A 54,514-nucleotide genomic window follows, 5' to 3' on the forward strand; every position below is an offset into this window, starting at 1 on the left:
GACGGCGGCCCCGGTGAGGACGTCGGTCAGCGGGCCGTCCGGCACCCCGGCGGCGGTGGCGGTGACCGGCCGGTCGGCGAAGTTGTGCAGCACCAGGACGGCGCCGTCCCCGGTGGAGCTGAGGTGGGCGAGGACGGCGGGGTCGCCCGTGTCGAGCACCTCGCAGCGGCCCCAGGCCAGTTCGGGGGCCTCGCGGTAGCCCTGGACGAAGGAGCGCATCCGGGTGAGCAGCGAGTGCGGGTCGTGGGCCTGGTCGCGCACGTTGACGCGGTCGGGGCCGAAGGCGCCCCGGGTCAGCGGCCGGGGGTAGCGGGCCGGGTCGGCCTCGGAGAAGCCCCCCGTCGGCCCCGGGGCCCACTGCATGGGGGTGCGGACGGCGAGCCGCCCGTCGGCCTCGAGGTTCTCGCCCATGCCGATCTCCTCGCCGTAGAAGAGCACCGGCGTGCCCGGCAGGGTGAACAGCAGGCTGTAGGCGAGTTCGATCCGGCGCCGGTCGCCGCCGACCATGGGGGGCAGTCGGCGGCGCAGGCCCCGACCGTACAGCTGCGTGTCGGCCTCGGGGCCGAACGCGGCGAAGACCTCGTCGCGTTCGGACTTCGAGAGCTTGTCGAGGGTGAGTTCGTCGTGGTTGCGCACGAACGTCGCCCAGTGCGCGTCGCGGGGCGGCTGCGGGCGTTCGCGCAGCGCGTCGGCGAGCGGGGCGGCCTGCTGCCGGGCCAGCGACAGGTACATCCGCTGCATGCCGATGAAGTCGAAGCACATCGTCAGCTCGTCGCCGCCCGAGGCGGGGTCGCCGAAGAACCGGAGCGTGTCGTCGTAGGGCAGGTTGACCTCGCCCAGCAGCACCGCCTCGCCGTTGCGGCGGCCGAGGAAGGAGCGCAGGTCGGCCAGGTACGCGTGCGGGTCGGGCAGGTCGTCGGCGTCCACCTGCCCGGCGGTCTCCAGCAGGAACGGCACCGCGTCGACCCGGAAGCCGGACAGGCCGAGCTGCGTCCAGAAGCCCATGATCCGGGCTATCTCGTCGCGGACCTCGGGGTTGGTGATGTTGAGGTCGGGCTGCTCCTTGTAGAAGCGGTGGAAGTAGTACTGGCCGGTGGGCTCGTGGTACTGCCACAGGCTCTGCTCGGCGTCGGGGAAGGTGACGCCCCGCGGGCCGTCCTCGGGCGGGGTGTCGCACCACACGTACCAGTCGCGCAGGCGGGCGTCTCGGCCGGAGCAGGCGTCCTGGAACCACGGGTGGTGGTCGGAGGTGTGGTTGACGACCAGGTCGGCGATGACCCGCAGTCCCCGGTCGCGGGCGGTGCGGACGAACTCGGCGAAGTCGCCGAGGGTGCCCAGGCGGGGGTCCACGGCGTAGTAGTCGGTGATGTCGTAGCCGTCGTCGCGTTCGCGGGTCGGGTGGAAGGGCATCAGCCACAGGCAGGTCACGCCGAGCCGCACCAGGTGGTCGATCCGCTGGGTGAGGCCGGGGAAGTCGCCCACGCCGTCCCCGTTGCCGTCCTGGAAGGTCTCGACGTCCACGCAGTACACCACCGCGTTCTTCCACCACAGGTCAGCGGTCTCGGTCAGTCTCATCGGGCGCTCTCTCCTTCGGTGACGGTGATGCGGTGCACGCGCGCCTCCCAGGGCGCCAGGACGGCGGGGGCGCCCGGCTCGGGCAGGTTGCCGAGGACGAGTTCGGCCGCCCGCCAGCACGGCGGCAGGTCGACCGGCACGTGCTCGCCGGTGAAGTTCCCGAGGACCAGCAGGGTGGTGCCCCGGTGGTGGCGGGTGAAGGCGTACACCCGCTCGTCCTCGGGCAGCAGCGGGGTGAAGTCGCCGTGCACGACGGCCGGTTCGCGGTGGCGCAGGGCGATCAGCCGCCGGTAGTGGTGGTAGACCGAGCCGGGGTCGCGCCGGGCGTCGGCGGCGTTGACGGTGGTGTGGTTCGGGTTGACCGCGATCCACGGGGTGCCGGTGCTGAACCCGGCGCCGGGCGTGGCGTCCCACTGCATGGGGGTGCGGGCGTTGTCCCGGCCCATGGCCCGCAGCCCGCGCAGCACCCGCTCCGGGTCCTGTCCGGCCGCGAGCGCCTGCGCGTAGTGGTTGAGCGACTCGATGTCGCGGAAGTCGTCGATCGAGGCGAACGGGGCGTTGGTCATGCCGAGTTCCTCGCCCTGGTAGACGTACGGGGTGCCGCGGTGCAGGTGCAGGACGGTGGCGAGCATGGTGGCCGAGCGGACCCGGTGGGCCGGGCCGTCGTCGCCGAACCGGGAGACGATCCGGGGCTGGTCGTGGTTGTTCCAGTACAGGCTGTTCCAGCCGGTGTCGGCCAGGCCCTGCTGCCAGCGGGCGAGCGACGCCTTCAGGTCGGTCAGGCGCAGCGGCTTCGGGTCGAACTTCCCGCCGGGTCCGTGGTCCAGACCGACGTGCTCGAACTGGAAGACCATGTCCAGCTCGGCCCGCGCCGGGTCGGTGAACAGCCGGGCCTGCTCGACCGTCACCCCCGGCATCTCCCCCACCGTCAGCAGCCGGCCCGGATGGCGGGCGAACACCTCGCGGTGCATCTCCTGGAGGTACTCGTGCACCCGCGGGCCGCAGAGGTAGGACGGCGAGCCGTCGCCGTACGGGCCGTCGCCGCGCAGTGGACCGTCCGGCAGGGCCGGGTCCTTGGAGATCAGGTTGACGACGTCCATCCGGAAGCCGTCCACGCCGCGCTCCAGCCACCAGCGCATCATCGCGTACACCGCCTGCCGCACCGCCGGCTCCTCCCAGTTGAGGTCCGGCTGCCCGGGGGCGAACAGGTGCAGGTAGTACGCGCCGGACGCCTCGTCGTACGTCCAGGCCGGGCCGGAGAAGAACGAGCCCCAGTTGTTGGGCTCGGTGCCGTGCGGCCGGGCGTCCCCCGGACCGGTGGCCTCGCGCGGGGGCCGCCACCAGTACCAGGAGCGCTTGGGGCTCGCCGGGTCGCGGGACTCCTGGAACCACGGGTGCCGGTCCGAGGTGTGGTTGACCACCAGGTCCATCACCAGCCGCATGCCGCGCGCGTGCACGGCCGCCAGCAGCCGGTCGAACGCCGCCAGGTCGCCGAAGAGCGGATCGACGTCCTGGTAGTCGCTGATGTCGTAGCCGTTGTCGGCCTGCGGCGACGGGTACACCGGCGACAGCCACAGCACGTCGACGCCCAGGTCGACGAGGTGGTCGAGGCGGGACGTGATGCCGTCCAGGTCGCCGATCCCGTCGCCGTCCGAGTCCGCGAAGCTGCGGGGGTAGACCTGGTAGACGACCGCCGACCTCCACCACGCCCCGTCCGTCCCCGCCGCGCTCCCGCGCTCCTCGCCGTCCTCGCGCTCCTCGCCGTCCTCGCGGTCCACCGGACCACCCCTTCCGTCCTCGGTCACCGTGCCCGCCTTCCCCCTGCCGCCCGATCCACCGGACCGGTTTCGGCCGGACCGCTGCGGGGGGCCGGGGGGGTGGAATGCGCGGGTGCGGCGTGGGTGGGGTGGGGGGAGCGCGTGGGCGTGGCACGTCCCGCACCGACCCGGCCGCCTCTCCTCCCGAACGGGGTTCCCGGCTGGTGTTCCGGCCGTGAGCCTCGAACAACTCCGCGGCCGGTTCTGCTGGTTGACGTCCGTCGTGGTCCGGACCGATCTGCGGCCGAGCACAGCCGTCGTCGAGCTGGGCTCGGAGGGCGGCGGTGCGACCCTGCGCTTCGAGGGCGTCCTGCACGCCACGGTGTGCGTCGCCGACCCGGACGGCGACCTCGTGGACGAAGTCCTGGTGCGGGAGCTGCCCCGGGACGGGCCCTGGCCGGAGGAGGCCCGACACCTGCTGGAGCACCACGACAACCGCCGCGCGCTGCAGTGGTTGACCCTCACGGGGCCGGGCGAGGTGGAGATCCTCGCCGAGCGGTTCAGCGAGGAGTAGCGCCCGCTCCCTCCCCGGGCCCGGCCCCGGCCCCGGCCTCGGCCTCGGCCTCGGCGAGCAACTGCCAGAAGCGGGGGGTGGGTTCGGGGCGGGGCGGGGGCGGGGTGGTGCCCCAGGAGGTGGGGGTGTGGTGTTCGGACTGGAGAGTGGCCAGGACGCGTTCGAGGGTGGCGGGGTCGACCGGGACGAGGCGGGCGACGGGGGCGAGTTGGGCCTGCCAGCGGCCCTGGACGACCTGGCGGAGGCGGGCGTCGAGGTCGGCGGTGCGGCCGGTGAGGCGGAGCAGGGTGGGCAGGTCGAGGGCGAGGACGCGGGCGAGCAGGCGGGTCTGTTCCTCGCTGCCGGTCCAGCGTCCGGTGGCTTCGGCCCGCCGGTAGGTGTCGGGGGCCAGGCCGAGCAGGCGGGCGGCCTGGTCGGGGGTGAGTTCGCGGGCGATCCGGTGGTCGCGGAGGGTGGCGGGGGCGGCGCCCATCAGCCGGGCGGGCGGGCACCAGAGGGTGCGGGCGAGGGCGATCAGCTGCTCCTCGGTGGGCGTGACCTCCCCTCGCTCCCAGCCGAGGACGTGCCCGGGCAGCAGCCGTACGCCGTGCGCGGCGAGCCCGTCCGCGACCTGGTCGACCGTCAGGCCGAGGGCGGTGCGGTGGGCGCGGGCCGCGGCCGGGGAGAACGGCACCGGCGCGGGGGCCGGCGGCTGTCTGCGTCGCATGCCTTCCGACGGTAGGGGCGGCGGCGGGGCGGGCCACAGCCGCGGATGGCACGAAGCGGGGGCGGGCGCGGGGCGACGGGGTTGGGTGAACCGACGAGTCGGCGGCGGACGGTTCCGGGGCCCTCCGCGGGGCGCCCGGACGGTCGCGGACGTGGACGGCGACGGGCGGGACGAGATCGTCCACGGGGCGATGGCGCTGGACGACGACGGGTGCGGGCTGTGGAACACCGGGCAGGGGCACGGCGACGCGATGCACGTCGGCGACCTCGACCCGGGCCGTCCGGGGCTGGAGGAGTTCAAGGTCGACGAGACCACCACCACGTACTCGGCCTGGTTCGCGGACGCGAGAACCGGCCAGATCCTGTGGCACCAGCCCGACTGCGGCTGCGACAACGGGCGCGGCGTCTCCGACGACGTGTACGCGGGCAGTCCGGGCGCCGAGTCCTGGTCCTCCGGGGTCGGCGGCCTCTACGGCGCCAGGGGGCAGAACCTCGGCCGCAAGCCGGGTTCGGCCGACTTCACCGTCTGGTGGGACGGCGACCCGGTGCGCGAACTGCTCGACGGCACCCACGTCGACAAGTACGGCACCGCGGCCGACATCCGGTTGCTGACCGCCTCCGGCGTGCACGCGAACAACGGCACCAAGGCGACGCCGTCGCTCTCCGCCGACCTGTTCGGCGACTGGCGCGAGGAGGTGGTGTGGCCCACCGCCGACAACCGGGCGCTGCGGATCTGCTCCACGCCGGTGCCGACCGCGCTGCGGATCACCACGCTGATGCACGACGTGCAGTACCGGGAGGCGGTGGCCTGGCAGAACACCGCGTACAACCAGCCGCCGCACCCGGGCTTCTTCCTCGGCGACGGCATGCCGACCGCGCCGCGGCCCGCCGTGCGCACGCCCTGAGCGACCGGTGGGCGCGCTGAGCTGCGGCCACGGCCCCGCCCGACCCGTCCGGCGGGGCCGTGGCCGGGTGTGACCAAACCCTCCACCGCCTCGGTTGACCGCACCGAAGCGGGCGTGGTGGGATCTTCGGGCCAAACGGAGGCAAGCAGAGGAAGCCGGTGCGAGTCCGGCGCGGTCCCGCCACTGTGACCGGACACCCCGCGCGGGGGTGACCGGGAGTCAGGAGACTCTGGCCCCCGTTCCGTCGATCCAGGGCGCGGACCCTGAGTGAGGACACGACGCCATGGGGGCTGCCCCGTACCTGGTGGGCGCGGCCGCGGGATACCTCGCGGACGCCCGGTTCGCAGACCCCCGGCGCGGACACCCCGTCGCCCTGTTCGGCACCGCCGCGGCCCGCCTGGAGCGCCGCCTGTGGCGCGACCACCGCGGCGCCGGGGCGCTGCACACCGCGCTCGCGGTCGGCGCGGTGGCGGGCGCGGCCCAGCTGGCCGCCCGGGCGGTGCACCGCTCGCCGCTCGCCGCGGGAGCGCTGGCGGCGGCGGCCACCTTCACCGTGCTGGGCGGGACGTCGCTGACCCGGGAGGCCCGGACGATCGGGCGCTCGCTGGCGGACGGCGACCTGACGGCCGCCCGGGAGCGGCTGCCGCACCTGTGCGGGCGCGACCCCTCCGGCCTGGACGGGCAGCAGGTGGCGCGGGCGGTGGTCGAGTCCGTCGCCGAGAACACCGCCGACGCGGTGGTCAACGCCCTGGTGTGGGGCGGCGTCGCGGGCGTCCCCGGGCTGCTGGCGTTCCGGGCCGTCAACACGCTGGACGCGATGGTCGGGCACAGGTCGGCGCGCTACCGCCGCTTCGGCTGGGCCGCGGCCCGCCTGGACGACCTGGCGGGCTGGCCGGGCGCCCGGCTGACCGCGCTGCTGACCGTCGCCGCGTCCGGCGCCCCGGCGCGGGCCTGGCGGGTCTGGCGGCGGGACGGCTCCGCGCACCCGAGCCCCAACGCGGGCCAGGCCGAGGCCGCGTTCGCGGGCGCGCTGGGCGTGCGGTTGGGCGGGACGCTGCGCTACGGCGAGCGGGTCGAGCACCGGCCCGTGCTGGGCGCGGACCTGCCGCCGGTCGGCGCCGCCGACATCGAACGCGCCTGCCGGCTCTCCCGCCGGGTCGGCGTGCTCGCCCTGGCGGCCACGCTGGGCGTGCGGGCGGCGCTGGGCCGGCGGCGGCGCGGGTGACCCCGCCGCGGTGCGGGATCACGGTTCAACTGACTTCTACTGCACGGGACTTCGGCAGGTCGCCGTTCCCCGCTCACGGTTCCGCGCGCCCCTGGTGGGGCGCTTCGAAAGGAGTTCGCCGGTGAACGGCGCGCTGTTGGTGGCCGGGACGACCTCGGACGCCGGGAAGAGCGTGGTGACGGCGGGCATCTGCCGCTGGCTGGCCCGGCAGGGGGTGCGGGTGGCGCCGTTCAAGGCGCAGAACATGTCGCTGAACTCCTTCGTGACGGCCGACGGGGCGGAGATCGGCCGGGCCCAGGCGATGCAGGCGCAGGCGGCGGGGGTGGCGCCGGAGGCGGCGATGAACCCGGTGCTGCTGAAGCCCGGCGCGGACGGGCGCAGCCAGGTGGTGCTGCTGGGCCGTCCGGTCGCCGAGGTCGGCGCGCTGGATTACCGGGAGCGCAAACCGGTGCTGCTGGAGCGGGCGTTGGAGTGCCTGGCGGACCTGCGCGCGCGCTTCGACGTGGTGGTGTGCGAGGGCGCGGGCTCCCCGGCGGAGATCAACCTGCGGGGCGGCGACATCGCCAACATGGGCCTGGCGACGGCGGCCCGGCTGCCGGTCGTGGTGGTCGGGGACATCGACCGGGGCGGGGTGTTCGCGTCGATGTTCGGGACGCTGGCGCTGCTGTCGGCCGAGGACCAGGCGCTGGTCGCGGGCTGGATCGTCAACAAGTTCCGCGGTGACGCCCGGCTGTTGGAGCCGGGGCTGGAGATGCTGCGCGGGCTGACCGGCCGTCCGGTGCTGGGCACGCTGCCGATGCTGCCGGGCCTGTGGCTGGACGCGGAGGACTCGCTGGGCCTGGCCGCGGTGGCCTCCCGTCCGGCGGCGGGCGGGCCGGTGGGGGCGGAGGTGCTGCGGGTCGCGGTGGTGCGCCTGCCGCGGCTGTCGAACTTCACGGACGTGGACGCGCTGGCGCAGGAGCCGGGCGTGCTGGTGCGCTGGGTGACCCGGCCGGAGGAGATCGCGGACGCCGACCTGGTGGTGCTGCCCGGCACCCGGGCGACCGTCGCGGACCTGGCCTGGCTGCGCGCGCAGGGCCTGGCCGGGCCGCTGGCGGCGCGGGCCGCGGCGGGGCTGCCGGTGCTGGGGGTGTGCGGCGGCTACCAGATGCTGGGGCGGGAGATCGTCGACGGCGTGGAGTCGAAGGCGTCCGGCGCGGTGGACGGCCTGGGGCTGCTGCCGACCCGGGTGGTGTTCGGCGCGGACAAGGTGCTGGCCCGGCCGTCGGGGGTGGCGCTGGGCGAGCCGGTGGAGGGCTACGAGATCCACCACGGCGTGGCGGCGGTGGAGGGCGGCGAGCCGTTCGTCACCGACGCCGCCGGGCGGCCGCTGGACGGCTGCCGGGCGGGCGCGGTGTGGGGCACCACCTGGCACGGGCTGCTGGAGAACGACGCCTTCCGCCGGGCCTTCCTGGCCGAGGTGGCCCGCGCCGCCGGGCGCGCGTTCGTCCCGGCGCCGGACACCTCCTTCGCCGCCGCCCGCGAGCGGCAGCTCGACGCGCTGAGCGACCTGGTCGCCGAGCACGCCGACACGGACGCGCTGTGGAAGCTGATCGAGAACGGGGCACCGGCGGGCCTGCCGTTCGTGCCGCCCGGGGCCCCGGCCCCGCTGGAGATGGGGAGTGCGAAGTGACCGAGGCCCGTTATCCGTTCACGGCGATCGTGGGCATGGACGACCTGCGGCTGGGGCTGCTGCTGAACGCGGTCTCGCCCGCCGTGGGCGGGGTGCTGGTGCGGGGCGAGAAGGGCACGGCGAAGTCGACGATGGTGCGGGCCCTGGCCGGACTGCTGCCGTCGATCGCCACCGTCACCGGCTGCCGGTTCGCCTGCGACCCGGCCGCGCCGGACCCGCAGTGCCCGGACGGGCCGCACCCGGGGGCGGCGGCGGCCGAACGGCCCGCGCAGCTCGTCGAGTTGCCGGTGGGCGTCACCGAGGACCGGGTGGTCGGCTCGCTGGACCTGGAGCGGGCGCTCGCCGAGGGCGTCCAGGCGTACGAGCCGGGCCTGCTGGCGAAGGCGCACCGCGGCGTGCTGTACATCGACGAGGTGAACCTGCTCCAGGACCACTTGGTGGACCTGCTGCTGGACGCGGCGGCGATGGGCCGCTCGTACGTGGAGCGCGAGGGCGTGTCGGTGCGGCACGCGGCCCGGTTCCTGCTGGTCGGGACGATGAACCCGGAGGAGGGCGAGCTGCGGCCGCAGTTGCTGGACCGCTTCGGCCTGACCGTGGAGATCGCGGCGACCCGGGACGCGGACGAGCGCGCCGAGGTGGTGCGGCGGCGGCTCGCGTACGACGCCGATCCGGTCGGCTTCGCGGCCCGCTGGGCGGAGCGGGAGCGGGAGCTCGCCGAACGGATCACCGCCGCGCGGGAGTTGCTGCCGAGTGTCGAGCTCTCCGATCTGGCGCTGCGTCAGATCACCGCCGTGTGCGCGGCGTTCGAGGTGGACGGTCTGCGCGCGGACATCGTGATGGCCCGCACCGCGGTGGCGCTGGCCGCCTGGGCGGGGCGCACGACGGTGCTGGAGGAGGACGTCCGCAAGGCCGCGCAGCTGGCGCTGCCGCACCGGCGGCGGCGCAACCCGTTCGACGCGCCGGGGCTGGACGAGGAGCAGTTGGACGAGACGCTGGCCGAGCACCAGGGCCCGCCGGAGGAACCGGAAGGGCCGGAAGGGCCGGAGGACGACGGTCCCGGTGGCGGCGGTGGCGGCGCGCCCGACCCCGGCGGCCCCGGCGACCTCGGTGACGCCAACCCGCCCGCCGGTGAGGCGGGTTCGGACGACGTGCCCGCCCCGCCGCGGCAACGCCCGGGCGGCTCGCGGGAGTCGGCGCCGGTCGCGGCCGACCAGCCGTACCGCACCCGGCTGTTCAAGGTGGACGGCACCGGCCGCGGCGCCCAGGGCCGCCGCTCCCCCGCCGAGACGGCGGCCGGGCACACGATCCGGGCCCGCCGCCCGCAGGGCCGGCTGGCGCGGCTGCACCTGAGCGCGACGCTGCGCGCGGCGGCCCCGCACCAGCTCGCCCGCGGGCGCGGCGGGCGGGCGCTGGTGCTGCGCCGGGACGACCTGCGCGAGCAGGTGCGCCGGGGCCGGGAGTCGAACCTGGTGCTGTTCGTGGTGGACGCCTCCGGGTCGATGGCGGCCCGGCAGCGGATGACGGCGGTCAAGGGCGCGGTGCTGTCCCTGCTGATGGACGCCTACCAGCGGCGCGACAAGATCGGCCTGGTGACCTTCCGGGGCGCGGGCGCGGAGCTGGCGCTGCCGCCGACCTCCTCGGTGGAGGTCGGCGCGGCCCGGCTGGAGCAGTTGCCGACCGGCGGCCGGACGCCGCTGGAGGCGGGCCTGCTGCGGGCGCACGAGGTGCTGCGGGTGGAGCGGCTGCGCGACCCGGACCGGCGCCCGCTGCTGGTGGTGGTGACCGACGGCCGGGCCACCGGCGGCAGGGACGCGCTGCCGCGGGCCCGCCGGGCGGCCGGTCTGCTGGCGGCGCAGGGCGTGGCCGCGGTGGTGCTGGACTGCGAGTCCGGACCCGTCCGACTGGGCCTGGCACGGGAGTTGGCGGCGCACCTGAACGGTGAGGCGGTCGGCCTGGACGACCTGCGGGCCGAAGGGGTGGCCGCGCTGGTGCGCGAGACCCGTACGAAGACGACGATGCGAAAGGCGGCGTGAGCAGCATGCCCAAGGGAGTGGCGGAGAACGTCCCGGACGACGGCCTGACGACCCGGCAGCGCCGGACGCTGCCGATCACGGCGGTGCACACCGGGCCGGGCAAGGGGAAGTCGACGGCGGCGTTCGGGATGGCGCTGCGGGCCTGGAACCAGGGCTGGCCGGTCGGGGTGTTCCAGTTCGTCAAGTCGGCGAAGTGGAAGGTCGGCGAGGAGAACGCGCTGCGGGTGCTCGGCGAGTCCGGGCAGGGCGGCACGGTGGCCTGGCACAAGATGGGGTCGGGCTGGTCGTGGGTGCAGCGCGACATCGAGTCCTCCGAGGAGGCGGCCCGGGAGGGCTGGGAGCAGGTCAAGCGCGACCTCGCCGCCGAGACGTACCGGTTCTACGTGCTGGACGAGTTCACCTACCCGCTGCACTGGGGGTGGATCGACGTGGCGGAGGTGGTCGAGGTGCTGCGGGAGCGCCCGGGCAGCCAGCACGTGGTGGTGACGGGCCGGTACGCGCCCCCGGAGCTGGTCGAACTGGCGGACCTGGTCACCGAGATGACCAAGGTGAAGCATCCGATGGACGCGGGCCGCAAGGGCCAGCGCGGCATTGAGTGGTAGCGGGTTGAGCAGCGCGATTCCGCGGCTGGTGGTGGCCGCGCCGTCCTCGGGGGCGGGCAAGACCACGGTGGCCACCGGCCTGGTCGCGGCGCTGGCCGCGCGCGGGCTGAAGGTCTCCCCGCACAAGGTCGGCCCCGACTACATCGACCCCGGCTACCACGCGCTGGCCGCCGGGCGCCCGGGCCGCAACCTGGACGCCTGGATGAGCGGCCCCGAGCGGATCGCCCCGCTGTTCGCGCACGGCGCGGCCGGGGCGGACGTCGCGGTGGTCGAGGGCGTGATGGGCCTGTACGACGGGGCCGCCGGGCGGGGCGAGCTGGCCTCCACGGCGCAGGTCGCGAAGCTGCTGCGGGCGCCGGTGGTGCTGGTGGTGGACGCCTCCTCGCAGTCCCGGTCGGTGGCCGCGCTGGTGCACGGCTTCGCGTCCTGGGACCCGCAGGTGCGGCTGGCCGGGGTGATCCTGAACAAGGTCGCCTCGGACCGGCACGAGACGCTGCTGCGCGAGGCGCTGGAGGAGGGCTCGGGCGTGCCGGTGCTGGGCGCGGTGCGCCGGGCCGGGGCGGTCGACACGCCCTCCCGGCACCTGGGCCTGGTCCCGGCCGTGGAGCGCTCCGCGGAGGCGCTGCGGGCGGTGCGCGAGATGGGCGAACTGGTCGGCCGGTCGGTCGACCTGGACGCGGTGCTGGCCCTGGCCCGGACCGCCCCGCCACTGACCGACGCCCCCTGGAGCGCGGCGGCGGAGGTCGAGGCGCTCGACGGCCCCCGGCCGCGGATCGCCCTGGCGGGCGGCGCGGCGTTCTCCTTCTCGTACGCGGAGAACGCCGAACTGCTGGCCGCCGCCGGGGCCGAGGTGGTGCCCTTCGACCCGCTGCACGACGAGCGGCTGCCAGAGCGGACGGCCGCGTTGGTGATCGGCGGCGGCTTCCCCGAGGTGTACGTCTCCGAGCTGAGCGCCAACGCGGCGCTGCGCGCGGCGGTCGCCGAACTGGCCGCCGCCGGGGCGCCGGTGGTCGGCGAGTGCGCCGGACTGCTGTACCTGGGGCGGGAGTTGGACGGCCTGCCGATGTGCGGGGTGCTGGACACCGCGGCCCGGATGACGCCCCGGCTGACCCTCGGCTACCGGGAGGCGGTGGCGCTGGCCGACTCGCCGCTCGCCGCGGCGGGCTCCCGGGTCCGCGGCCACGAGTTCCACCGCACCGCCACCGACCCGGCGGCCGGTCCGTCCCCCGCCTGGGGCTGGCGCACTCCCGCCGGGCCGCACACCGAGGGCCACCTGCGCGGCTCGGTGCACGCCTCGTACCTGCACCTGCACTGGACCGGCGCGCCCGCCCTGCCGTCCCGCCTGGTGCGGCACGCCGCCGCCTGGAGCCGGGAGCGGGGCCGGTAGCAGGACCGCGCGGGGCCGGTGAACGCCGACGGGGCCGGGTGACGGCGGGTCACCCGGCCCCGTCGAGGCGGACGCGGAGGCGGCGGCGGGTCAGACCAGTTGGTCCGAGGGGTGCTTGACCGGCTCCTCGTCCTGGGTGGCCAGCTTCAGGGCGCGGCGCAGGTCGAGGATGTACTCGTCGCCGAGGTGCCCGTGGGCGGTCCTCATCTCGTCCTCGACGGTGCCGCTGTCCTTGGCGGCCGCGGCGGCCCGGAAGTGCTGGGCGGCGACCTTGGTCTCCTTCACCAGCTGGGTGACGGTCGACTTGTCGACGCCGGCCCAGTGCGCGGCCTCCAGCATCGCGGCCTGCTTGTCGGCCCCGACGGCCAGCTTGCCGGCCCAGGTGCGGAAGGCCTCCGGGTCGTCCGCGACGTCGAGGTCCTCGTCCGGCTCGTCGATCCAGAGCCGGTCGAACTGGTCGGTGGCCTCCAGGAACTGCACCTGGTCGGAGGTCAGGTTGCTGCGGTCCTTGCGCAGCGAGCCGGTGCTGGACTTGTCCGTCTTCAGGAAGCAGACGATCCGGCGGCCGCCGACCGCGTTCCAGGACTCCCGGTCCGGGTAGGCGAACGGGTACTCCGTCGCCTCCGGGATCGACCAGGTGTCCATCACGTACTCGTCCAGGTGGTGCGAGCAGAGGTCGTCGGCCTCGTCCTTCAGCGCCTCCTCGCCCGGGTAGCCGCCCTTGGCGGTGGACACGCCCGCCCAGAACACCTCGGAGTTGTGCGGCGCCGAGCAGTCGGGCTTCCTGGTCGCGGTCCTGGACGCCAGGTTGGCGCAGTCGCCGATGTTCAGGTTCAGCGGCGAGAGCGGCGAGAGCCCGGTGCCGCCGGCGCCGTGCGTGGCGGTGGAGGTGGCGCGGCCGCGCGGGTGGGCGTCCTCCTCGTAGCTGCCGCTGAAGGCGCCGGTCGTGACGGCCAGGACCAGCAGCAGCAGCCAGACCGTGCCGATCACGACGGCCGAGACCGCCATGCCCTTGCCGCGCTCACCGGTCCGCTTGATCTGGACCAGCGCGGCGATGCCCAGGCCGATCCCGATGATGCCCAGATAGCACAGGAAGCTCACCACCAGCGCGGCGATCGCCAGCCCGTTGGTGTACAGCGACCGGGGCGGCTGCGGGTAGCCCACGAAGCCCGGGTGGCCGGGCACCTGGCCCGGGAACTGCCCCGGCACCTGGACCGCTCCCGGCGGGTAGGCGCCGTTGCCCCACGGCTGGTGGACGCCGGTGGGGGCCCACGGGTTGGCGGGCGCGGCGGCCGGGGCGCCCGGAGCCGCCGGGACGCTCGCCGCGGGGGCGGCCGGGGGCGAAGCGGCGGGCGCCGCCCACGGGTTGGCGGGCGCGGGGGCGGTGACGGCGGGCTCGACCGTCGTCGGGGTGGGGGCCGTGGCGGCGGGCCCGGCCGTACCGCCGCCGCCGGGTATGTCGCGCTTCGCGAACGAGACCGCAGGGGTCGGCACCGCGTCCGACACCGGCTCCGGCACCGCGTCCGTCGGCGGCTCCGGCAGCGCGTCCGTCGGCGGCTCCGGTTCCGCGGGCGGGGCGGACTTCTCCAGGGAGAGGGCGGGCGGGGCGGGCGGGGTGTCGTCCCGAGCGGCGTCCGGTTCGTCCTTCCCGGTGCGCTCCTGGTCGAACGACATGGTGTGTTCCCCCCTGCGATGGGTACGGGTCGAGGCTGCGCGAATATAGCGGACCGCACCGTCCGGGCCCCAACGAGTTCCCGCCCTGCGCTCGTGCCCCGTGCACACGCTCATTGCATGCAATGCATGCAGAGTTGTAGCCTGGCGCCGTGCAGACCGAGAGCACCCGCCGCCGCCTGCGGGAACTGATCCTGGACGGCCACTACCCACCGGGTTCCCGGCTGGGCGAGGTGGAGGTCGCCGGAACGCTGGGGGTGAGCCGCACGCCGGTGCGGGAGGCGTTCCGGGCGCTGACCGCGGACGGGCTGCTGGCGGGCTCCGGGCGGGGCCTGCGGGTGGTGCGGCTGGACGCGGCGGAGCTGGCGCAGGTCTACCGGGTGCGGGCCGCGCTGGAGGCGCTGACGGCCGAACTGGCGGCGGAGCGGCAGCGGGCCGGCCGGCTGGCCCCGGCCGAACTGGCGGACCTGGCGGAACTCGCCGACCGCACCCACCGGGCCACCGCGGACGGGGAGTTGGCCGCGGGCGTACGGCTGAACCGGGCGTTCCACCGGCGGATCGCCGAGCTGGCCGCGAACCCGGTCGCCCTGCACACCCTGGACCGGCTGTGGGACCAGATCCAGGTCTCCACCCTGCGCTCCCTGCGCGCGCCCGCCCGCACCGGCCTGGTGGACGCCCAGCACCGCGCCCTGCTCGACGCGATCACCGCCGGTGACCCGGAGGCCGCCGCGGCCGCCGCCCGCCGACACGTCCTGGACACCTGCGCGGCCGACCGACCGGCCGACGCGGACGCGGCCGACAGCGACGGCCCCGACGACAAGGAGTGACCCGCATGGCCTTCTCCCGCTCCCACCACTACGCGGTCCGGACCGAGTGGACCGGCAACCTCGGCACCGGCACCGACCACTACCGCTCCTACACCCGCGACCACACGGTCTCGGCGGAGGGCGTGCCGAGCATCCTGGGCAGCTCCGACCCGACCTTCCGCGGCGACCGCTCCCGGTGGAACCCGGAGCAGTTGCTGCTGGCCGCGCTCTCCCAGTGCCACATGCTCTCCTACCTGCACCACTGCGCGGTGAACGGCGTGGTCGTGCTCTCCTACGCGGACGGGGCCGAGGGCACCATGGAGACCGAGGGCAACGGCGGCCGGTTCACCTCGGCGGTGCTGCGGCCGCGGGTCGAGATCGCCGAGGAGTCGATGCGGGAACGGGCCGTGGCCCTGCACGGCCCGGCGTCCCGGGACTGCTTCATCGCCTCCTCGGTGAACTTCCCGGTGCACCACGAGCCGGTGGTGACGGTCCGCGCCGCGGACTGACGCCCCCGACCGGCCGTGCCTCAGCCCAGGTCGCGGCGGCGCAGGCCGGTCAGGGCGGCGGCCGCGGTGAGGGCGGTCAGGGCGGTGATCCAGAGCAGCGGCGCGGCGTCGACGCGGCCCCCGGGCAGGTGCGGGAGGTGGCTGAACGGGGACAGGTCGAGGACGCCCTGCGGGAGTTGCAGGATCGGGCCGAGCCAGGCGACCAGCACGAACACGCCGAACCCGGTCCAGCCCGCGGCCGCCCGGTGCGGCAGCAGGGCGTACCCGGCGAGGGCGGCGGCCGCGGTGAGCCAGACCGCGGGCAGTTGGACGAGGGTGGCGCCGAGCATCCGGCCGACCGCGCCGCCGGTGCCGTGGCCCAGCGCCAGGCCCTCGGCCAGGCCCGCGGTGAGGCCCGCGGCGGCCAGCAGCAGGGCGGTGCCGAGCAGCGGGAAGAGCAGGTGCCCGGCGGCCCAGCGCAGCCGGGAGACCGCGCCCGCGAGGACGGGCTCGGCCCGGCCGGAGACCTCCTCGGCGCGCATCCGCAGCACCGCCTGGACGGCGTACACGGCGCTGACCATGCCGAACACGGTGGCGATGCTGGACAGGTAGGCGTTCAGCACGCCCTGCTGCCCGCCCATCCGGGCCAGCACCTCGGCCATCTGCTGGTTGTCGCCGATCAGGTCGACCACGCCCTTGGCGACACCGCCGAAGACCGCGCCGGCGGCCGCGAGGGCCAGCGTCCAGCCGAGCAGCGGGCCGCGCTGCAGGCGGCGGGCCAGGGCGGCGGCGCTCGCCAGGGCGGGCGCGGCCGCGGCGGGGCCGGGGCGCTGCGGGAGCAGCCCGGCGCCGAGGTCGCGGCGGGCGACCAGGGCGCGGGCCAGGACGGTGAGCAGGGCGGCCCCGGCCAGCGGCAGCAGCAGGACCCACCAGCGGTTCCCGGCGAACGCGCGGACCTGCTCGGACCAGCCGATCGGGGACAGCCAGCTGATCCAGGAGGTGCCGCTGCCCGCGTCGCCGATCGCCCGCACCACGAAGGCGGTGCCGATCGCCGCCCCGGCCAGGCCGTTGGCGGCCCGGGCGGTCTCGGCGAGCTGGGCGGTGACGGCGGCGAGCGCGGCGAAGAACAGGCCCGCGGTGCCGAGCGCGAGGCCGAACGCGAGCGACCCGGCGGCGCTCTGACCGGCCGCCAGCAGGGCGGCGGCGACCAGGGCGGCCAGCGCGGCGTTCGCGGTGAGCGCGGCGGCGAGGGCGGCGGCGAGCGGGGCCCGGCGGCCGACGGCGCCCGCGCCGATCAACTCCAGGCGGCCGTCCTCCTCCTCGGCGCGGGTGTGCCGGACGACCAGCAGGGTCGACATCAGGGCGGCCAGCACCGTCCCGAACACGCCCATCCGCCAGGCGGTCAGCCCGCCGGTGGTGGAGCCGTCGAAGATCGGGCCGTACAGGGCGCGCAGCGAGCCGTTGCCGTCGATCCCGGCCGCGAAGGTCCGCCGGGAGGCCTCGTCGGCGTACAGCTTGCGGAAGGAGAAGACGGTGGAGGCGACCATGGCGGTGCCGAGGTAGACCCACACCGGCAGGGCGATCCGGTCGCGGCGCAGGGCGAGGCGGTAGAGGACGCCGGTGCCGGTGAGGCCGTGGCCGCCGGGGGCGTCCAGGGCGTGGCCGCTCATCGGACGACCGCCGCGGCGGGCTCGCCGGATCCGCCGGGTTCGCCGGGGGCGCTCTCGTAGTGGCGGAGGAAGAGCTCCTCCAGGGTGGGCGGGCGGCTGGTGAGGGTGCGCAGGCCGACGGCGTTGAGTGCGGTGAGCAGGTCGCCGAGCCGGTCGGTGTCGACCTGGCAGCGCAGCCGGTGGCCGTCGACGGCCAGGTCGTGGACGTAGTCGGGGCGGGGCGGGGGCCCGACGAGTTCGGCGTCGATCGAGGTGCGGGTGAGGTGCCGCAGGTCGGCGAGGGTGCCGGTCTCCACGGTGCGCCCGGCCCGGATGATCGAGACCCGGTCGCAGAGCGCCTCCACCTCGGACAGGATGTGGCTGGAGAGCAGCACGGTGGCGCCGCGGTCGCGGGCCTCGGCGACGCAGTCGCGGAAGACCTCCTCCATCAGCGGGTCCAGGCCGGAGGTCGGCTCGTCCAGGATCAGCAGGTCGACGTCGGAGGCGAACGCGGCGACCAGGGCGACCTTCTGCCGGTTGCCCTTGGAGTAGGCGCGGCCCTTCTTGGTCGGGTCGAGCTCGAAGCGTTCCAGCAGCGCCGTCCGGCGGGCCGGGTCCAGGCCGCCGCGCAGCCGCCCGAGCAGGTCGATCGCCTCCCCGCCGGAGAGGTTGCGCCACAGCGTCACGTCGCCGGGGACGTAGGCGAGTCGGCGGTGCAGCGGCACCGCGTCCCGCCAGGGGTCGCCGCCGAGCAGGACGGCGGTGCCGGAGTCGGCGCGCAGCAGGCCGAGCAGGACGCGGATGGTGGTGGACTTGCCGGAGCCGTTGGGCCCCAGGAACCCGTGGACCTCGCCCTGCTCGACCGTGAGGTCCAAGCCGTCCAGGGCGCGGGTGCGGCCGAAGGTCTTGACCAGGCCGGACACCGAGATGGCGGTTGTCATGGGTTCGAAGCTACTCTTGTTTCACAGATTCGTGAAGTTACTGAAAGCCCTGGATCCTCGCGGCGCCGAGGGCACGCGGGACGGCGGCGGAAGGCGGGCGGCGTGGGCGAGGCGGACGGGACCGGGCGGCGGGACCCGGCGGTGGTGGGCGAGTTCGTGGAACGGTTCGCCGCCGTGCTGGTGGACGCCGGGTTCCCGCGGATGCCCGCCCGGGTGTTCACCGCCCTGCTGACCTCCGACTCCGGCCGGCTGACCTCCGCCGAACTGGGCGAACTGCTGCAGGTCTCCCCCGCCGCGGTCTCCGGCGCCGTCCGCTACCTGGTGCCCGTCGGCCTGGTCGGCCGGGAGCGCGAACCCGGCTCGCGCCGCGACCGCTACCGCGTCCACGACCACGTCTGGTACGAGCTCACCGCCAGCCGCGACCGCACCCTGGCCCGCTGGGAGACCGGCCTGGCCGAGGGCATCGAGGCCCTCGGCCCGGACACCCCGGCCGGGCGGCGGCTCGCCGAGTCGCTGGAGTTCTTCGCCTTCCTGCGGGCGGAACTGCCCCTGCTGATGGAACGCTGGCGCGCCGGCCGGTCCTGACGGCCGGTCACCTTGCCCGCACCGCAGGCGTGCACCGGTAGGCGGCGGATTCCCGGCGGACGAACCCGACCCGCTCGTACAGCCGGTTCGCGGCCTCCCGGGACGGGCGCGAGGTGAGATCGAGGGTGCGCGCGCGCCCGCCTCGGCGGCCGACTCCAGGGCCCGGCCCGGTGCCCGCGGCCGGGCTGTCAGCCCAGGTAGGCGGGGGCGACCGCGGAGCGGGTCAGGACGGCGGGGGTGCCGGTGCCGTCGGCGGGGACGGTCCACAGGTCGGAGCCGTAGTCGCCGGGCATCGAGTAGAGCAGGGTGCGGTCGTCGGCCCACAGCGCCTGGTCGTCGATGTTGCGCTGCTCGGCGGTCGCGGTCTCGGTCATGGTGGCGAGGTCGAGCACGTACAGCCGCCAGGGCGCGGCCGGGTCGGCGCCGTCCACCCGCTTCTTGTAGGCGACGCGGGTGCCGTCCGGGGAGAGCGAGGGGCACTCGACGTTCTGGTGCAGGGTGGTGAGGGTGCGGGCGGCGAGGTCGCCCCTGACCAGGTGGGTCCGGCCGCCGGTGGCGACCGTCGCGTAGAAGGCGTTGTCGTCGGCGAAGGTGACGCCCCAGACGTTGACGTCGGCGGCCTGCACCGGGTGCCCGTCCTCGACCAGGTGGAAGTTCTCCAGGTTGTCGTAGAACTGCCAGTTGCGGGTGTCGACGATCGCGGTGCGGGTGGAGAAGTTCGTGCCCGCGTACGAGTCGCCGCTGACGAACACCGTCCAGCCGACCAGGTGCCCGGACGGCGAGACCCGGGCCCGGGTCGGGATGCCCGGGGCGGGGAAGCGCCGGACCTCGTGCAGCGAGGCGTCCAGCACCGAGGCGTGGTACGTGTCGTCCAGGGCGCCGTGCTCGGCCTGCAGGCAGATGCCGGTGCCCGCGGCGGCGTGGAAGCGCAGGCACTTGACGCCGGACGCGGTGCGCGGGCCGTCCGGGGCGTCGGCGGGCACCGCGGCGATCTCGTCGCGGTGCGGGCCCCAGGCCAGGTTGCGCACCAGCAGGCGGCGGCCGCCCGCCGCGTCCAGCGAGAGCGTGCCCGCGTGCACCGGCGGCCCGCCCGCCTGCTCCTGGTCGCGCCGGTCGGCGCGGTCCGCGGCGTACCGGACGGCGCCGATGCCGACCCCGGCCAGCAGCAGCACCGCGACCAGCAGCACCAGGAGTTTGCGGCGCAGCGGCGAGGGGCCCTCCGGCCCGGGCGCGGGCGCCTCGGCGGGGGCGGGGTCGACGGTGGCGGGAGCGGTCATCGGAAGGCCCTCCGGGCGGGTGTTCAGCGGGTGTTCAGCGGGTGGCGGCGGGGGTCGCGGGGCGCAGCAGGAGGGTCGCGGCGAGGGCGGTGACGGCCAGCGCGGCCGCGGTGACGGCCAGCGCGGGGCGGGGGCCCCAGAGCGACCAGGCGGCGCCGAAGGCCAGCGAGCAGGCGAAGCGGGCCAGCGCCTGGCCGGTGCCGACCAGGGCCTGGCCGGCGCCCTGCTGTCCGTCGGGGACGGTCGCGGCGGTGGCGGCGGCCAGCACGCCGTCGGTGGCGGCGTAGAAGGTGCCGTGCAGCAGCAGGACGGCGACCGCGGCGGGCACGCCGTGCAGCGGGGACAGCACGACGGCGTAGCCGCCGAGCAGGGCGGCGTGGCCGAGCAGGAACAGGGTGCGGCGGCCGATCCGGTCGGCGACCAGGCCGAGCGGGACGGCCAGCAGCAGGAAGACCGCGGCGGTGCCCAGCGGCAGCAGCGGGAACAGGTGCGCGGGCAGGGCGAGTTGGCGCTGCAGCAGCAGGTACAGGAAGGAGTCGCTGACGGTGGTCAGGCCGAGCAGCACGGCGGCCAGCGTGAGTCGGCGCAGCGCGGGCCCGCGCAGCAGCGCCAGCGCGTCGCGCAGCGTGGGCCTGGGCGCGGCCGGGTCGGTCACCGGCAGGCCGGCCCGGGTGATCCGGCCGGGGACGAACAGCACCAGCAGCAGCACGCCGAGCACCGCGACGCAGCCGGAGACCGTGAACACCGCGCCGTAGCCGGCCCGTTCGGCCCGGTCGTCGGCGATCCGCAGCACCGCGAAGGCCAGCAGCGGGCCGATCAGCGCGCCGGTGGTGTCCATCGCGCGGTGCACGCCGAACGCCCGGCCGCGGTGCTCGGGCGCGGTGGCCAGCGAGATCATCGCGTCCCGGGGGGCGGTGCGCAGGCCCTTGCCGGTGCGGTCGACCGCCAGGACGCCGCTGATCAGCGGCAGGGTGTGGACCAGCAGCAGCAGCGGCTTGCACAGCGCGGACAGGCCGTAGCCGAGCCCGGCGACCAGCTTGTGGCCGCGGCCGCCGCGGTCGGCGAGGTGGCCGCCGAGCAGCCGCACCAGCGCGCCGACGCCGTTGTTGATGCCGTCGAGCAGGCCGAAGCCCAGCGGGGACAGGCCCAGCGCGCTGACCACGTACAGGGGCAGCACCGCGCTGACCATCTCGGAGGAGACGTCGGTGACCAGGCTGACCGCGCCGAGCGCGAGCACGGTGCCGGGGACGGCGGCGGCCCGCCGCCCCGGACCGGGGTCCGGGGCGGCGTCCGCGGCGCGGTCACTCTTCGTGGAGCGGGCGTCCGCGAGGTACATCGGCCGTCAGTTCCAGATGCCGGTGATGTCGCCGGCCGAGGCGGCGTTGCCCGCGTGGGTGGTCAGGCCCGCCAGGTCCTCCAGGGTGCGCAGCACGTTGTAGTGGTTGTAGGTGGTGGCGGTGCTGGAGCCCGGGGTGACGTGCTGCCCGTAGATCACCGTCGGGATCCGGTTGCCGGAGAGGCTGTTGTCCTCGTCGAAGGTGACGATCAGGATGCTGTTGTGGGTCTGCGCCCAGGTCGCGTAGGCGCTCAGGTTGTTCTTGATCCAGGTGTCGCCGGTGGTCACCGAGCAGTCGTGCATGTCGTTGCACAGGTTCGGCACCACGAAGGAGACCTTCGGCAGCTGGGTGTAGTCGGTCGGGAACTGCGCCATGGTGTACGCGGTGTTGGTCGGCACGTTGGAGAAGCCGAACCACGGGTTGTGCTTCTGCGCGTACTTGCCGCTGGAGTTGGAGCAGACGGTGGAGCCCTGGCTGGGCAGGCCCTCGTTGTACGAGCCCCAGGTCTTGCCCGCGGCGATCAGCTCGGAGCCCAGGTTCGGGGCCGTCATCGAGCCGACGCTCACGCAACTGTCGTCCGTGCGGCCCTGGTTGGAGCCGGAGAACAGCATGTAGTAGTTCGGCTCCGACGGGTGGGTCAGGCCGTACGACTGGGTCAGGTTGGCGCCGCCCGCCTTGAGCGTGTTGTTCAGGTACGGGGCGCTGGAGCTGCCGATGACCTGGCTGTACGCGTGGTTCTCCATCACCACGACGACCACGTGGTCGGGGGTCGGCAGACCGGCGGCCTGCGCGGTCGAACCGGTGGCGGCCCACAGGCCGAGGGAGGCGGCGGTGAGGGCGACGGCGCTGCCGATCGCGGTCAGCCGGTGCTTGGCGCGGCTGCTGAGCTGAACGGACATGACGGAAGGTCCTCCGGAGCGGGGGAAGTACCGGACAGGGGTGGAGCGCCGGAAACGCTAGGGCGGGGTCCGTGACCGCCGAATGCCGCCCGACATGAAGAAAAGGCGAACGGTTGGCTGAGCAACTTCGGCCCGTCGGCGCTTTTCGGCCAGCCGGGCGACGCTTCTCACACCTGTCCCGATTGACCCTGCTCGGACCGACATGGTGGGATTCTCGCGGCCCGGCGGCACGGGCCCGCACGGGCACAGCGGACAGGGAGGGCCGGTCGTGGCGGACGGCGCACCCCGCACCCCGGCATGCGCCCCCCACCTGGTGCTCGGCCTCGGACTGCGCCGCGGCACCCCCGCCGCCGAACTGCTCCGCGCCGCCGACGCGGCCCTCGCCGCCCACGGCCTCGACCGCACCGCCGTCGCCCTGGTCGCCACCCTCGACGGCAAGCTGTTCGAACCCGGACTGCAGGCCGCCGCACGGGAGTTGGGCGTCCCGCTGACCGGCCACCCGGCCGCCGTGCTGGCCGCCGCGAAGGTGCCCGGCGGCTCCGCCCGGGTCGCCGCCGCCGTCGGCACCCCCAGCGTCGCCGAGGCCGCCGCCCTCGTCTCGGCCGGACCCGGCGCACGCCTGCTCGCGCCGCGCACCGCCACCGCCGCGGCCACCGCGGCGCTCGCCGCCCCGCCCGCGGCTCCCCCCGCACCGCCCCCAGGAGGACAACAGGTGAACCAGCAGCCCGATCTGCGCCATCACGGCGACGCCGAAGTGCGCTCCGCCGGGCTGGTCGACCTCGCCGTCAACGTCCGCACCGGCACCCCGCCGCCCTGGCTGCGCGCCCACCTCGCCGCCACCCTCGCCGACCTCGCCGCCTACCCCGACGGCACCGCCGCCCGCGCCGCCGTCGCCGCCCGGCACGGCCGCCCCGCCGAGGAGGTCCTGCTCACCGCGGGCGCGGCCGAGGCGTTCGTGCTGCTCGCCCGCGTCCTGCGACCGCGCCGCGCGACCGTCGTGCACCCGCAGTTCACCGAACCCGAAGCGGCCCTGCGCGACGCCGGGCACCCCGTCCACCGCGTCCTCCTCACCCCGGAGCACGGCTTCCGCCTGCCGCCCGGGGCCGTGCCCGAGGACGCCGACCTGGTGGTGGTCGGCAACCCCACCAACCCCACCTCCGTCCTCCACCCCGCCGCCGCCCTGGCCGAACTGGCCCGGCCCGGGCGCACCCTGGTCGTCGACGAGGCCTTCATCGACACCGACCCCGGCGAGAGCCAGAGCCTGGCCGCCGTCCGCGACCTGCCCGGCGAGGTCGTCGTCCTGCGCAGCCTCACCAAGACCTGGGGACTGGCCGGGCTGCGGATCGGCTACCTGCTCGCCCCCGCCCCGCTGGTCGCCGCCCTCGCCGCCGCCCAGCCGCTGTGGCCCGTCTCCACCCCCGCCCTCGCCGCCGCCGAGATCTGCTCCGCCCCCGCCGCCCTCGCCGAGGCCGACCGCGCCGCCCGCACCACCGCCGCCCACCGCGCCCACCTGCTGGCCGGCCTGGCCACCGTCCCCGGCCTGCGCGTCCACGGCACCCCGGCGTCCTCCTTCGTCCTCGTCCACCTCCCCGGCGCGGCCGCCGTCCGCACCCGCCTCCGCGAAGCCGGCTACGCCGTCCGCCGCGGCGACACCTTCCCCGGCCTCGGCCCCGACTGGCTCCGCATCGCCGTCCGCGACCCGGCCACCACCGACGCCTTCCTCGCCGCGCTGCACGAGGCCCTCTGAAAGGGCTCGGGAAGGACGGCGGGACGCGCATCCAGGGGCTCGGGGAACGGCGGTGGCCCCGTCAGGGGCTCGGGGAACGGCGAGTCCGAGCTGCTGACGGCCGGAGCCCACCGGAGGTCCGTGCTGCTTCGGGCCGCAGTAACAGAACCCGAAGCCACCACACGCACCGGCAGTGAACCGTGAGCAGCCCCGGCCCCGCCGTTCCCCGGGCCCCTGAAGGGGCTCTCGTCTCAGCGGAGCGTGACCGCGTCCCCCGCCCCCACCACCCCCGGGCTGAGGACCTGCGCGTAGACGCCCAGGCACGGCAGCGGTTGCATCGCGGGCAGCGGCCGGACCCGGTTCTCCCGGGCCGGGCGGCGCAGGGCCTCCGGGTCGGCGGGCAGGGGGCCGTGCGGGAGGGTCGGGACGGCGCAGCGGGGCGTGGCGGCGATGACGCGCAGTCGCAGTTCGGGTCCGACGGCGAGTTCGCGGCCGATCCAGGTGTTCTCCTCCCACGGCTCGCCGTCGTGGCCGATCACCAGGTTGGGCCGGTAGCGGGCGGCGGGCGCACCGGCCAGGGTCGCGGTGGTGACCAGGTGCAGCGGGGCGAAGTCGAAGAAGCTGCCGGGCTCCGAGGCCGAGCCGAACTCCTGTTCCGGGGAGTCGACTTCGGCCTCGACACCGGCCGCCAGCACCTGCTCCGGCACGGACCGCCGCAGCTTCGCCCCCACCGGCCGCTCCCCGATCAGCCGCACCGGCCGTCCGAGCAGCGCGGAGATCCCGTCGTCGTCGAGCACGCCCCCGTCCGGGCCGGTGATCCGCACCCCGCCGCCCGCCAGGCTCTCCGCCCGCAGCGTGAGCAGCCGCCGCCAGGCGCGGGGCTCCTTGGCGCTGGCGATCCGGCCGTCGGTGAGGTCGAGCAGGGCGTGGCGGCGGTCGCCGTCGAGGCCGTGGCGGTCGATCCCGGCCCGGGCGGTCTCCTCGCCCAGCAGCGACTTGACGGGGTAGCGGCGCAGCGCGGTGACGATCAACTCGCGTTCTCCTTCGCCCAGTCGGCGAGCACGGTGAAATCGGCGGCCCGCAGCCCGTACCGGTGGTCGACCGGCAGGGTGAGGGCGGGGGCGGGGTGGTGGGCGGCGATCCAGGCGGTGTCCTGCGGGGACATCTCGTCGTCGACCCAGGCGAACGGGCGTCCGGCGGCCCAGGCGACCAGGTGGCGGGTCCTCCAGTGCAGGCCGTCGGGGTCGCCGTGGTGCATGGACGGCCAGTCGACGTACGGGAGTTCGGGCAGGCCGAGGAGCGGGGCGAGGTGCTGGTTGGCCTCGTCCTTCCAGGTGGTGGCCCAGACGAGGTCGTAGGGCAGGGCGAGCAGCGCGGGCCCGTGGTCGGGGTGCAGCCAGACCCGCAGCGGTTTCGGGTTGCGGATGCCCGAGGCGCGCTGGCGTTCGCGCCAGGTCCGGGACGGGACGCGGTGGGTGAGGTAGCCCTCGGGGCGGCGGTAGGGGCTGCCGACGTACGGGGCGAGCGGGCCGTCGACGTCGAGCATGAGCAGCGGGAGGGGCATCAGGCGGCGTCCTTCCGGGCGAGCCAGCTGCGGGCGGCGGCGATCCGGCGGCCGGTGCTGGGGTGGGTGGCGAGCAGCAGTTCGACGGCGCGCGGCGGGTAGGGGTCGGCGACGTTGGTGACCGCGAGGCGGCGCTGCATGGCGATGAACTGCTGGGCGTCGCCGGTGAGTTCGAGGGCGTGCCGGTCGGCGCGGGCTTCGATGCGGCGGCTGGCGGCGCACTGCACGGGGGTGCTGAGCGCCCCGAGCAGGGCGGCGAGGGCGGCCAGCAGCGGCAGGGAGCGCGGGTCCTGGACGTCGGCGGCCCCGGCCGCGTCGAGCAGCGGCCGCCAGGCGAGCAGGGCGGCCAGCACGGGGACCACCAGGGCCGCGCCGAGGGCGCCGAGGGCGGTGCCGGTGGCGACGTCCCGGTGCTTGACGTGGCCGAGTTCGTGGGCGGCGACGAGTTCGATCTCGCGCGGCTCGGCGGAGGAGAGCAGGGTGTCGTGGACGACGATCCGCCGGGTCGGGCCGAACCCGGAGACGTAGGCGTTCAGCGCGGTGGTGCGGCGGGAGGCGTCGGCGACCAGCACGTCGCGCACCGCGATGCCGTCGCGGCGGGCCAACTCCAGCAGGGTGGTGCGCAGTTCGCCCTCGGGCAGCGGGGTGAAGCGGTTGAACAGCGGCTCGATGACCAGTGGGTGCAGGAAGGAGAGCGCGACGGTCAGCAGCGCGGCGGCGGCCGCGGCGGGGATCCACCAGTGTCCGGGCGAGCGGCCGATCAGCGCGTACAGGCCGAGGGCCAGCGGCAGGAACAGGGCGAGCGCGACGGCGGTGCCGCGCAGCGCGTCCACCGCCCAGCCGGCCCAGCCCTGGGTGACCAGGCCGTACCGGGCGGAGACGGCCCGCACCCGGGCCGAGAACGGCAGCGTCACGGCCCGGCCGAGCAGCACCAGCGCCGCGCTGCCCGCCAGCACCTCGGCCGCCCAACTGCCGCCGAACCAGCCGCCGACGGCACTGACCAGGCCCGCCCCGGCCGTGGTGAGGCCGAGGACGGCGCTCAGCGCGAGCGAGGCCAGCTGCCCGCCCAGCGCCCACGGCAGCCGGGCCCGGCGCAGCGCGCGGCCGCGGGCCAGCTCCTGCGGGGTGAAGTCGGCGTCGGTGGGCGCGGTGTCAGCCATGGGCCCAGCGTAGAGCGCCCCGCACCCGGTTCATCCGGCCGCCCGCAGCGCGGCGGTGAACCAGCCGAACACGGGCGCCAGTTCGGGCGGGTCGGGCCAGTCGTTGATCCGGGCGAGCAGCCGCCAGTAGCGCTCGACCCGGGGGTCGGCGGCCACGTCCAGGCGGCGCAGCAGCCAGCCGCGCAGGGCGGCGTCGTCCGGGCGGTCGAACACCTCGGCGTAGCGGGCGGTGAGGGCGGCCACCGCGGTGGCGGCGGCGGGGCTGTCGGGGGCGGTGCCCGCGGCGAGCGCCTCGGTGACCACCGTCCGCACCTGCTCGGTGAGTTCGTGGTGCAGGCCGGTGGTGTCGCCCTCGGCGCGCTGCTCGGCCTGGTAGGCGGCCATCCGGCGGACGGCGGCCCGGAAGTCCTGGTCGCGGGTGAGTTCGGCGAGTTCGACCCAGGCGGTGACCTGTTCGGCGCTCGGGTCCTCGGGCAGGTCGGGCACGGCGGTGCGCAGCAGGGCGACGAGTTCGGGGTTGGCGTCGGCGGTGCCGAAGGTGTCGTCGAGGAACTCCTCGATCAGGCGCCGCCGTTCCTCGGCGGACAGTCGGAGCAGTCGGTGCATCAGTGCGGTCTCCTCGGGGTCGGTGCCGCGGGCGGCCGCGGTGCGCAGCACGGCGCGCTGGCGGCGCAGCGTGCGGATCTGCAGGTCCAGCGCGTCGGCGTGCGCCCGGGCCACCTCGGCGAGGCTCTCCTCGCGTTCCAGGACCCGTCGCACCGCGTCCAGCCCGAGGCCCAACTCGCGTAGCGTGCGCACGAGTTCGAGCCGGGCCAGGGCCTCGGCGCCGTAGCGCCGGTAGCCCGCCGCGGTGCGGTCGGTGGACGGCACCAGGCCGGTGTCCGAGTAGTACCTGATGGTCTTCACCGTCAGCCCGGTGCGCCGCGCCAGCGCGCCGATCGTCAGCAACCCGTCGTCGTCCGTACCGCCCGTGCCGTCCATGCCCACCACCCTGCCGTCTCCCCCGGCGGGAGACTCAAGCGGGGGCGGGACGGCGGGAGCCCGGTCCGACAAACGGCTCGAAGCGGACGGCGGGGGCGGCCTACGATGGCCGGATGGTCGAGGAGAGCCTGCGGGTCGCCCTGGAGTTCCGTCGCACCTTCGCCCGCCGACAGGCCGCCGAGGTGGTGGAACTGCCGGGCGGCTTCGGGGTGTTGAGCGAGGAGTACGCGTACTCGCACGAGCACAACCAGCTGGTCCTGGACGCCCCGCCGAGCGGGGTCGACGTCGCCGGGCTGGCGGAACAGGTGCTCGGGCACCTGGGGCACCGGCGGATCTCGGTGTTCGACGACGCGTCCGCGCTGGCCCTCGCGCCGGGGCTGGTGGCCGCCGGGTACCGGCACGAGACCGAGGTGGTGATGGTCCACCGCGGCCCGGTCCCGCCCGGCGGCGGCGCCGGGCCGGTCACGCTGGCCGAGCTGGCCCCCGCCCTGGAGCGGCAGTGGCGCTGCTGGCTGCCGTGGGCCGCGGACGAGTCGATCGCCCAACTGGTGGACCGCCGCACCGCCCGCGCCGCGGGCGCCGAGCGGGTGCTGACGCTGGCCGCCCGGGACGTCGACGGCGAGTTCGGCTCCTGGGCCGACCTCTACCAGGACGCCGCGGGCACCGCCCAGATCGAGGACCTGGCCACCGCCGAGGACCGCCAGCGCCGCGGCCTGGCCGACGCCGTCCTCGCCACCGCCCTGCGGCTGGCCGCCGACCGCTCCCCCGACGGCCTGCGCTTCCTGGTCGCCGACGCCGAGGACTGGCCCCAGCAGTGGTACGCCCGGCGCGGCTTCACCGCCGTCGGACGCACGCACGGCTTCGTCCGGATGTGAGCCGGGTGTGCGCACCGCCGCACACCCGACCCGGACCGCCCGTGAGGCGCACGACACACCGCCGTCAAACGCCGGAAACCGCCTCCGGGAACGGCAGCGCCCGCCGTCCCCCTCGCGGGGACCGGCGGGCGCTGCCGTGCGGTACTGCCGTGCCTACGGGCGGATCAGACCTGGCCGGCCTTCTCCAGGGCCTCGCAGCAGGTGTTGATCAGGAGGCGGGTGACCACGTACGGGTCGACGTTCGCGTTCGGGCGGCGGTCCTCGATGTAGCCCTTCTGCTCCACCTCGACCTGCCACGGGATGCGGACCGAGGCGCCGCGGTTGGACACGCCGTAGGAGTAGACGTTCCACGGGGCGGTCTCGTGCTTGCCGGTCAGGCGGGACTGGATGTCGTCACCGTACTGGTTGACGTGCTCCAGGACCTTCTCCTGGGAGGCGCCGAGCGACTCGCAGGCGGTGATGATGGCGTCGTAGCCCTCGCGCATCGCCTTGGTGGAGAAGTTGGTGTGCGCGCCCGCGCCGTTCCAGTCGCCCCGGGCCGGCTTGGCGTCCAGGGTGGCGTCGATGCCGAACTCCTCGGCGGTGCGGTAGAGCAGGTAGCGGGCGATCCACAGGTCGTCCGAGACGGTCAGCGCGTCGACGGGGCCGATCTGGAACTCCCACTGGCCGGGCATGACCTCGGCGTTGATGCCGCAGATCGCCAGGCCGGCGTCGAGGCAGCGGTCGAGGTGCAGCTCGACGATCTCGCGACCGAAGACCTCCTCGGCGCCGACGCCGCAGTAGTAGCCGCCCTGCGGGGCCGGGTAGCCGCCCTCCGGGAAGCCGAGCGGGCGGGAGCCCTTGAAGAAGGTGTACTCCTGCTCGATGCCGAAGATCGACTCCTGCGCGGCGTAGCGCTCGGCGACCTCGCGCAGCGCGGCACGGGTGTTGGTCTCGTGCGGGGTGCCGTCGATCTCCAGCACCTCGCACAGCACGAGGATGTTGTCACCGCCGCGGATCGGGTCCTTGACGACCTTCACCGGGTCCAGCACGCGGTCGGAGGCGTGGCCCTCGGCCTGGTTGGTCGACGAGCCGTCGAAGCCCCAGGTGGGGATCTTGTCCGCGTTCGGCAGCACCCGGGTCTTGGAACGGAGCTTCGCGGTCGGCTTGGTGCCGTCGATCCAGATGTACTCGGCCTTGATCGCCACTGCGGTGATCCTCACTGCTTGGGTGGTGGGTGCCCGCGTAGCGTCGCAAGCCGCCGTTTCCCGGTTGTTCCTCCTATGTAACGCCCATGTGAACCAACGGTCCGCAGTGGCGGGTTCACCCTGGGAGAAGGAACGTCTCGCGATGCGAACGCAGTTCTGGGACGGAAGGGGCGGAACGGGCGGCGGGCCGGACGCCCCGCAGGACGCCCGGCCCGCCGATCGGCGCAGCTCCTCGGCTCAGCCCGTCGGCTCAGCCCGTCGGCTCAGCCCGTCAGCGGTGCCGGGCGTGCGCCGCCCGCCGCCGCCGCGTCATCCACACCGCGGCGCCACCGGCCACCAGCAACGTCCCGCCGCCCGCGGCCAGCGCCGTCGTCCCGGACGAACCGGTGGACGCCAACTGCTCGCCGGCCGCCGCCGGCACCGCCCGGTTCTGCGCGCTCGCGGGGGCCGAGGCCGCCGGGGAGGAGGCGGGGGGCGAGGAGACCGCGGCCGGGACGACCGCGGCGACCGGCTTCTCGCAGGACACCGAGGCGACCCGCACCGTGCCGCTCACCTTCGCCACGTTCAGGTTCAGCGGGTTCAGCACGACCTTGACCTCCAGCGCGGAGGCCGCCGCCGTGCTGCTGGTGACGGTCTTCTTCGCGAACTCGACGTCCACCGAGCCGATCGCCGGAACGTCCACGTGGGTCGGCGAGTTGAGGCCCACCGTGACCGACCTGCCCAGCACCGTCAGCTTCGCCGGGGCGGTGACGTCGGCCGTCGGCGGCCCGTCCACCGGGCAACTGGCCTGGGCGCTCATCGCCTCCAGCCCCAGCAGCGTGGTCAGCGGCAGGCCCGGCACGTGCACGTCGGCGTCCACCAGCTTCACGGACGCCGAGGCCAGCTCGTCGTCCACCTTGGCGACCGACCGGCCCACCTCCGCCTTGACCAGCGTCACCGGCCGCCCGCCGTCCACCCCGTCGACCTTGGCGGTCAGCACCGCGCCGTCCCGCTGCGCGGGCGACTCGACCCGGTTCAGCGCCACGTCGACCGGCACGTCCACCGCGTTCAGCAGCGTCACGTCCAGGGCCAGTTCGGCCGTCACCGCGCTCGCCCTCCCCGGCTTCGCGGGCGTACCGGCGGCGGCATCGGCGGCCGAGGCCGAGGACACCGGCAACCCCACCGTGAGGGCGGACACCGCAAGGGCCGACGCGGCGACCGAACGCAGAACAGACATGACAGGAAACCCCCACACGTGGTGAACGGCAGAGCGCACCCGCAGCCTCACCCGGCGCACCGCACGGGGAGGGGACTCGCGCTCTCGACTCCCGTCAGTCTCTTCGAACAGTGCGTCACCCCAGCAACACGGAGCGTCATTTCACTCCTTCGAGTGAGGTTGACGTTCTGGAGTGACCATTTCCGGAAGCAATCCGGCACCGGGGAAACCTTTCAGCAGGCCCCCGGCGGCCCCCGTGGGCCCGACAGGGCCTAGGGCAGGCGCCAGTCGACGGGCTGGCCGCCCTGGCCCACCAGCAGGTCGTTGGCCCTGCTGAACGGGCGGGAGCCGAAGAAGCCGCTGCTCGCCGAGTAGGGGCTGGGGTGCGGCGACTCGATGCAGGGGACCTGGCCCAGCCACGGCTTGAGCTCGCGGGCGTCGCGGCCCCACAGGATCGCGACGAGCGGGCCGCCGCGGGCCGCGAGCGCCTTGATGGCCTGCTCGGTGACGGCCTCCCAGCCCTTGCCGCGGTGCCCGTTGGTCTTGCGGGCCTGGGTGGTGAGGGCCCGGTTGAGCAGCAGCACGCCCTGGTTCGCCCACGGGGTGAGGTCGCCGTTGGAGGGGGCCGGGAGGCCGAGGTCCTGGCAGTACTCCTGGTAGATGTTGACCAGGCTGGGCGGCACCGGGCGGACGTCGGGGGCGACGGAGAAGCTGAGGCCGACGGCGTGCCCGGGGGTGGGGTACGGGTCCTGCCCGACGATCAGCACCCGGACGTCGGCGAACGGCTGCTGGAACGCCCGCAGGACCTGCGGGCCGGGCGGCAGGTAGGACCGGCCCGCCGCGATCTCGGCGCGCAGGAAGTCGCCCATCGCGGCGACCTGTCCGGCGACCGGTGCGAGGGCCTGGGCCCAGCCGGGTTCAACAACTTCGTGCAAGGGTCGAGCAGCCATGACGGAAGCCTATCGGCCGCACTGACAACCGGAGTTCGCGAGGGTCTCAGGGCTGCTCGGCGCAGGACCGGAAGGGCACCCCGAGCGCGGCGGCGACCTGCCGGCCGAGCCACTCGGCGGCGGCCTCGGCGGGCGGACGGCCGTCGGCGGGTTCGCCGGGGACGAGGTGGCGGGCGGCGGTGGCGGCGTCCACGACGGTCAGCACCCGGCTGCCGTCCGCGCCGGTCACCAGTAGCTCGACGCCCGCCGCGGAGCGGGCCGCCACGACGCCGAGGACCGGCCCGTCCGCCGCGGCGACCCGTCCGGTGAGCGCCTCGGCGTCCGCGAGGGGGTCGGGCGGGGTCGGCCGCAGCTGCCGGTGGCGCTCCTCCAGGAGTTCCCGACCCTCCCGGACGCCGCTGCCGTCCGCGTCCCGCAGCAGCCCGAGCGCGTGGACGAAGCGCCCCCGCAGCAGCTCCCCGTCGATCCGCCCACGCACCTCGGCGGGCAGCGCCGCCCAGCGGGCGAGGGCCTGCGCGCCGGTCGATCCCGCGGACGGCCCGCTGCCCACCGCCCTCACACCACCCGCCCGTTGAGCACCACGTGCGCCGGTGCGGCCAGCACCCGCAGGTCGGTGCGCGGGTCGGCCTCGTAGAGGACGAGGTCGGCGGGGGCGCCCTCGGTGAGGCCCGGGCGGCCGAGCCACTCGCGGGCGGACCAGGTGGTGGCGGCGAGGGCTTCGAGGGGGGTGAGCCCGGCCTTGGTGAGTTCCGCCGCCTCCTCGGCGACCAGGCCGTGGGCGAGCGAGCCGCCCGCGTCGGTGCCGACGTAGATCGGGATGCCCGCGTCGTGCGCGGCGCCGACGGTGTCGTAGCGACGGGCGTGCAGGCGACGCATGTGGGCGGACCAGGCGGGGAACTTGGCCTCGCCGCCGAGGGCGAGCCGGGGGAAGGTGGCGATGTTGACGAGGGTGGGGACGATCGCGACGCCGCGTTCGACGAAGGCGGGGATGAGGTCCTCGGTGAGGCCGGTGGCGTGCTCGACGCAGTCGATCCCGGCGGCGAGCAGGTCGGGCAGCGAGGCGGTGGCGAAGCAGTGCGCGGTGACCCGGGCGCCTTCGGCGTGGGCGGCGGCGATCGCCTCGGCGAGGGCGTCGCCGGGCCAGCAGGCGGTGAGGTCGCCCGCCTCGCGGTCGATCCAGTCGCCGACGAGCTTGACCCAGCCGTCGCCGCGCCGGGCCTCGGCGGCGACGTACGCGGCGAGGTCGCCGGGTTCGATCTCGTGGGCGTAGTTGCGGATGTAGCGACGGGTGCGGGCGATGTGCCGACCGGCCCGGATGATCTTCGGGAGGTCGTCGCGGTCGTCGATCCAGCGGGTGTCGGCGGCGGATCCGGCGTCGCGGATCAGCAGGGTCCCGGCGTCCCGGTCGGTGCGCGCCTGCTTCTCGCTGGTGTCGCGGTCGACGGCGCCGTGCGCGTCCAGGCCGACGTGGCAGTGGGCGTCGACCAGGCCGGGCAGGACCCAGCCGGTGAGGGTGGCGGACGGTTCGGCGGCGGGGCGTTCGAAGGTCACCCGCCCGTCCACGGCCCAGAGTTCGTCCCGGACGTCCTCGGGGCCGACCAGCACCCGGCCCTTGATGTGCAGCACCCCGCGCTCTGTCATGCCTGGCACTGTACTCGGCGCCGTTCGCCGGCCCGCGGGCGTTCTGCGGCAGACTGTTCGACGGCGACCCTCCGCCCGCCGGTCCGTTCCGGCGCCCGCCGTCCCGAAAGGCCCTTCCGGATGCTGCTCGACCTCCCCCCGATGACCGCCGACCGGTTCGCCGCGATCGAGGACGCGGTGGCGGCGCTGCTGCGCACCCGCAACGACGTGATCGTCACCCAGGGCGAGGCGCTGCTGCCGCTGGAGGCGGCGATCAAGGGCGCGGCGCACCCGGGTTCGACCGCGCTGAACGTGGTCACCGGCCCGTACGGGCAGACCTTCGGCGGCTGGCTGCGCGCCGCCGGGGCGAAGGTGGTCGACCTGACGGTGCCGTACGACACGGCGGTGGGCGCCGAGCAGGTCGCGGCGGCGCTGGACGAGCACCCGGAGATCGACTTCGTCTCGCTGGTGCACGCCGAGGCGGCGACCGGCAACACCAACCCGGTCGCGGCGATCGCCGAGGTGGTGCGGCGGCACGGGGCGCTGCTGATGCTGGACGCGGTGGCCTCGGTGGCCGCCGAGCCGCTGCTGACCGACGAGTGGGGCGTCGACCTGTGCGTGATCGGCGGGCAGAAGGCGATGGGCGGCCCGGCGGGCGTCTCGGCGGTGTCGGTGAGCGAACGGGCCTGGCAGCGGATCGCCGCCAACCCGGCCGCGCCGCGCCGCTCCTACCTCTCCCTGCTGGACTGGAAGGAGCGCTGGACGGACGCCGGTCGCACCCAACTGCCGCACGCCCCGGCCCAGTTGGAGATGCTCGCACTGGAGGAATGCCTGGCCGCGATCGAGGCCGAGACGCTGGACGCGGTCATCGCCCGCCACCGCGCCGCGGCCGCCGCCACCCGCGCGGGCGCCCTCGCCCTGGGCACCGTCGCCCCGTACGTGCTGCGCGCCGAGCACGCCGCCCCGGTCGCCACCACGCTGCGCACCCCCCTGGGCACCAACGCGGCCGACCTGGCCGCCGAAGTGCGCCGCCGCGCCCCGCAGTTGCCCGTCCAGGCGGGCGGCGCGCTGGCCGCCACCATGCTCCGGCTCAACCACTACGGCCCGGCGGCCAACCCGGAGACCGTCATCGCTACCCTGGAACTCCTCGCCCAGGCCACCGGCGCCCCCGCCGCGGCCGCGGTCGCGGCGGCCACCGAGGCCTGGGAGCAGGCAATCTGACGAGGAGTCAGTAGTTGAGCCAGGACACCGGCAGCTGCTCGCACAGTTCGTCGAGCGTTTCTTCGCTGACCGCCCGCATCGCCACCCAGGAGCCGTCCTGGACGAGCAGCAGGGCGTCCGGGCGGGCGAAGAGGCGGCCGTCGACGCCGGGTTCGTAGAGGCGGGGCAGCTCGGTCCAGCCGGTGAGGTCGGCGGGGTCGACGTCTCCGGCGTCGGTGTACGCGTCCTGGTCGAGCAGCGGTTCGGTGAGGACGACGGCGAGGAGTGCGGTGGAGAGGCGGGCCGTCCACGGGGTGGTCTCCGGGTCCGCGGCGTCCGGCCAGACGACGGTCGGCGGGTCGTCCTGGTCGAGGGCGGCGAGCGGGATCCCCCAGTAGGCGCAGCCCTGGTTCTCGACCCGGTGGACCAGGCAGTCCCGGTCGACGTACAGCTCGGCGGGCGGCAGCAGGGTGTCGTGGTTGCTGGTGAGGTCGGGGCGGTTGCCGAGCAGCCGGTGCGCCTCGCGCAGCGCGGCGGGCAGGCGCAGGCCGAGGCGGGCCTCGGCCGCGTCGAGTTCGGCGTCGGTGCAGCCGTCGCCGGGGCGCAGCGGGGCGTTCCAGAAGGCGGCGACGTCGGCGATCAGCCGCCAGGCGGCGGCGCGGTCGGCGAGGGCGGTGGGGAGGTCACGGGCCAGGTCGAGCGTCATGCGGGCAGGGTAGCCCCGGGCGCGGACAGGGTTCGGCCGCCGGTGGCCCGGCGTTCACCGGGCGGGCGGGTGGTGGACGTCCGGGCGGTCTTGGCTGGGCAGCCCCGCGAAGTTGGCTGGACAACTGGAGGCTGACCCGATGCCCGTGCCCCCCGTGCCCCACCCGTACTGGCTGCGCGACAACTGCCCGTGCCCCGAGTGCCGCGACCCGCGCGGCGGGCAGAAGCTGTTCCAGATCGGCGACCTGCCGGAGGGCCTGTCCGCCGTCGGGGCGACCCGGGACGCCACCGGGCTGACGGTGCGCTGGTCCGACGGCCACCGTTCGCACTACCCCACCGGGTGGGACGCGCCCGCCGGGCCGGACGAGCGCACCGAGCACGCCAAGCGGCTGTGGGAGGCCGCCGACTTCGCCCGCGGCCTGCCCGAGGCCGACTGGACGGCGTACCTGGCCGACCCGGAGGAGCGGATCGCGGTGCTGGCCGCCGTCCGCCGCTCGGGGTTCGCGCTGCTGCGCGGCGTCCCGGTCGAGGAGGGGCAGGTGCTGCGGGTGGCACGGAGCTTCGGGTACGTCCGGGAGACCAACTACGGCGAGCTGTTCGACGTCCGGGTGGAGCCCGACCCGGCGAACCTGGCGTTCACCGGCCGCGCCATCGCCCCGCACACCGACAACCCGTACCGCGACCCGGTGCCCACCCTGCAACTGCTGCACTGCCTGCGCAACGACAGCGCGGGCGGCGACTCCGGGCTGGTCGACGGGTTCCGGGCGGCCGCGCTGCTGCGCGAGCAGGACCCGGCCGCGTTCGCCCTGCTGGCCCGCACGCCGGTGCCGTTCCGCTACCGCGACCGGGGCGCCGAACTCTCCGCCGAGCGCCCGATGATCGGCCTCGACCCGCGCGGCGCGATCCGCGAGGTCCGCTTCAACAACCGCTCCGCCGGGTCGCCGCACGGCCTGGCCCCCGCCGAGCTGGACGCCTTCTACGCCGCCTACCGCCGTTTCGCCGCGATCACCCTGCGCCCGGAGCTGCGGCTGGAGTTCCGGCTCGGCCCCGGCGACTGCCTGCTCCTCGACAACACCCGCCTGCTGCACGCCCGCACCGCCTTCGAACCCGGCGACGCCACCCGGGAGGGCACCGGCCACCGCCACCTGCAGGGCTGCTACGCCGACCTGGACGCGCTCTCCTCCACCCTGGCGGTGCTGCGCCGCACCACCGCCGTGCTGGACGAACTGGAGGCCCTGTTCGAGGGCGAGGGCTCCGCCGAGTACCTGGGCGAGGCCGTCACCCTGGCCGCGCACATGCTGCAGGCGGCCGCCCTGGCCCGCGCCGCCGACGCCCCGCCCGCCCTGGTGGCCGCCGCCCTGCTGCACGACATCGGCCACTTCCGGGGCAGCGGGCGGGAGTTGATGGCGGGCACCGACAACCGGCACGGCGAGAGCGCGGCCGCCCGGCTGGCCCCGCACTTCCCGTCCGCCGTCACCGAACCGGTCCGCCTGCACGTCGCGGCCAAGCGCTACCTGTGCACGGCCGAGCCCGGCTACGTCGACCTGCTCTCCCCCGCCTCCGTCCACACCCTCGCCCTGCAGGGCGGCCCGATGCCCCCGGACGAGGCCGCCGCCTTCGCCGCCCACCCCTTCGGCGCCGACGCGGTGGCCGTCCGCCGCTGGGACGAGGCCGCCAAGGACCCGGCCGCAGCCACCCCGACCTTCGCCGAATTCAGGCCGCTGCTGCGGGAGTTGATGCGCTGAGCGACGGCCGCCCGCAGGGGCTCACCACTCCTCGACCACGGGCCGGACCCGGGGCAGCGCCCACGGTTCCACCGCACCGCCGACCAGGTCGGCCAGGAACTGGACGGCCCCGCCGGTGTAGTGCCACCACGCGGAGCTCCGGGAGGCGACGGTGACCGTCCACTCCCGGGGCTCCGCCGGGTCGGTGGTCCACAGCAGGAAGTCGCCCTGGCTCGACACGGCCCAGGGCAGCAGGCCGCCCGGGACGGGGTAGGCGTGCAGCGGCACCTCCAGGTCGGCCTCCGCGCACCACTCCTCGACGGTCTCCAGCAGCTCGTACCGCCCCTGCACCCAGGCGTCTTCGTTGCCGGGGGACAGGCCGCCGACGCCGAGGAAGTCGCCGAGCACGAAGGGCGGGTAGCGCTCGCACAGGAGCCGGTAGTCGGCCGGCAGGGCCGTGCCCAGCCCGGCTTCCACGCGCTGCCAGTCGATGGCGCGGGGCTCCGGGAACCGCAGCGCGGCCAGGCCGGGCACCGCGCGTTCCAGGTGCCCGAGCGCCTCCGCCGGGTCGGTCGTGCGCCGCTCGGGCGCCTGGGTGCCGACGAGATGGTCCATCCGACCAGCCTGCCAGAGCGCCGTCCGGCCGCCCGGGGCGGCCCCGGCGGAAGTCCGGCGGGGTGGTGCCTCAGGGCAGCGCCGCCGTCAGGTCCACCTCGACCAGCTGCCCGGAGTAGCCGAGCGCGGCGACCCCGAGCAGGGTGGAGGCGGTGCCGAAGGCGGGGCCGAGCGGGGAGGCGGTCAGGCGGCGCCAGGCCCCGCCGAGTACCTCGCTGCGGTCGCTGACCACGTGGACCACCGACCGCACCACCCGCTCCGGCCCGACGCCGATCGCGGCCAGCGCCGTCATCGCGTTGGCCACCACCTGGTCGATCTGGGCGTCCAGGTCTCCCGCGCCGACCAGCTCCTCGTCGGCGTCCAGCGGGCACTGCCCGGCCAGGTGCGCGGTGCGCCCGGCCTCCACCACCGTGATGTGCGCGTACCCGGCGGTGGGGTGGAGTTCCGGCGGGTCGATGCGCGTGATGTCGCTCATCCGGCGATTCTCACCGCGGCCGGGCCCGACGGCACCCGGTTTTCAGTCCTCGTCCCGGGCGTGCCGCGAAAGGGCGGACGAGGCCAGCGAGTTGTGGATGGAGAAGGCGACGGTGCCGGGCAGGTACCGGTCCTGGGACCACTCGACGGGGGTGCCGGTGGGGTCGGTGGTGCGGCGCTTCTCGCGCAGCAGGGGGCTGCCGCGGCGGCAGGAGAGCAGGCGGGCGTCGTCGGCGTTGGCGGTGACCACGTCGATGGTGTGGTCGGCGTCGGTGAACAGGATGCCGTGCTCGCGCAGGGGTTCGGTGTGCGAGACCACGTCGGGCGGCAGCTGGGCGACCAGCTCGCCGACCCGGGGCGGGTAGACGGTGCGCTCGACCATCACGGGGGTGCCGGAGAGGGTGCGCAGCCGCAGCGTGACGTAGACCTCGGTGCCGGGTTCGAGGCGCAGTTGTTCGCGTTCGGCGGCGTCGGCGGGGCGGCGGACCAGCGATTCGAGCCGACCGCCGGGCTCCTCGCCCATCGAGCGGGCCCAGTGGGTGAAGGAGAGCAGCTCGGAGAAGGACTGGACGCGGGCGCTGCCGAGCACGACCCGGCGGGTGCCGCGGCGGGAGGTGACCAGCCCGTCGGCGCGCAGCAAGGCGAGGGCCTGCCGGACGGTGCCGCGGGAGACGCCGTACTGCTCGGCGAGGGCGCCCTCGGCCGGCAGGCGTCCGGCCTCGCCGAACGAGCCGGAGGTGATCGCCTCGCGCAGGTCGGCGGCCACCTTGCGGTAGAGCGAGCCGGCGGCGCGGTCCTGGTCGAGTGCCACGTGCGTCGAGTTCCCTTGCCTGGTAAGGAGATTGGGCCGTGTCCTGCGCGTGACCGCGCGTACACCACTGACTGTAGCCGCTGCCCGGAGGGCTCCCCGTCCCGGGCGCGACCGTTCCCGCAGCCGACCCCCGTCCTGGGCCGTCCGTTCACCTTCCCGTCACCGGCCTCGGGCGTACTTGCTTCCGGCGACGGAAGTTGGCTGGCCAACTTGGCCGGACAACCGGCCTCGCCGCGCACCGAACACCCTCGCACGACCTTCCTCGTGACCTCTGCAGCTCCCCTTCCTCCAGGAGACCCTCCCGTGACCGTGCACCGCCACCGCGCCGCCGCCCTCGCGGCCGTGCTGACCGCTGCCGCGCTCTCCCTCTCCGCCTGCGGCTCCGCCGGCTCGTCCGCCAGGTCCGGTGAGGCCGCCAAGGCCGGCGGCGGCACGGTGGACGCGCGGACCGCGACCTCGCTGGCCGACTTCGGCGGCCTGGACGGCCTGGTGGCCGCCGCGAAGAAGGAGGGCAAGCTGCACGTCATCACCCTGCCGCGCGACTGGGCGAACTACGGCAAGCTGATGGACGACTTCAAGGCGAAGTACGGCATCGAGATCGAGGACGAGAACCCGGACGGCTCCAGCCAGGACGAGATCAACGCGATCAAGTCCCGCAAGGGCCAGGACCGCGCCCCCGACACCGTCGACCTGGGCTCGGCGTTCGCGCTGTCCGCCGCCAAGGAGGGCCTGCTCGCCCCGTACAAGGTGGCCTCCTTCGACAAGGTCCCGGCCACCATGAAGGACCCGGCCGGCCTGCGGGTCAACGACTACGGCGGCTACGTCTCGATCGGCTGCGACGCCAAGAAGGTCGCGGTCTGCCCGAAGACCTTCGCCGACCTGCTCAAGCCCGAGTACAAGGGCCAGGTCGCGCTGAACGGCAACCCGACCAAGTCCGGTTCGGCGTTCGGCGGCGTGTACGCGGCCGCGCTGGCCAACGGCGGCTCGCTGGACAACATCCAGCCCGGCATCGACTTCTTCGCCAAGCTGAAGCAGTCCGGCAACTTCAACCCGGTCGAGTCCACCCCGGCGACCATCGAGAAGGGCGAGACCCCGATCTCGATCGACTGGTCGTACCTGAACGCGGGCTACACCGACGAGTTCAAGGGCAAGGGCATCGACTGGCAGGTCGCCGTCCCGACCGACGGCTCCTACGCCCAGTACTACAACCAGGCCATCAACAAGGACGCCCCGCACCCGGCGGCCGCCCGCCTGTGGATGGAGTACCTGTACTCGGCCGAGGGCCAGAACGGCTTCCTGGGCGGCTACGCCACCCCGGCGCTGTTCGACGCGATGAAGGCGGACGGCACCCTGGACGCCACCGCCGCGGCCAAGCTGCCCGCCGTCGAGAAGCCGTTCACCACCTTCCCGAGCTCGGAGCAGGTCGACGCGGCCAAGAAGGTGCTGACCGACAACTGGGCCAAGGCCATCGCGGGCTGATCACCGACATGACCACGGCCCCCACCCCGGTGCCGGCCCCGGCCGCCGCTGACCCCAGCGGCGGCCCGGGCGCCCCCGGCACCGCCACCGCCTCCCCCACCACTCCGCCCCGCGCCGGACGCCGCCCGCGCGGCGGAGCCTGGCTGGCCACCGTGCCGCTGCTGGCCTTCTTCCTGGTCGGCTTCGGCCTGCCCGCCGTCGCCATCCTGACCGGCGCGTTCACCGTCTCCAGCGACGCGGAGACCGGCGCCGGCTCGTTCACCACCGCCAACCTGACCGCCTCGATGCAGGGCGCGTACTGGACGGCGCTGCTCTCCAGCCTGAAGCTGTCCGCACTGACCGCGCTGATCGGCACCGTGCTCGGCGTCCCGATCGCCCAGGCGGTGCTGACCTCCCGGTTCCGGCTGCTGCGCGAGGCGGTGCTGACCGCCTCCGGCGTGCTCGCCAACTTCGGCGGCCTGCCGCTGGCGTTCGCCTTCGTCGCCACCCTCGGCAACGCGGGCGAGCTGACCAAGCTGTTCCACCTGACCGACCACGGCTGGTCGCTGTACAGCTTCACCGGCCTGACCGTCACCTACCTGTACTTCCTGGTACCGCTGATGGTCCTCACCATCACCCCCGCCCTGGAGGGCCTGCGCCTGCAGTGGCGCGAGGCCGCCCGCAACAACCGGGCCACCACCCTGCAGTACTGGCGGTACGTCGCGCTGCCGGTCCTGTTCCCCTCGCTGCTCGGCGGCTTCGTGCTGCTGTTCGGCTCGGCGTTCGCCGCGTACGCCACCGCCGCCGCGATGGTCGGCGCGACCGTGCCGCTGATCAGCCGCCAGATCGCCGACGCGCTCTCCGGCAACGTGCTGGTCGGCCAGGGCAACCTGGCGCTGGCGCTCAGCCTCGACATGATCGTCGTCGCCGCCCTGGTGATGGCCGTCTACCTGCCCCTCCAGCGCCGGAGTGCCCGATGGCTCAGCTGATCTCCCGCCTGCGGCTCTGGCGCGGCGCGGTCCTGCTGCTGGCGGGCCTGTACTTCCTCGTCCCGATGGCCGCCTCGGTCTGGTTCTCGATCGACGACGCCCGGGGCGTCTCCTTCGACGCCTACACCGGGCTGCTCTCCGCCCCCGGCTTCACCGACAGCCTGGTGCTGACCCTGGAGCTGGCCGCCGTCACCGTCGTGGTGCTGCTGCTCCTGCTGGTGCCCGCGATGATCGCGGTCCGGCTCGGCGCGCCGAAGCTCCGCCCGGTGCTCGAAGTGGTCTGCACCCTGCCGCTGGTGGTGCCGCCGGTCGCGCTGACCGCCGGCCTGATCGGCGTGCTGCGCTGGGGCCCGGACCACCTGATGGACACGCCGTTCTTCCAGACCTTCGTGTTCGTCCAGCAGCCGGAGTTCCCGCTCGTCCTGGTCATCGCGTACGTCCTGATGGCCCTGCCGCTGGCCTACCGCGCCCTGGACTCCGGGCTGCGCGCCGTGGACGTGCGCACCCTGGTCGAGGCCGCCCGCAACTGCGGCGCCTCCTGGCCGCGGGCCGTGCTCTCGGTGATCGTGCCGAACCTGCGCGGCGCGCTGCTGAACGCCGCCTTCCTGACCCTGGCCCTGGTGCTGGGCGAGTTCACCACCGCCTCGATCCTCGGCTACCAGCCCTTCGCCGTCTGGATCTACTCGGTCGGCAACAGCCGGGGCCAGATGTCCGTCGCGGTGTCCGTGCTCAGCCTGCTGATCACCTGGGTGCTGCTGCTCCTGCTGGCCGCCGCCGGCCGCGAGCGCCGCCACCGGACCACCGCCACCTCCTGAGACGCCCCCGGAGACCGCCACCCATGAGCACCGCCACCCTCCCCCTCGCCCAGGACGCCGCCGCGGGCAGCGCCACCGTCGAATTCCGTTCGCTGCGGCGGCAGTTCGGCGCCACCACCGCCCTGGACGGCCTCGACCTGACCGTCCGGCCCGGCGAACTGCTCGCCCTGCTCGGCCCGTCCGGCTGCGGCAAGACCACCGCGCTGCGGATCCTCGCCGGGTTCGAGACCCACGACTCCGGCGAGGTCCTGGTCGACGGCGAGGACATCACCCGCGTCCCCGCGCACCGCCGCGACGCCGGCATGGTCTTCCAGTCCTACAGCCTCTTCCCGCACCTGACCGCAGCCGACAACGTCGCCTTCGGCCTGCGGATGCGCGGCGTCGGCAAGGCCGAACGGCTGCGCCGTGCCCAGGAGTTGCTGGAACTCGTCGGCCTGCCGCAGCGCGCCGCGCACTACCCGCACCAGATGTCCGGCGGCCAGCAGCAGCGCATCGCGCTGGCCCGCGCGCTCGCCCTGCAGCCGCGCGTCCTGCTGCTGGACGAACCGCTGTCCGCCCTCGACGCGAAGGTCCGGCTCGCGCTGCGCGAGGAGATCCGCCGCCTGCAGCAGGAACTCGGCATCACCACCCTGTTCGTCACCCACGACCAGGAGGAGGCCCTCTCGATGGCCGACCGGGTCGCCGTCCTGCGTGCCGGACGCCTCGAACAGTGCGCCACGCCTTCGGAGTTGTACTCGAGCCCGGCCACCGCGTTCGTCGCCGAGTTCGTCGGCACCATGAGCCGCCTCCCGTGCACCCGCACCGCCGACGGCCACGTCGAGGTCCTCGGCCGCCGCCACCCCGTGGACGGCGCCCTCCCCGCCGACGGCCCGCTGCACGTCCTGGTCCGCCCCGAGCACGTCCGGCTCACCCCCGCCGCGGAGGGCCCCGCCCTGGTCGTCGCCGCCGCCTTCCTCGGCGCCGTCACCCGCCTCACCGTCCGCCTCCCCGACGGCACCGAGGTCAAGTCCGACCTCCCCACCGAAACCGCCACCACCCTCCCCCTCGGCTCCCCCGCCACCCTCACCCTCCCCGACCGCCCCGTCCTCGTCGACCGGGCCCCCACCCCCCACCCCTGACCCCTCCCGCCCCGCCAGGGACTTCCCCTCCCCCTCCCCAACCCCCACCCCGCCAGGGGCTCCCTCTCCCCTCCCCATCCCTCGCCCCGTCAGGGGCTTCCCCTTCCCCTCCCGTCCCTCGCCCCGCCAGGGGCTCCCCCTCCCCCAACTCCCCGCCCCGCCAGGGGCGCGGGGAACTGCGCGCAGCGGAAGGAGCCGCCCCGGAACCCGCCCACCGCCGACCAGTCGCACCCGCCGTCCACCCACCCGGAACGCCCGAAAAACCCCGTAAGGTACCGCCATGCCTGCACCCCGCCCCGCCGCCGTCCTCTTCGACATGGACGGCACCCTGGTCGACACCGAGCACCTGTGGTGGCAGGCCGCGGCCGAACTCGCCGCCGAGCTCGACCTGACCCTCACCGACGAGGACCTCCCCGACGTCCTGGGCCGGGCCGTCGAGCACACCGCCGCCCACCTGCACCGCAGCAGTCGCACCGCCCGCCCCGAGGCCGACCTGGTGGAGCGCCTGAACGAGTCCTTCGCCGCCAAGGTCGAGGCCGAGATCGTCCCGCGCCCCGGCGCCCTCGCCCTGCTCGCCGCGCTGCGCGCCGCGGACGTCCCGACCGCCCTGGTCTCGGCCTCCCCGCGCCGGGTGGTGGACCTCGTCCTGGCCGCCCTGGGCCCGCACCGGTTCACCACCACCCTCGCCGCCGAGGACACCCCCCGCACCAAGCCCGCCCCGGACCCGTACCTGGCCGCCGCCGCCCGCCTGGGCCTGGCCCCGGCGGTGTGCGTGGCCGTCGAGGACACCCCGACCGGCGTGGCCTCGGCCCGCGCCGCGGGCTGCCCGGTGCTGGCGGTGCCGTCCGCCGTCCCGATCCCGGCCGCCGCGGGCACCACCGTGCTGGACAGCCTGGAACGGGCGGACCTCCCCCTCCTCGCCGCCCTCACCGCGCCCGCCGCCCCCGCCGCGCCCTGATGCCGTACGTCCTGCTCGCCCTGGCGATCGCCAGCGAGGTCTGCGCGACCAGCCTGCTCAAGCTCACCGACGGCTTCTCCCGGCTGTGGCCGAGCCTGGCGGTCGCGGTCGGCTACGTGCTGTCCTTCGCGCTGCTGGGCCGGGCCCTGAAGCACATCCCGGTCTCGGTCGCGTACGCGGTCTGGTCGGGCGCGGGGACGGCGGCCGTCGCGGTGATCGGCGCCTGCTTCTTCGGCGAGTCGCTGGGCCGCCCGCAGTGGTGCGGGATCGCCCTGGTGATCGTCGGCGTGGTGCTGCTCAACCTCCGCCCCGCGCACTGACACCACCCACCGACCACCGGCCCCGCCCCGCACTCACCCCACCTGCTGCGCCTCCAGCTCGGCCCGGAGGGCGGCCAGGGTCGTCGCGAGGCGGGCCAGTTCCTCGGGCGGCACCGAGGCGGTCAGCGCGGCGGTCTCGGCCTCCACCACGGGGCGGGCCGCGGCCAGTTGGGCCTCGCCCTCGGGGGTGAGCCGGAGGATGGAGGAGCGGCGGTCCTCGGGGTGCGCGACCCGCTCGCACCAGCCCGCCTCCACCAGCCGGTCGACCGCCTTGCTGACGGCGCCCACGGTGATCGCGACCTCGGCGACGAGGTCGAGGACGCGGCACCCGGGCACCCGGTCGATGATCTCCAGGAACTCGAACTGCCCCAGCCCCAGGCCTCGTTGGGCGCGCAGCCGGGCGTTCACCGCGTTGTAGAGCCGGGTCTCGACGCGGACCAGGTCGACGAAGGTCGAAGTGACGTGGCTCACATTTCCTCCAATAGATTCTCAGGAATCATCTTCCTCAGAATATGGTTCAACCCAGCAGATGGATTCCTGGGAATCCATCCTCGCACACCGACCCCTTGGAGGCCCCCGTGTCCCGTCAGCAGCGCGAAGCCCTGGACGCCCTGCTCCGCTCCGCCCCCCGCCCCGAGACCCCGCCCACCCCCGAGGAGCAGCGCACCGGCTTCGCCCTCGGCGTCGGCCGCCCCGCCGCGGAGGGGGTGGCCGTCCGCCGGACCGTCCTGGGCGGTCGTCCGGCCCTGGAGCTGGAGCCGGCCGACGCGGCCGACGACCACGGCCGGCTGCTCTACCTGCACGGCGGCGGCTACCTGGTGGGCTCGCCGGACACCCACGCGGGGCTGATCGGCGAACTGGCCCGCCGCGCCGGGCTGCGCGCCATCTCGCCGGACTACCGGCTGGCCCCCGAGCACCCCTTCCCCGCCGCCGTCGACGACGGGCTCGCGGCCTACCGCGAACTGCTGGAGTCGGGCACCGACCCGCGGAGCCTCGTGCTGGCCGGTGACTCCGCCGGCGGCGGGCTGGTCCTCGCCACCCTGCTCGCCGCCCGCGACGCCGGGCTGCCGCTGCCCGCCGCCGCGGTCCTCTTCTCCCCCTGGACCGACCTCACCCTCAGCGGGGCCAGCTACCGCTCCCGGAAGGAGGCCGACCCGATCTTCACCGAGGACGACATCCGCGCCTACGCCGACCACTACCTCGGTGCGCGCGACCGGACGAACCCGCTGGCCAGCCCGCTGTTCGCCGACCTCACCGGGCTGCCCCCGCTGCTCCTCCAGGTCGGGGCGAACGAGCTGCTGCTCGACGACGCGGTCCGGCTGGCCGCCCGCGCGGCCGAGCAGGACGTCGCGGTCACCCTCGAAGTGGAGTCCGGCCTCCCGCACGTCTTCCAGCACCAGTTCGGCCGCCTCGACGAGGCCGACGCCGCCCTGGAGCGCGCCGCCCGCTTCCTCACCGCCCGCCTGGCCGCCGCCCGCCTCGACGAGGCCGACGCCGCCCCGGCCCAGTGAACCGACCCGCTGAACCGACCCGCTGAACCGACCCACCGACCCACCGCCCCGCCCGCCCGATCGCAGGCCCGCCGGAACCGGCTTGACCCGGCCCCCGGCGGGCGGCGACGATCCCGGGCCATGAGCGTCGAATCCACCCTGGCCAGGGCCGCGGCCGAGCTGCGGGCGGGCCACCACCCGCAGGCCCGACGGCGGCTGCACGGCCTGCTCTCCGGCCGCCCGACCGACCTGACGGTCCGCCGCCACCTCGCCGACGCGTACCGCCCGACCGGGCAGCGGGACGAGTCCGGCCGCTGGAACTACCTGGACGAGGCGCTGAGCCCGGCCGAACTCGCCGCCTTCGAACGCCGCTTCCCCGATCCGGCCCGCCGCCTGCGCGTCCTGCGCTGGCCCGACCCGGCCCGCACCCCGCCGTCCACCCCGCTCGCCCGCCGACGCCTGGCCGCCCTGTACCGCGAGGCCACCGGCACCGCCCCCGACTGGCCCGACCACCGGAAGGACGCCGCGACCCCGGCCCCCGTACGCCCGCGCTCCGCCCGCCCCGCACGCCCGCGCGCCGCCCGCCCCGTCCGGCTGCTCTACGGCCCGACCGGCCGAAGGCCCGAACTCCCGCCGCACCGCGCCGCGTTGCGTCTCACCCTGGCGCTCCTCGGAGCGCTGCTCCTGCTCACGGCGGCGGCACGCGTTCTGCTTTGACGCCCGGGCCCGGAACGGCGACGATCCGGGGCATGAGCGTGGAGTCCACCCTGGCGAAGGTCGAGACGGAGCTGCGGGAGGGCCGGCACCGGCAGGCCCGGCTGCGGCTGCGCGTCCTGCTGTCGAGCCACCCGACCGACCTGACGGTCCGGCACCGCTTCGCCGATGCGTACCAGCGGATCCAGCACCCGGAGCAGGCCGGGCGCTGGAACTACCTGGACGAGTCGCTGACCCTCTGGGACCTCTGGGCCTTCGAACGCCGCTTCCCCGACCCGGTGCGGCGACTGTCCCTGCTGTGCTGGCCCGACCCGGCCCGCACCCCGCCGTCCACCCCGCTCGCCCGCCGACGCCTGGCCGCCCTGTACCGCGAGGCCACCGGCACCGCCCCCGACTGGCCCGACCACCCGGAGGACGCGGCAGTGCGGCGGCGCCCGGAGGGCCGCACCCGCCTGGAGGCCGACCGGGTGCTCGCCGAACTGCGGGAACGCTAGGGGTACTGCCCCGTCGGGCCGGTCTGCCCGCCTGCCTGCCCGCCCGCCGGGAATCGGATCTCCGTCAATGGGGTTGGGGCGGATGAGCCGATATCGGAGGGGTCATGCGAGCGATTCAGGTGTACGGGGTGGGCGGTCCCGAGGTGCTGCGGGAGGCCGAGGTGGACCAGCCGCGGCCGGGTCCGGGCGAGGCGGTCGTGGAGGTCGCCGCCTCCGGGGTCAACTTCCTCGACGTCTACTACCGCGAGGGTCGGTACCGCCTCCCGCTGCCCTTCACCCCGGGCTCCGAGGGCGCCGGGACGGTCGTCGAAGTCGGCCCCGGCGTCACCGACGTCGCGGTGGGGGACCGGGTCGGCTGGGTGGAGGTTCCCGGCACGTATGCCGAGCGGGCCGTCGTGGACTCCTCCCGGCTGGTGCCGCTGCCCGACGACATCGGCTTCGAGACGGCCGCCGCCGTGCTCCTCCAGGGCATGACCGCGCACTACCTCGTCAAGGACGCCTACCCGGTCCAGGAGGGCGACACGGTGCTCGTGCACGCGGCCGCCGGTGGCATGGGGCTGCTGCTGACCCAGCTCGTCACCCGTCTCGGCGGCAGGGTGATCGGCACGACGTCGACCACGACCAAGGCCGAGCTGGCGAAGCGTGCCGGTGCCGCCGAGGTGGTCCTGTCCTCCGCGGTCGACGATCTCGCGGCCGAGGTGAGGCGGCTCAACGGCGGTCAGGGGCTGCCGGCCGTCTTCGACGGCGTCGGCGCGCACACCTTCGACGCGAGCCTCGCCAGCCTGCGGCCCCGCGGCCGTCTCGTGCTCTTCGGTGCGGCGAGTGGCGCCGTGCCGCCGTTCGATCCGATGCGGCTCGCCCAGGGCGGTTCGCTGACCCTGATCCGGCCCAGCCTCGGGGACTTCATCGCCGATCGGTCCGAACTGCTCCGACGGGCCGCCGACGTGTTCGAGTGGGTGCGCTCCAAGGCGCTCGAGGTCACCGTGACGGGCCGCTACGCCCTGTCCGAGGCGGCCCGGGCCCACAGCGACCTGGAGGCTCGGCGCACCACCGGCAAGCTGCTCCTCGTGCCCGGTGCGACCGTTGTCGGAGGTGGCGGGGGACGCAGGGCTGATCGCGGGTGACGAGATCGGGGATCTCAGAGTCTGATGGCCCCGACTCCGTTGCCGCGGAAGCTACTTGAGCGAGGTCCGCAGCGCGTCGACCCGGTTCGCGGAGGCGGTGAAGTCCGCCCGGTCGAGTTCGCCGGAGGCCAGCGCCGCGCCGAGCGCCGCCGCGGCGCTGTCGCCCTGGGCGACGTCGCGGCCGGAGCAGAGCAGCAGGTCGACGCCCGCGTGGGCGACGGCGAGGGCGCGCTGCGCGGTGCCGCCGACCGGGTCGAGCGCCTTGGCCTCCAGCGCGTCGGTGATGGTGACGCCCCGGTAGCCGAGGCGGGAGCGGAGTTCGTCGCGGACGATCGTGCCGGACATCCCGGCGGGGGTGCCGGGGTCGAGCGCGGGGTAGATCGCCCAGGAGAGCATCACCAGCTTGCTGCCCGCGGCGATCGCGTCCCGGTAGGGGCGTTCGTCGACGGTGCGCAGCCGGTCCAGGGAGGTGTTCAGGGTGACGGGCTGCTCGTCGGTGTTGGCGCCCGCGGGCGCGCTGCCGAGGCCGGGGAAGTGCTTGGCGGTGGCGGCGACCCCGGCGCCCTGCTGGGCCTTGAGGAACGCGGAGCCGAGCCTGCCGACGACGGCGGGGTCGGTGCTGTAGGAGCGCTGCGCGGAGTCGGCGAAGTCGCCGGGGGTGCGGTAGACGTCCAGCACGGGCGCGAGGTTGAGGTTCAGGCCGTACTGCCGGAGCGCGGCGGCGGCCTCGCCGCCGGTGCGGGTGGCGGCGGCGACCGGGTCGGCGGAGCGGCCGACGTCCTTGGCGGACTGCTGCGGGCCGCCGGGCACCCGCCGGACGAGTCCGCCCTCCTGGTCGGTCATCAGCAGCAGCGGGCGCGGGCTGGGGCTCTGCTGCTCGGCCTCGCGCAGCCGGGCGACGGCGGTGCGCAGCGCGCTCGCGTCGGTGCCGACGTTCTCGGCGAAGAAGATCACCCCGGCGACGCGCCCCTCCCGCACCCGCTGGAGCAGCGCGTCGGGGACGGTGGTGCCGGGGTACGAGTAGACGATCCGCTGTCCGACGAGCTGGGCGTCGTCGGTCGGCGCGGGTGTCCGGCTGGGCGTGGGGCTGGGGGTCGGCGAGGGCGAGGGGGACGGCGACGGCGTCGGCGTCGGCGTCGGCGTCGGGGAGGGGGAGGAACTGCTGGGCCCGGCGCCGCTGCTGGTCGTCCCGGCGGTGCCGGACGGGGAGCTGCCGCCGTTGCCGGAGGAGCCGCAGCCGGTGAGCAGCGTCAGGCCGAGGGTGAGCACTCCGAGCGAACGCAGTGACCGCAACATGCCATCAGATAAGCACGCAGGACCCGCACGGACCAGCACCGGGCGGCCCCGGGGCGTCGCCGGGGCCGCGGACGGCGTCCGTCAGCGGGCGGCCAGCAGGCCGGGCAGTTCGGCGACCGAGGCCAGCACGTGGGTGGCGCCGTCCGCCCGCAGCCGGGCCTCGTCGTGCGCACCGGTCAGCACCCCGGCCACCACCGAGGCCCCGGCCCGGACGCCGGTGAGCATGTCGTAGCCGGTGTCCCCGGCCACCGCGACCTGCCGCACCGAGTCGGTGCCGGTGCGCAGCAGCGCGGTGAGCGCCAGGTCGGGGTAGGGGCGGCCGCGGCCCGCGTCGGCGGGGCAGAGCGTCAGGTCGGCGACCTGCTGCCAGCCGAGCGCGTCCAGGATCCGGTCCTGGGTGCTGCGCGCGAACCCGGTGGTCAGCACCACCTTCCGCCCCTGCCCGCGCAGTTCGGCGATCGCCTCGGCCGCCCCGGGCAGCGCCGCGCAGCGCCCCTGGTCGACCTGCTCCTCGTAGGCCGCCTCGAAGGCCGCGTTGGCCTGCTGGGCGCGCTCCTCGTCCCCGAACAGGTGCCGGAAGACCGAGATCTTCGACTCCCCCATGGTGGCCCGGACGTGGGCCAGCATCCCGGCGTGCTCGGGGCTGCCGGTCTCCACCCCCTGCGATCGGGCGGCCGCGGCGAAGGCCAGCTCCACCAGTCCGTCGTCGACGACGGTGGTGCCCGCCATGTCGAGCACCACCAGGGTCACGTCCGGGGTCACGTCGTACGTGGTCATGTCCATCCTCATCGTTGTGGCGGGTCTCGTCGCGGGCCCCGTCCGGGGCCCGGCTCACAGCCCCGCAGCGTCCGCCGTGTCCGCGGCGATCGCGGGCGAGCAGGTCATCCCGCGCCCGCCCGGTCCGGTCACCAGCCAGGCGCCGTCGGCGAGTTGCTGCCGGTGCACGACCAGCGCCGGGTCGGTGCACTGGGCGTAGACCCCGGCCCAGCGGCGGCGGACGCGGGGCAGCGGGCGGCCGAGCAGGCCCGCGGCGACCTCGGCGAGGTGGTCGTACGGGTCCTCGACCACGTCGAAGCCGAAGGGCTGGTCGTACTCGTGGGTGTCGCCGACGGTGAGCGAGCCGTCCCGCCGCTGCACCATGAGCAGTTGCATCCGGTGCTGCTCGGCGACCGGCGGCTGCGGCTGTCCGGCCCGCAGGGCGTCCAGTTCGGGGCCGGCGAAGGCGGGGTAGTAGCGGAAGGAGTCGCCGTCGGCGACGGAGGTGGTGAGCGGCTCGTCGAGCGGGTCGGTCTGCATCATCTGGAGGCGGACGCGGCGCACCGGCAGGTCGGGGGCGAGTTCGCGGACGAGCCCGCCGAGCCAGGCGCCGGTGCACAGCAGGACGAGGTCGCCCTCGTGCAGCTGCCCGTGGTCGTCGCGGACGGCGCGCCCGCCGACCAGGTCGCGGACCTCCCGCCCGGGCAGGAAGGCGTAGCGGCCGGTGGCCTCCAGCGCGGCGCGCAGCGCGGGCTGGGCGGTGCGGGGTTCGACGGCGGCGTCGCGGGCGCAGTGCAGTCCGGCCAGGTAGGTGCCGCGCAGGGCGGGGTTGAGGGCGCGGACCTCGTCGGCGTCGAGCAGCCGGTAGCCGCGGGCCGCGGCGTCGGGGAGCTTCAGGGCGGCTTCGGCGACGGCGAGTTCGGCGGCGGTGCGGACCAGCGTGAGCGAGCCGTTGGGCCGGAACCCCAGGCCGGGGACGCGGGCGCCGATGCCCTCCCACAGTTCGCGGGCGCGCAGGGCGACGTCCAGCTCCGGCCCGGCGGCCCGTCCGCTGACCCAGACCAGGCCGAAGTTGCGGACGGAGGCGCCGCGGGCCTCGCTCTCGCGCTCCAGGTGGACGACCTCGTGGCCGCGTTCGACGGCCTGCCAGGCGTGCATGGTGCCCAGCACGCCCGCTCCTACGACGATGACTCTCATGCGGACAGGCTGGGGCGCCGAGGTGGCCGCCGGTCGTCGGGCTCCCGTCGCGGAGGTGAACCGCCCGCAAGAGTTGTCCATACAACCTGGCCGCCCCGGCGCCGTCGGGCGCCCTCAGCGCAGGACGCGCGCGTGCAGGTACTCGCGCCGCCCGAACCGCGGCTCGTCCACCGCGGTCAGCTCCTCCACCTGGAAGCGGTACAGCGCGGCCGCGCCCCGCCCCTCCAGGAACTGGGCGGCCACCTCGGGGTCGGCGGCGAACGACGGGTAGCGGCCGCGGTAGGCCGCCAGCGCCGCCTCGGCCTGCCGCCCCCAGGCCTCGCCCGCGCTGCCGGTGAGCTGGATGCCGCGCAACTGCTCGCCGTACGCGGGCGGCGGCAGGTGGACGGTGGCGGCGGCCCTGGCCTCCTCGGCCAGGTTCAGGCTGTGCCGGGCGGAGCGCTCGCTGACGAAGTACAGCACCAGGTCGGCGTCGAACGCGTAGAAGGCCAGGTTGGCGTGCGGTCCGCGCTCGGGCCCGGCGGTGGCGAGGCTGAGCACCGCGCTGTCCGCGAGCAGGCCCTCCACCCCCTTCCCGAGCTCGTCCGCGGGCCAGTTCCCCTGGATGACGTCGAGTCGGTACGGCATGGCGCGTCCCTCCGCGGAGCTGCAGGAAAAAGCGAGCCGGGCGGGGGAGTTCACCCCCGCCCGGCTCACATGCTCCCGCCGCGCGGCGCGGCGGCACAAGAGGCCGGCGCGCCCCGCCCGGTCAGGCCGTTCCGGCCCCCAGGACGGGGGCGAGCGGCCCGCCGCGCAGCCGGTCGACCAGCGGCGCGGCCCGTCCGGCCAGCAGTGCCAGCGGGGCCGCGACCAGGACGCCGACCAGCGCGGCGACCAGCACGTCGTGCGGGTAGTGCGCGCCGACCCAGACCCGGGAGGCGCCCATCAGCACGGCGGCGAGCAGTCCGATCCAACCGAGCCGGCGGTCGGCGTACCAGAGCGCGGTGGCGGCGGCGAACGCGGCCACCGTGTGGTTGCTCGGGAACGACCAGTCGCCGGGCGGCGGGCAGGCCTCCAGCGGCACCGTGGCGGGGATCTGCTGGCACGGCCGGACTTCCTCGACCAGCGACTTCAGCACCGAGTTGACCAGGTAGGCGGCCACCACGACCAGCGGCGCGGCCAGCACCCGGGCCATCACCGCCGAGTCGGCGGCCCGGGCCCGCCACCAGGCCCACACCATCAGCAGCGCGAACACCGCGAGGCCGAGCGCGGACCACTCCTTGACGAGCTGGTCGAACCAGTGCGGAGCCGAGGCGGCCCACCCGGTGACCCGGGTGTAGAGGCCGCCGTCGATGCCGCTGCCGTCGTAGGCGAGCAGGTGGGCAGGGGAATGAACATTCGGGATCACAGGGACAACATGTACCAGAACGGGCGAGGTGAACGGTTCACTCGCGGCTCCGGGGAGCGGGGTCAGGGGCAAGGCTGGCGGACCTCCCGTTACGTTGGGGGGCGTCCGCACGGGGCACTCCCCAGCGTCTACAGTGCTGTAGACGTCGACAGGACTGTAGACGAATCCCGGAGGTCCGCGCGACATGACGGACGGCACGACGGACGACACGACGCAAGGCCCGGCGGGCTCCGTGCCGGACGACGCGGCGGGCGCCGTACCGGGCCCGCCCGCCCGGCGGCCCGCGGGCGAACTGGAGGCCCAGGTGCTGGCCGCCCTCTGGGCCGCCGACCGCCCGCTCACCCCGCAGCAGGTGCAGCAGGCCATCACCGCCGACCTCGCCCGCACCACGGTCGCCACCATCCTCGCCAGGCTGCACGAGAAGGGCACCCTCGCCCGCACCCGGGCGGGCCGCGGCTTCGCCTACACCCCCACCGTCCAGGACGCCGACGGCCTCGCCGCCCGCCGGATGCGCACCGAACTCGACCGCGGCCGCGACCGCTCCACCGTCCTGGCCCGCTTCGTCTCCGACCTCTCCGACGAGGACGAGCGCCTGCTGCGCGACCTGCTCGGGGAACAGCCGTGACGATCGCCGTCTGGGCCCCGCTGCTGCTGCCGCTGCTGGCCGCCCCGCTCGCCCGGCGGCTCGCCGAGCAGCTCGCCCCGCGCGCCGCCGCCCTCACCCTGGCCGCCACCGCCGTCGCCCTCGGCACCGCCACCCTGGCCTCGCTCGCCCTGCTCGCGGTCACCGGCCTGCTGCACCTGCCCTACGGCGCCGCGCTGGCCCACCTCTCCCCCGCGCACTGGCACCCCGGCGAGGTCCCCGACCTGGAGTGGGGCCCCACCGCCGGCCTCGCCGCGGCCGCCCTGCTGGCCGTCGCCGCGCTGGCCGCCCGCACCGCCCGCCACCAGTACGCCGACCTGCGGCGCGCCCGGACCGCCACCGGCGACGGCCCGGCCGGGCTGCGCGCCCTGGTCCGCCGCCCCGGCCCGGCCGTCCCCGCGCTGACCGTCCTCACCGACGAGCGGGCCGACGCGTACGCCCTGCCCGGCCGCCCGCCCCGGATCGTCGCCACCACCGGCATGCTCGCCGCCCTCACCGGGCCCGAACGCACCGCCCTGCTCGCCCACGAGCGCGCCCACCTGGCCGGGCGCCACCACCTGCTGCTGGCCGCCGCCGAGTACGCCGCCGCCTGCCACCCCGCGCTGCGGCCGCTGCGCACCGCCCTCGGCTACCACCTGGAGCGCTGGGCGGACGAGTGCGCCGCCACCGAGGTCGGCGACCGCGCCCTGACCGCCCGCGCGATCGGCCGCGCCGCCCTGGCCGCCGCCCGCACCGCGGCCCCCGTCCGCGCCCACCTGACCCCCGCCGCCACCAGCGGCCCCGTCCCCCGCCGCGTCCGCGCCCTCCTGACCACCCCCGCCCCGACCCGCCCCCACCCCGCCCTGCGCACCCTCGCCGCCCTCGCCCTGGCCGGCTGCCT

General features: G+C 75.5%; 53 protein-coding genes, 1 pseudogene and 1 riboswitch (2 of these 55 running past the window's edge). Of the genes and pseudogenes, 26 read left to right on the forward strand and 28 right to left on the reverse strand.

Features of this window, described 5'->3' with window-relative positions:
- Positions 1 to 1,575 carry the 5' portion of an alpha-amylase family protein gene (locus ACFY00_RS08955; RefSeq protein WP_388028833.1) on the reverse strand. It extends 75 nt beyond the left edge of the window, so only the first 1,575 of its 1,650 coding nucleotides appear in the window; the start codon lies at positions 1,573 to 1,575; its stop codon lies off the left edge, out of view.
- Complete coding sequence (locus ACFY00_RS08960) at positions 1,572 to 3,353, reverse strand: alpha-glucosidase (RefSeq protein WP_388028835.1); 1,782 nt, start codon at positions 3,351 to 3,353, stop codon at positions 1,572 to 1,574. The genes ACFY00_RS08955 and ACFY00_RS08960 overlap by 4 nt, the downstream gene beginning before the upstream one ends.
- Before the next feature lie 214 nt (positions 3,354 to 3,567).
- Between ACFY00_RS08960 and ACFY00_RS08965 the strand changes: the two genes are divergently transcribed.
- Positions 3,568 to 3,906 (forward strand): hypothetical protein, encoded by a 339-nt coding sequence (locus ACFY00_RS08965; RefSeq protein WP_388028837.1) that lies wholly within the window; start codon positions 3,568 to 3,570, stop codon positions 3,904 to 3,906.
- Here ACFY00_RS08965 and ACFY00_RS08970 read toward each other — a convergent pair.
- Positions 3,893 to 4,612, reverse strand: coding sequence for an XRE family transcriptional regulator (locus tag ACFY00_RS08970; RefSeq protein ID WP_388028839.1), 720 nt, complete (start codon positions 4,610 to 4,612; stop codon positions 3,893 to 3,895). The two genes, ACFY00_RS08965 and ACFY00_RS08970, sit on opposite strands and share 14 nt — an antisense overlap.
- A 64-nt stretch (positions 4,613 to 4,676) precedes the next feature.
- On the opposite strand from ACFY00_RS08970, the pseudogene ACFY00_RS08975 reads away from it, so the two are divergent.
- From ACFY00_RS08975 to ACFY00_RS09000, 6 genes and pseudogenes are all read left to right on the forward strand, one after another.
- Positions 4,677 to 5,516: pseudogene (locus tag ACFY00_RS08975) on the forward strand (rhamnogalacturonan lyase); the annotation flags it as partial.
- A gap of 147 nt (positions 5,517 to 5,663) precedes the next feature.
- Positions 5,664 to 5,746: riboswitch (cobalamin riboswitch) on the forward strand.
- 53 nt (positions 5,747 to 5,799) lie between these two features.
- Positions 5,800 to 6,741: a cobalamin biosynthesis protein gene (locus ACFY00_RS08980; protein ID WP_388028841.1), complete on the forward strand. Its 942-nt coding sequence runs from the start codon at positions 5,800 to 5,802 to the stop codon at positions 6,739 to 6,741.
- A gap of 121 nt (positions 6,742 to 6,862) precedes the next feature.
- Positions 6,863 to 8,413, forward strand: a complete 1,551-nt coding sequence (locus tag ACFY00_RS08985) for a cobyric acid synthase (protein ID WP_388028843.1) — start codon at positions 6,863 to 6,865, stop codon at positions 8,411 to 8,413.
- Positions 8,414 to 8,448: 35 nt separating this feature from the next.
- Positions 8,449 to 10,446, forward strand: a complete 1,998-nt coding sequence (locus ACFY00_RS08990; protein ID WP_388029200.1) for a putative cobaltochelatase — start codon at positions 8,449 to 8,451, stop codon at positions 10,444 to 10,446.
- A 5-nt stretch (positions 10,447 to 10,451) separates the two neighbouring features.
- Positions 10,452 to 11,048 (forward strand): cob(I)yrinic acid a,c-diamide adenosyltransferase, encoded by a 597-nt coding sequence (gene cobO / locus ACFY00_RS08995; RefSeq protein WP_388028846.1) that lies wholly within the window; start codon positions 10,452 to 10,454, stop codon positions 11,046 to 11,048.
- Positions 11,049 to 11,052: 4 nt separating this feature from the next.
- Positions 11,053 to 12,435 (forward strand): cobyrinate a,c-diamide synthase, encoded by a 1,383-nt coding sequence (locus ACFY00_RS09000; protein ID WP_388028849.1) that lies wholly within the window; start codon positions 11,053 to 11,055, stop codon positions 12,433 to 12,435.
- Positions 12,436 to 12,525: 90 nt separating this feature from the next.
- Here the strand turns inward: ACFY00_RS09000 and ACFY00_RS09005 are convergent, their stop codons facing one another.
- Positions 12,526 to 14,109 carry a DUF4190 domain-containing protein gene (locus tag ACFY00_RS09005; protein ID WP_388028851.1) on the reverse strand — a complete coding sequence of 528 codons (1,584 nt, stop codon included), beginning with the start codon at positions 14,107 to 14,109 and terminating at the stop codon, positions 12,526 to 12,528.
- 149 nt (positions 14,110 to 14,258) lie between these two features.
- Here ACFY00_RS09005 and ACFY00_RS09010 point away from each other — a divergent pair, with 149 nt between their 5' ends.
- Both ACFY00_RS09010 and ACFY00_RS09015 read left to right on the forward strand, forming a co-directional pair.
- Positions 14,259 to 14,933 carry a GntR family transcriptional regulator gene (locus ACFY00_RS09010; protein ID WP_388028853.1) on the forward strand — a complete coding sequence of 225 codons (675 nt, stop codon included), beginning with the start codon at positions 14,259 to 14,261 and terminating at the stop codon, positions 14,931 to 14,933.
- Positions 14,934 to 14,938: 5 nt separating this feature from the next.
- Positions 14,939 to 15,421: an OsmC family protein gene (locus tag ACFY00_RS09015; protein ID WP_388028855.1), complete on the forward strand. Its 483-nt coding sequence runs from the start codon at positions 14,939 to 14,941 to the stop codon at positions 15,419 to 15,421.
- A gap of 20 nt (positions 15,422 to 15,441) precedes the next feature.
- Here ACFY00_RS09015 and ACFY00_RS09020 read toward each other — a convergent pair whose 3' ends face one another.
- Both ACFY00_RS09020 and ACFY00_RS09025 read right to left on the reverse strand, forming a co-directional pair.
- Positions 15,442 to 17,070, reverse strand: coding sequence for an ABC transporter permease (locus ACFY00_RS09020; RefSeq protein ID WP_388028857.1), 1,629 nt, complete (start codon positions 17,068 to 17,070; stop codon positions 15,442 to 15,444).
- Positions 17,067 to 17,990, reverse strand: a complete 924-nt coding sequence (locus ACFY00_RS09025; RefSeq protein ID WP_388028859.1) for an ATP-binding cassette domain-containing protein — start codon at positions 17,988 to 17,990, stop codon at positions 17,067 to 17,069. The genes ACFY00_RS09020 and ACFY00_RS09025 overlap by 4 nt, the downstream gene beginning before the upstream one ends.
- Positions 17,991 to 18,092: 102 nt before the next feature.
- On the opposite strand from ACFY00_RS09025, the gene ACFY00_RS09030 reads away from it, so the two are divergent.
- Entirely contained in the window at positions 18,093 to 18,575 is a 483-nt protein-coding gene (locus tag ACFY00_RS09030) for a GbsR/MarR family transcriptional regulator (RefSeq protein ID WP_388028861.1), read from the forward strand.
- Between the two features lie 188 nt (positions 18,576 to 18,763).
- Here ACFY00_RS09030 and ACFY00_RS09035 read toward each other — a convergent pair whose 3' ends face one another.
- Genes ACFY00_RS09035 through ACFY00_RS09045 form a run of 3 tightly spaced genes read right to left on the reverse strand, consistent with a single transcriptional unit; the run spans position 18,764 to position 22,088 of the window.
- Positions 18,764 to 19,852: a TolB family protein gene (locus tag ACFY00_RS09035; RefSeq protein WP_388028864.1), complete on the reverse strand. Its 1,089-nt coding sequence runs from the start codon at positions 19,850 to 19,852 to the stop codon at positions 18,764 to 18,766.
- Positions 19,853 to 19,886: 34 nt separating this feature from the next.
- Entirely contained in the window at positions 19,887 to 21,188 is a 1,302-nt protein-coding gene (locus tag ACFY00_RS09040) for an MFS transporter (RefSeq protein ID WP_388028866.1), read from the reverse strand.
- 6 nt (positions 21,189 to 21,194) lie between these two features.
- Positions 21,195 to 22,088, reverse strand: a complete 894-nt coding sequence (locus tag ACFY00_RS09045; protein ID WP_388028869.1) for an alkaline phosphatase family protein — start codon at positions 22,086 to 22,088, stop codon at positions 21,195 to 21,197.
- Between the two features lie 268 nt (positions 22,089 to 22,356).
- Between ACFY00_RS09045 and cobC the strand changes: the two genes are divergently transcribed.
- Complete coding sequence (gene cobC, locus ACFY00_RS09050; RefSeq protein WP_388028871.1) at positions 22,357 to 23,835, forward strand: Rv2231c family pyridoxal phosphate-dependent protein CobC; 1,479 nt, start codon at positions 22,357 to 22,359, stop codon at positions 23,833 to 23,835.
- A 230-nt stretch (positions 23,836 to 24,065) separates the two neighbouring features.
- Here the strand turns inward: cobC and ACFY00_RS09055 are convergent, their stop codons facing one another.
- From ACFY00_RS09055 to ACFY00_RS09070, 4 genes are read right to left on the reverse strand one after another with little or no spacing between them, the layout of a single operon-like run.
- On the reverse strand, positions 24,066 to 24,845 hold the full coding sequence (locus ACFY00_RS09055) for an MOSC domain-containing protein (RefSeq protein ID WP_388028873.1): 780 nt from the start codon (positions 24,843 to 24,845) through the stop codon (positions 24,066 to 24,068).
- Positions 24,842 to 25,378, reverse strand: coding sequence for a hypothetical protein (locus ACFY00_RS09060; RefSeq protein WP_388028875.1), 537 nt, complete (start codon positions 25,376 to 25,378; stop codon positions 24,842 to 24,844). The genes ACFY00_RS09055 and ACFY00_RS09060 overlap by 4 nt, the downstream gene beginning before the upstream one ends.
- A complete protein-coding gene (locus ACFY00_RS09065) occupies positions 25,378 to 26,538 on the reverse strand; it encodes a M48 family metallopeptidase (RefSeq protein WP_388028878.1) in 1,161 nt (386 codons plus the stop codon). Before ACFY00_RS09065 ends, ACFY00_RS09060 begins: the two co-directional genes overlap by 1 nt.
- Before the next feature lie 30 nt (positions 26,539 to 26,568).
- Complete coding sequence (locus ACFY00_RS09070) at positions 26,569 to 27,519, reverse strand: MerR family transcriptional regulator (RefSeq protein ID WP_388028880.1); 951 nt, start codon at positions 27,517 to 27,519, stop codon at positions 26,569 to 26,571.
- Between the two features lie 113 nt (positions 27,520 to 27,632).
- On the opposite strand from ACFY00_RS09070, the gene ACFY00_RS09075 reads away from it, so the two are divergent.
- On the forward strand, positions 27,633 to 28,394 hold the full coding sequence (locus tag ACFY00_RS09075) for a GNAT family N-acetyltransferase (protein WP_388028883.1): 762 nt from the start codon (positions 27,633 to 27,635) through the stop codon (positions 28,392 to 28,394).
- A gap of 164 nt (positions 28,395 to 28,558) precedes the next feature.
- On the opposite strand, the gene glnII is transcribed toward ACFY00_RS09075, so the two are convergent.
- The 5 genes from glnII to ACFY00_RS09100 form a co-directional block, all read right to left on the reverse strand.
- Positions 28,559 to 29,581, reverse strand: coding sequence for a glutamine synthetase (gene glnII / locus ACFY00_RS09080; protein WP_388029202.1), 1,023 nt, complete (start codon positions 29,579 to 29,581; stop codon positions 28,559 to 28,561).
- Between the two features lie 271 nt (positions 29,582 to 29,852).
- A complete protein-coding gene (locus tag ACFY00_RS09085) occupies positions 29,853 to 30,797 on the reverse strand; it encodes an SCO1860 family LAETG-anchored protein (protein ID WP_388028885.1) in 945 nt (314 codons plus the stop codon).
- A 251-nt stretch (positions 30,798 to 31,048) separates the two neighbouring features.
- Positions 31,049 to 31,726, reverse strand: a complete 678-nt coding sequence (locus tag ACFY00_RS09090; protein WP_388028888.1) for a uracil-DNA glycosylase — start codon at positions 31,724 to 31,726, stop codon at positions 31,049 to 31,051.
- Positions 31,727 to 31,772: 46 nt separating this feature from the next.
- Positions 31,773 to 32,276 carry a hypothetical protein gene (locus ACFY00_RS09095; protein WP_388028890.1) on the reverse strand — a complete coding sequence of 168 codons (504 nt, stop codon included), beginning with the start codon at positions 32,274 to 32,276 and terminating at the stop codon, positions 31,773 to 31,775.
- 5 nt (positions 32,277 to 32,281) lie between these two features.
- Entirely contained in the window at positions 32,282 to 33,367 is a 1,086-nt protein-coding gene (locus tag ACFY00_RS09100) for an amidohydrolase family protein (RefSeq protein WP_388028893.1), read from the reverse strand.
- Positions 33,368 to 33,487: 120 nt separating this feature from the next.
- Between ACFY00_RS09100 and ACFY00_RS09105 the strand changes: the two genes are divergently transcribed.
- Positions 33,488 to 34,567, forward strand: coding sequence for a pyridoxal-phosphate-dependent aminotransferase family protein (locus ACFY00_RS09105; protein ID WP_388028894.1), 1,080 nt, complete (start codon positions 33,488 to 33,490; stop codon positions 34,565 to 34,567).
- A gap of 7 nt (positions 34,568 to 34,574) precedes the next feature.
- Here ACFY00_RS09105 and ACFY00_RS09110 read toward each other — a convergent pair whose 3' ends face one another.
- Positions 34,575 to 35,252 carry an SMI1/KNR4 family protein gene (locus ACFY00_RS09110; RefSeq protein ID WP_388028896.1) on the reverse strand — a complete coding sequence of 226 codons (678 nt, stop codon included), beginning with the start codon at positions 35,250 to 35,252 and terminating at the stop codon, positions 34,575 to 34,577.
- 139 nt (positions 35,253 to 35,391) lie between these two features.
- Here ACFY00_RS09110 and ACFY00_RS09115 point away from each other — a divergent pair, with 139 nt between their 5' ends.
- Positions 35,392 to 36,996: a TauD/TfdA family dioxygenase gene (locus tag ACFY00_RS09115; protein ID WP_388028898.1), complete on the forward strand. Its 1,605-nt coding sequence runs from the start codon at positions 35,392 to 35,394 to the stop codon at positions 36,994 to 36,996.
- 21 nt (positions 36,997 to 37,017) lie between these two features.
- Here ACFY00_RS09115 and ACFY00_RS09120 read toward each other — a convergent pair whose 3' ends face one another.
- From ACFY00_RS09120 to ACFY00_RS09130, 3 genes are all read right to left on the reverse strand, one after another.
- Complete coding sequence (locus tag ACFY00_RS09120) at positions 37,018 to 37,590, reverse strand: SMI1/KNR4 family protein (protein WP_388028901.1); 573 nt, start codon at positions 37,588 to 37,590, stop codon at positions 37,018 to 37,020.
- Between the two features lie 70 nt (positions 37,591 to 37,660).
- Positions 37,661 to 38,065, reverse strand: coding sequence for a RidA family protein (locus tag ACFY00_RS09125; protein ID WP_388028904.1), 405 nt, complete (start codon positions 38,063 to 38,065; stop codon positions 37,661 to 37,663).
- Between the two features lie 42 nt (positions 38,066 to 38,107).
- Entirely contained in the window at positions 38,108 to 38,875 is a 768-nt protein-coding gene (locus tag ACFY00_RS09130) for a GntR family transcriptional regulator (protein WP_388028907.1), read from the reverse strand.
- A 303-nt stretch (positions 38,876 to 39,178) separates the two neighbouring features.
- Between ACFY00_RS09130 and ACFY00_RS09135 the strand changes: the two genes are divergently transcribed.
- The 6 genes from ACFY00_RS09135 to ACFY00_RS09160 all read left to right on the forward strand — a co-directional run bounded on the left by ACFY00_RS09135 (position 39,179) and on the right by ACFY00_RS09160 (position 44,533).
- Positions 39,179 to 40,354, forward strand: coding sequence for an ABC transporter substrate-binding protein (locus tag ACFY00_RS09135; RefSeq protein WP_388028909.1), 1,176 nt, complete (start codon positions 39,179 to 39,181; stop codon positions 40,352 to 40,354).
- 8 nt (positions 40,355 to 40,362) lie between these two features.
- Entirely contained in the window at positions 40,363 to 41,322 is a 960-nt protein-coding gene (locus ACFY00_RS09140) for an ABC transporter permease (RefSeq protein WP_388028911.1), read from the forward strand.
- A complete protein-coding gene (locus tag ACFY00_RS09145) occupies positions 41,310 to 42,137 on the forward strand; it encodes an ABC transporter permease (protein ID WP_388028913.1) in 828 nt (275 codons plus the stop codon). The genes ACFY00_RS09140 and ACFY00_RS09145 overlap by 13 nt, the downstream gene beginning before the upstream one ends.
- 23 nt (positions 42,138 to 42,160) lie before the next feature.
- Entirely contained in the window at positions 42,161 to 43,255 is a 1,095-nt protein-coding gene (locus ACFY00_RS09150; protein ID WP_388028916.1) for an ABC transporter ATP-binding protein, read from the forward strand.
- A 280-nt stretch (positions 43,256 to 43,535) separates the two neighbouring features.
- A complete protein-coding gene (locus ACFY00_RS09155; RefSeq protein ID WP_388028917.1) occupies positions 43,536 to 44,213 on the forward strand; it encodes an HAD family hydrolase in 678 nt (225 codons plus the stop codon).
- Positions 44,213 to 44,533 carry a DMT family transporter gene (locus tag ACFY00_RS09160; protein ID WP_388028920.1) on the forward strand — a complete coding sequence of 107 codons (321 nt, stop codon included), beginning with the start codon at positions 44,213 to 44,215 and terminating at the stop codon, positions 44,531 to 44,533. The genes ACFY00_RS09155 and ACFY00_RS09160 overlap by 1 nt, the downstream gene beginning before the upstream one ends.
- Positions 44,534 to 44,566: 33 nt before the next feature.
- Here the strand turns inward: ACFY00_RS09160 and ACFY00_RS09165 are convergent, their stop codons facing one another.
- A complete protein-coding gene (locus tag ACFY00_RS09165) occupies positions 44,567 to 45,004 on the reverse strand; it encodes a MarR family winged helix-turn-helix transcriptional regulator (protein WP_388028922.1) in 438 nt (145 codons plus the stop codon).
- 107 nt (positions 45,005 to 45,111) lie between these two features.
- Between ACFY00_RS09165 and ACFY00_RS09170 the strand changes: the two genes are divergently transcribed.
- The 4 genes from ACFY00_RS09170 to ACFY00_RS09185 all read left to right on the forward strand — a co-directional run bounded on the left by ACFY00_RS09170 (position 45,112) and on the right by ACFY00_RS09185 (position 48,355).
- Positions 45,112 to 46,044 (forward strand): alpha/beta hydrolase, encoded by a 933-nt coding sequence (locus ACFY00_RS09170; protein WP_388028925.1) that lies wholly within the window; start codon positions 45,112 to 45,114, stop codon positions 46,042 to 46,044.
- Positions 46,045 to 46,164: 120 nt separating this feature from the next.
- Positions 46,165 to 46,740: a DUF6584 family protein gene (locus ACFY00_RS09175; RefSeq protein ID WP_388028927.1), complete on the forward strand. Its 576-nt coding sequence runs from the start codon at positions 46,165 to 46,167 to the stop codon at positions 46,738 to 46,740.
- Positions 46,741 to 46,772: 32 nt separating this feature from the next.
- On the forward strand, positions 46,773 to 47,231 hold the full coding sequence (locus ACFY00_RS09180; RefSeq protein ID WP_388028930.1) for a DUF6584 family protein: 459 nt from the start codon (positions 46,773 to 46,775) through the stop codon (positions 47,229 to 47,231).
- A 104-nt stretch (positions 47,232 to 47,335) separates the two neighbouring features.
- Complete coding sequence (locus ACFY00_RS09185; protein WP_388028931.1) at positions 47,336 to 48,355, forward strand: quinone oxidoreductase family protein; 1,020 nt, start codon at positions 47,336 to 47,338, stop codon at positions 48,353 to 48,355.
- 51 nt (positions 48,356 to 48,406) lie between these two features.
- On the opposite strand, the gene ACFY00_RS09190 is transcribed toward ACFY00_RS09185, so the two are convergent.
- The 5 genes from ACFY00_RS09190 to ACFY00_RS09210 form a co-directional block, all read right to left on the reverse strand.
- A complete protein-coding gene (locus ACFY00_RS09190) occupies positions 48,407 to 49,651 on the reverse strand; it encodes a glycoside hydrolase family 3 N-terminal domain-containing protein (RefSeq protein WP_388028932.1) in 1,245 nt (414 codons plus the stop codon).
- Between the two features lie 81 nt (positions 49,652 to 49,732).
- Positions 49,733 to 50,434, reverse strand: coding sequence for a phosphonatase-like hydrolase (locus ACFY00_RS09195; RefSeq protein ID WP_388028935.1), 702 nt, complete (start codon positions 50,432 to 50,434; stop codon positions 49,733 to 49,735).
- Positions 50,435 to 50,482: 48 nt separating this feature from the next.
- On the reverse strand, positions 50,483 to 51,604 hold the full coding sequence (locus ACFY00_RS09200) for a TIGR03364 family FAD-dependent oxidoreductase (protein WP_388028937.1): 1,122 nt from the start codon (positions 51,602 to 51,604) through the stop codon (positions 50,483 to 50,485).
- Between the two features lie 114 nt (positions 51,605 to 51,718).
- Positions 51,719 to 52,231, reverse strand: coding sequence for a pyridoxamine 5'-phosphate oxidase family protein (locus ACFY00_RS09205; RefSeq protein ID WP_388028939.1), 513 nt, complete (start codon positions 52,229 to 52,231; stop codon positions 51,719 to 51,721).
- Positions 52,232 to 52,352: 121 nt separating this feature from the next.
- The gene (locus tag ACFY00_RS09210) at positions 52,353 to 52,991 is read right to left on the reverse strand and encodes a phosphatase PAP2 family protein (protein WP_388028941.1); all 639 of its coding nucleotides are present in this window, start codon (positions 52,989 to 52,991) and stop codon (positions 52,353 to 52,355) included.
- A gap of 184 nt (positions 52,992 to 53,175) precedes the next feature.
- On the opposite strand from ACFY00_RS09210, the gene ACFY00_RS09215 reads away from it, so the two are divergent.
- Positions 53,176 to 53,616 carry a BlaI/MecI/CopY family transcriptional regulator gene (locus tag ACFY00_RS09215; RefSeq protein ID WP_388028942.1) on the forward strand — a complete coding sequence of 147 codons (441 nt, stop codon included), beginning with the start codon at positions 53,176 to 53,178 and terminating at the stop codon, positions 53,614 to 53,616.
- A protein-coding gene (locus tag ACFY00_RS09220; protein WP_388028945.1) for a M56 family metallopeptidase crosses the window boundary here: on the forward strand, positions 53,613 to 54,514 show its 5' portion. It continues 79 nt past the right edge of the window; 902 of the gene's 981 nt are visible here — the first part of the coding sequence; the start codon lies at positions 53,613 to 53,615; its stop codon lies beyond the right edge, outside the window. The genes ACFY00_RS09215 and ACFY00_RS09220 overlap by 4 nt, the downstream gene beginning before the upstream one ends.

Source organism: Kitasatospora sp. NPDC001540, assembly GCF_042894345.1.
In the GTDB taxonomy this organism is placed as follows: domain Bacteria; phylum Actinomycetota; class Actinomycetes; order Streptomycetales; family Streptomycetaceae; genus Kitasatospora; species Kitasatospora phosalacinea_C.

Excerpts from the sequence above, each read along its gene's own strand:
- ACFY00_RS08970 (WP_388028839.1), bottom strand. The coding sequence starts at position 4,612 with ATGCGACGCAGACAGCCGCCGGCCCCCGCGCCGGTGCCGTTCTCCCCG.
- ACFY00_RS08980 (WP_388028841.1), top strand. The coding sequence starts at position 5,800 with ATGGGGGCTGCCCCGTACCTGGTGGGCGCGGCCGCGGGATACCTCGCG.
- ACFY00_RS08990 (WP_388029200.1), top strand. The coding sequence starts at position 8,449 with ATGGACGACCTGCGGCTGGGGCTGCTGCTGAACGCGGTCTCGCCCGCC.
- cobO (WP_388028846.1), top strand. The coding sequence starts at position 10,452 with ATGCCCAAGGGAGTGGCGGAGAACGTCCCGGACGACGGCCTGACGACC.
- ACFY00_RS09005 (WP_388028851.1), bottom strand. The coding sequence starts at position 14,109 with ATGTCGTTCGACCAGGAGCGCACCGGGAAGGACGAACCGGACGCCGCT.
- ACFY00_RS09015 (WP_388028855.1), top strand. The coding sequence starts at position 14,939 with ATGGCCTTCTCCCGCTCCCACCACTACGCGGTCCGGACCGAGTGGACC.
- ACFY00_RS09020 (WP_388028857.1), bottom strand. The coding sequence starts at position 17,070 with ATGAGCGGCCACGCCCTGGACGCCCCCGGCGGCCACGGCCTCACCGGC.
- ACFY00_RS09025 (WP_388028859.1), bottom strand. The coding sequence starts at position 17,990 with ATGACAACCGCCATCTCGGTGTCCGGCCTGGTCAAGACCTTCGGCCGC.
- ACFY00_RS09035 (WP_388028864.1), bottom strand. The coding sequence starts at position 19,852 with ATGACCGCTCCCGCCACCGTCGACCCCGCCCCCGCCGAGGCGCCCGCG.
- ACFY00_RS09040 (WP_388028866.1), bottom strand. The coding sequence starts at position 21,188 with ATGTACCTCGCGGACGCCCGCTCCACGAAGAGTGACCGCGCCGCGGAC.
- ACFY00_RS09045 (WP_388028869.1), bottom strand. The coding sequence starts at position 22,088 with ATGTCCGTTCAGCTCAGCAGCCGCGCCAAGCACCGGCTGACCGCGATC.
- ACFY00_RS09060 (WP_388028875.1), bottom strand. The coding sequence starts at position 25,378 with ATGCCCCTCCCGCTGCTCATGCTCGACGTCGACGGCCCGCTCGCCCCG.
- ACFY00_RS09065 (WP_388028878.1), bottom strand. The coding sequence starts at position 26,538 with ATGGCTGACACCGCGCCCACCGACGCCGACTTCACCCCGCAGGAGCTG.
- ACFY00_RS09070 (WP_388028880.1), bottom strand. The coding sequence starts at position 27,519 with ATGGACGGCACGGGCGGTACGGACGACGACGGGTTGCTGACGATCGGC.
- ACFY00_RS09075 (WP_388028883.1), top strand. The coding sequence starts at position 27,633 with ATGGTCGAGGAGAGCCTGCGGGTCGCCCTGGAGTTCCGTCGCACCTTC.
- ACFY00_RS09085 (WP_388028885.1), bottom strand. The coding sequence starts at position 30,797 with ATGTCTGTTCTGCGTTCGGTCGCCGCGTCGGCCCTTGCGGTGTCCGCC.
- ACFY00_RS09090 (WP_388028888.1), bottom strand. The coding sequence starts at position 31,726 with ATGGCTGCTCGACCCTTGCACGAAGTTGTTGAACCCGGCTGGGCCCAG.
- ACFY00_RS09100 (WP_388028893.1), bottom strand. The coding sequence starts at position 33,367 with ATGACAGAGCGCGGGGTGCTGCACATCAAGGGCCGGGTGCTGGTCGGC.
- ACFY00_RS09105 (WP_388028894.1), top strand. The coding sequence starts at position 33,488 with ATGCTGCTCGACCTCCCCCCGATGACCGCCGACCGGTTCGCCGCGATC.
- ACFY00_RS09110 (WP_388028896.1), bottom strand. The coding sequence starts at position 35,252 with ATGACGCTCGACCTGGCCCGTGACCTCCCCACCGCCCTCGCCGACCGC.
- ACFY00_RS09115 (WP_388028898.1), top strand. The coding sequence starts at position 35,392 with ATGCCCGTGCCCCCCGTGCCCCACCCGTACTGGCTGCGCGACAACTGC.
- ACFY00_RS09120 (WP_388028901.1), bottom strand. The coding sequence starts at position 37,590 with ATGGACCATCTCGTCGGCACCCAGGCGCCCGAGCGGCGCACGACCGAC.
- ACFY00_RS09125 (WP_388028904.1), bottom strand. The coding sequence starts at position 38,065 with ATGAGCGACATCACGCGCATCGACCCGCCGGAACTCCACCCCACCGCC.
- ACFY00_RS09140 (WP_388028911.1), top strand. The coding sequence starts at position 40,363 with ATGACCACGGCCCCCACCCCGGTGCCGGCCCCGGCCGCCGCTGACCCC.
- ACFY00_RS09145 (WP_388028913.1), top strand. The coding sequence starts at position 41,310 with ATGGCTCAGCTGATCTCCCGCCTGCGGCTCTGGCGCGGCGCGGTCCTG.
- ACFY00_RS09150 (WP_388028916.1), top strand. The coding sequence starts at position 42,161 with ATGAGCACCGCCACCCTCCCCCTCGCCCAGGACGCCGCCGCGGGCAGC.
- ACFY00_RS09155 (WP_388028917.1), top strand. The coding sequence starts at position 43,536 with ATGCCTGCACCCCGCCCCGCCGCCGTCCTCTTCGACATGGACGGCACC.
- ACFY00_RS09160 (WP_388028920.1), top strand. The coding sequence starts at position 44,213 with ATGCCGTACGTCCTGCTCGCCCTGGCGATCGCCAGCGAGGTCTGCGCG.
- ACFY00_RS09175 (WP_388028927.1), top strand. The coding sequence starts at position 46,165 with ATGAGCGTCGAATCCACCCTGGCCAGGGCCGCGGCCGAGCTGCGGGCG.
- ACFY00_RS09180 (WP_388028930.1), top strand. The coding sequence starts at position 46,773 with ATGAGCGTGGAGTCCACCCTGGCGAAGGTCGAGACGGAGCTGCGGGAG.
- ACFY00_RS09185 (WP_388028931.1), top strand. The coding sequence starts at position 47,336 with ATGCGAGCGATTCAGGTGTACGGGGTGGGCGGTCCCGAGGTGCTGCGG.
- ACFY00_RS09190 (WP_388028932.1), bottom strand. The coding sequence starts at position 49,651 with ATGTTGCGGTCACTGCGTTCGCTCGGAGTGCTCACCCTCGGCCTGACG.
- ACFY00_RS09195 (WP_388028935.1), bottom strand. The coding sequence starts at position 50,434 with ATGGACATGACCACGTACGACGTGACCCCGGACGTGACCCTGGTGGTG.
- ACFY00_RS09200 (WP_388028937.1), bottom strand. The coding sequence starts at position 51,604 with ATGAGAGTCATCGTCGTAGGAGCGGGCGTGCTGGGCACCATGCACGCC.
- ACFY00_RS09205 (WP_388028939.1), bottom strand. The coding sequence starts at position 52,231 with ATGCCGTACCGACTCGACGTCATCCAGGGGAACTGGCCCGCGGACGAG.
- ACFY00_RS09215 (WP_388028942.1), top strand. The coding sequence starts at position 53,176 with ATGACGGACGGCACGACGGACGACACGACGCAAGGCCCGGCGGGCTCC.